At 64.9% G+C, this 40,787-nt stretch carries 36 protein-coding genes and 1 pseudogene; 17 read left to right on the forward strand and 20 right to left on the reverse strand.

All coding sequences use genetic code 11. The annotated features are described in order from the left end of the window. Window positions 1-42 precede the first annotated feature (42 nt). Together M3B11_RS09515 and M3B11_RS09520 are read right to left on the reverse strand one after the other, a co-directional pair. Entirely contained in the window at window positions 43-606 is a 564-nt protein-coding gene (locus tag M3B11_RS09515) for a DUF4190 domain-containing protein (RefSeq protein ID WP_259834544.1), read from the reverse strand. A gap of 154 nt (window positions 607-760) precedes the next feature. Continuing rightward, entirely contained in the window at window positions 761-1,006 is a 246-nt protein-coding gene (locus tag M3B11_RS09520; protein ID WP_259834542.1) for a hypothetical protein, read from the reverse strand. Between the two features lie 142 nt (window positions 1,007-1,148). On the opposite strand from M3B11_RS09520, the gene M3B11_RS09525 reads away from it, so the two are divergent. The 6 genes from M3B11_RS09525 to M3B11_RS09550 all read left to right on the forward strand — a co-directional run bounded on the left by M3B11_RS09525 (window position 1,149) and on the right by M3B11_RS09550 (window position 9,813). Next, a complete protein-coding gene (locus tag M3B11_RS09525) occupies window positions 1,149-2,786 on the forward strand; it encodes a dolichyl-phosphate-mannose--protein mannosyltransferase (protein ID WP_259877254.1) in 1,638 nt (545 codons plus the stop codon). A 154-nt stretch (window positions 2,787-2,940) separates the two neighbouring features. Further along, window positions 2,941-4,110, forward strand: a complete 1,170-nt coding sequence (locus M3B11_RS09530) for an acylneuraminate cytidylyltransferase (protein WP_259877255.1) — start codon at window positions 2,941-2,943, stop codon at window positions 4,108-4,110. Between the two features lie 57 nt (window positions 4,111-4,167). After that, window positions 4,168-5,085 carry an N-acetylneuraminate synthase family protein gene (locus M3B11_RS09535; protein WP_259877256.1) on the forward strand — a complete coding sequence of 306 codons (918 nt, stop codon included), beginning with the start codon at window positions 4,168-4,170 and terminating at the stop codon, window positions 5,083-5,085. Window positions 5,086-5,174: 89 nt separating this feature from the next. Then, window positions 5,175-6,158, forward strand: a complete 984-nt coding sequence (locus M3B11_RS09540) for a glycosyltransferase family 2 protein (RefSeq protein WP_259877257.1) — start codon at window positions 5,175-5,177, stop codon at window positions 6,156-6,158. Beyond that, window positions 6,155-7,531, forward strand: a complete 1,377-nt coding sequence (locus M3B11_RS09545) for an alpha-2,8-polysialyltransferase family protein (RefSeq protein WP_259877258.1) — start codon at window positions 6,155-6,157, stop codon at window positions 7,529-7,531. The genes M3B11_RS09540 and M3B11_RS09545 overlap by 4 nt, the downstream gene beginning before the upstream one ends. 38 nt (window positions 7,532-7,569) lie before the next feature. Next, the gene (locus M3B11_RS09550) at window positions 7,570-9,813 is read left to right on the forward strand and encodes a DUF6716 putative glycosyltransferase (RefSeq protein ID WP_259877259.1); all 2,244 of its coding nucleotides are present in this window, start codon (window positions 7,570-7,572) and stop codon (window positions 9,811-9,813) included. Between the two features lie 7 nt (window positions 9,814-9,820). Here M3B11_RS09550 and M3B11_RS09555 read toward each other — a convergent pair whose 3' ends face one another. Continuing rightward, window positions 9,821-10,339, reverse strand: a complete 519-nt coding sequence (locus M3B11_RS09555) for a GtrA family protein (protein WP_170274368.1) — start codon at window positions 10,337-10,339, stop codon at window positions 9,821-9,823. A 193-nt stretch (window positions 10,340-10,532) separates the two neighbouring features. Between M3B11_RS09555 and M3B11_RS09560 the strand changes: the two genes are divergently transcribed. Genes M3B11_RS09560 through M3B11_RS09570 form a run of 3 tightly spaced genes read left to right on the forward strand, consistent with a single transcriptional unit; the run spans window position 10,533 to window position 13,057 of the window. Further along, window positions 10,533-11,492, forward strand: coding sequence for a methionine ABC transporter ATP-binding protein (locus M3B11_RS09560; protein ID WP_259877260.1), 960 nt, complete (start codon window positions 10,533-10,535; stop codon window positions 11,490-11,492). Beyond that, window positions 11,489-12,163: a methionine ABC transporter permease gene (locus M3B11_RS09565; protein ID WP_259877261.1), complete on the forward strand. Its 675-nt coding sequence runs from the start codon at window positions 11,489-11,491 to the stop codon at window positions 12,161-12,163. The genes M3B11_RS09560 and M3B11_RS09565 overlap by 4 nt, the downstream gene beginning before the upstream one ends. Before the next feature lie 51 nt (window positions 12,164-12,214). Then, window positions 12,215-13,057, forward strand: a complete 843-nt coding sequence (locus M3B11_RS09570; protein ID WP_217006439.1) for a MetQ/NlpA family ABC transporter substrate-binding protein — start codon at window positions 12,215-12,217, stop codon at window positions 13,055-13,057. A 74-nt stretch (window positions 13,058-13,131) separates the two neighbouring features. Here M3B11_RS09570 and M3B11_RS09575 read toward each other — a convergent pair whose 3' ends face one another. The 10 genes and pseudogenes from M3B11_RS09575 to M3B11_RS09620 all read right to left on the reverse strand — a co-directional run bounded on the left by M3B11_RS09575 (window position 13,132) and on the right by M3B11_RS09620 (window position 24,806). Then, the gene (locus M3B11_RS09575) at window positions 13,132-14,838 is read right to left on the reverse strand and encodes a formate--tetrahydrofolate ligase (protein ID WP_259877262.1); all 1,707 of its coding nucleotides are present in this window, start codon (window positions 14,836-14,838) and stop codon (window positions 13,132-13,134) included. Window positions 14,839-14,913: 75 nt separating this feature from the next. After that, on the reverse strand, window positions 14,914-15,747 hold the full coding sequence (locus tag M3B11_RS09580) for a glycosyltransferase family 2 protein (protein WP_259877282.1): 834 nt from the start codon (window positions 15,745-15,747) through the stop codon (window positions 14,914-14,916). Window positions 15,748-15,989: 242 nt separating this feature from the next. Beyond that, window positions 15,990-16,823: a CDP-alcohol phosphatidyltransferase family protein gene (locus M3B11_RS09585; protein ID WP_259877263.1), complete on the reverse strand. Its 834-nt coding sequence runs from the start codon at window positions 16,821-16,823 to the stop codon at window positions 15,990-15,992. Between the two features lie 86 nt (window positions 16,824-16,909). Then, entirely contained in the window at window positions 16,910-17,890 is a 981-nt protein-coding gene (gene galE, locus M3B11_RS09590) for a UDP-glucose 4-epimerase GalE (RefSeq protein ID WP_259877264.1), read from the reverse strand. A gap of 82 nt (window positions 17,891-17,972) precedes the next feature. Continuing rightward, the gene (gene tagD / locus M3B11_RS09595; RefSeq protein WP_259877265.1) at window positions 17,973-18,359 is read right to left on the reverse strand and encodes a glycerol-3-phosphate cytidylyltransferase; all 387 of its coding nucleotides are present in this window, start codon (window positions 18,357-18,359) and stop codon (window positions 17,973-17,975) included. A 209-nt stretch (window positions 18,360-18,568) separates the two neighbouring features. Beyond that, complete coding sequence (locus M3B11_RS09600) at window positions 18,569-20,134, reverse strand: Stealth CR1 domain-containing protein (RefSeq protein WP_259877266.1); 1,566 nt, start codon at window positions 20,132-20,134, stop codon at window positions 18,569-18,571. 435 nt (window positions 20,135-20,569) lie between these two features. Next, window positions 20,570-20,782 (reverse strand): annotated as a pseudogene (locus M3B11_RS09605) (N-acetyltransferase); the annotation flags it as partial. Next, the gene (locus tag M3B11_RS09610) at window positions 20,779-22,407 is read right to left on the reverse strand and encodes a stealth family protein (RefSeq protein WP_259877267.1); all 1,629 of its coding nucleotides are present in this window, start codon (window positions 22,405-22,407) and stop codon (window positions 20,779-20,781) included. The gene M3B11_RS09610 and the pseudogene M3B11_RS09605, both read right to left, overlap by 4 nt. An 85-nt stretch (window positions 22,408-22,492) precedes the next feature. Further along, entirely contained in the window at window positions 22,493-23,758 is a 1,266-nt protein-coding gene (locus M3B11_RS09615) for a CDP-glycerol glycerophosphotransferase family protein (RefSeq protein ID WP_259877268.1), read from the reverse strand. A gap of 64 nt (window positions 23,759-23,822) precedes the next feature. Beyond that, on the reverse strand, window positions 23,823-24,806 hold the full coding sequence (locus M3B11_RS09620; protein WP_259877269.1) for a hypothetical protein: 984 nt from the start codon (window positions 24,804-24,806) through the stop codon (window positions 23,823-23,825). Window positions 24,807-24,944: 138 nt separating this feature from the next. Between M3B11_RS09620 and M3B11_RS09625 the strand changes: the two genes are divergently transcribed. From M3B11_RS09625 to M3B11_RS09635, 3 genes are all read left to right on the forward strand, one after another. Next, window positions 24,945-25,949 (forward strand): aldo/keto reductase family protein, encoded by a 1,005-nt coding sequence (locus M3B11_RS09625; protein WP_259877270.1) that lies wholly within the window; start codon window positions 24,945-24,947, stop codon window positions 25,947-25,949. A gap of 222 nt (window positions 25,950-26,171) precedes the next feature. Next, the gene (locus tag M3B11_RS09630; RefSeq protein ID WP_259877271.1) at window positions 26,172-26,402 is read left to right on the forward strand and encodes a hypothetical protein; all 231 of its coding nucleotides are present in this window, start codon (window positions 26,172-26,174) and stop codon (window positions 26,400-26,402) included. A gap of 62 nt (window positions 26,403-26,464) precedes the next feature. Then, window positions 26,465-27,247, forward strand: a complete 783-nt coding sequence (locus M3B11_RS09635) for a hypothetical protein (RefSeq protein WP_259877272.1) — start codon at window positions 26,465-26,467, stop codon at window positions 27,245-27,247. Between the two features lie 71 nt (window positions 27,248-27,318). Here the strand turns inward: M3B11_RS09635 and M3B11_RS09640 are convergent, their stop codons facing one another. Continuing rightward, window positions 27,319-27,783 (reverse strand): NUDIX domain-containing protein, encoded by a 465-nt coding sequence (locus M3B11_RS09640; protein ID WP_259877273.1) that lies wholly within the window; start codon window positions 27,781-27,783, stop codon window positions 27,319-27,321. A 44-nt stretch (window positions 27,784-27,827) separates the two neighbouring features. Beyond that, window positions 27,828-29,153, reverse strand: coding sequence for a short-chain fatty acid transporter (locus M3B11_RS09645; RefSeq protein ID WP_259877283.1), 1,326 nt, complete (start codon window positions 29,151-29,153; stop codon window positions 27,828-27,830). Between the two features lie 379 nt (window positions 29,154-29,532). Here M3B11_RS09645 and M3B11_RS09650 point away from each other — a divergent pair, with 379 nt between their 5' ends. After that, a complete protein-coding gene (locus tag M3B11_RS09650; protein ID WP_259877274.1) occupies window positions 29,533-30,999 on the forward strand; it encodes a hypothetical protein in 1,467 nt (488 codons plus the stop codon). 210 nt (window positions 31,000-31,209) lie between these two features. On the opposite strand, the gene M3B11_RS09655 is transcribed toward M3B11_RS09650, so the two are convergent. Beyond that, window positions 31,210-32,586 (reverse strand): NAD-dependent succinate-semialdehyde dehydrogenase, encoded by a 1,377-nt coding sequence (locus M3B11_RS09655; protein ID WP_259877275.1) that lies wholly within the window; start codon window positions 32,584-32,586, stop codon window positions 31,210-31,212. Between the two features lie 171 nt (window positions 32,587-32,757). Between M3B11_RS09655 and M3B11_RS09660 the strand changes: the two genes are divergently transcribed. Next, window positions 32,758-33,123: a nuclear transport factor 2 family protein gene (locus tag M3B11_RS09660; protein ID WP_259877276.1), complete on the forward strand. Its 366-nt coding sequence runs from the start codon at window positions 32,758-32,760 to the stop codon at window positions 33,121-33,123. 64 nt (window positions 33,124-33,187) lie between these two features. Here the strand turns inward: M3B11_RS09660 and M3B11_RS09665 are convergent, their stop codons facing one another. Then, complete coding sequence (locus M3B11_RS09665; protein ID WP_259877277.1) at window positions 33,188-34,117, reverse strand: 3-hydroxyacyl-CoA dehydrogenase NAD-binding domain-containing protein; 930 nt, start codon at window positions 34,115-34,117, stop codon at window positions 33,188-33,190. A gap of 101 nt (window positions 34,118-34,218) precedes the next feature. Here M3B11_RS09665 and M3B11_RS09670 point away from each other — a divergent pair, with 101 nt between their 5' ends. Beyond that, on the forward strand, window positions 34,219-35,061 hold the full coding sequence (locus M3B11_RS09670; RefSeq protein ID WP_259877278.1) for a hypothetical protein: 843 nt from the start codon (window positions 34,219-34,221) through the stop codon (window positions 35,059-35,061). Window positions 35,062-35,260: 199 nt separating this feature from the next. On the opposite strand, the gene M3B11_RS09675 is transcribed toward M3B11_RS09670, so the two are convergent. The 3 genes from M3B11_RS09675 to M3B11_RS09685 are packed head-to-tail and all read right to left on the reverse strand — an operon-like array spanning window position 35,261 to window position 38,674. Further along, window positions 35,261-36,886, reverse strand: a complete 1,626-nt coding sequence (locus M3B11_RS09675) for a long-chain-fatty-acid--CoA ligase (protein ID WP_259877279.1) — start codon at window positions 36,884-36,886, stop codon at window positions 35,261-35,263. A 53-nt stretch (window positions 36,887-36,939) separates the two neighbouring features. Next, complete coding sequence (locus tag M3B11_RS09680) at window positions 36,940-37,704, reverse strand: enoyl-CoA hydratase (protein ID WP_259877280.1); 765 nt, start codon at window positions 37,702-37,704, stop codon at window positions 36,940-36,942. Further along, the gene (locus M3B11_RS09685) at window positions 37,697-38,674 is read right to left on the reverse strand and encodes an NADPH:quinone oxidoreductase family protein (RefSeq protein ID WP_259855593.1); all 978 of its coding nucleotides are present in this window, start codon (window positions 38,672-38,674) and stop codon (window positions 37,697-37,699) included. The genes M3B11_RS09680 and M3B11_RS09685 overlap by 8 nt, the downstream gene beginning before the upstream one ends. A 166-nt stretch (window positions 38,675-38,840) precedes the next feature. On the opposite strand from M3B11_RS09685, the gene M3B11_RS09690 reads away from it, so the two are divergent. Next, window positions 38,841-39,482, forward strand: a complete 642-nt coding sequence (locus tag M3B11_RS09690; protein WP_259797001.1) for a PaaI family thioesterase — start codon at window positions 38,841-38,843, stop codon at window positions 39,480-39,482. 93 nt (window positions 39,483-39,575) lie between these two features. Further along, window positions 39,576-40,718 carry a thiolase family protein gene (locus tag M3B11_RS09695; protein ID WP_259877281.1) on the forward strand — a complete coding sequence of 381 codons (1,143 nt, stop codon included), beginning with the start codon at window positions 39,576-39,578 and terminating at the stop codon, window positions 40,716-40,718. Window positions 40,719-40,787 lie beyond the last annotated feature (69 nt).

The following is a 40,787-nucleotide window of genomic DNA, read 5'->3' on the forward strand; positions in this document are numbered from 1 at the left end:
GCTGCCGATGTCCGCGGCGCAGCGGCTGGGTTCAGTCACAGGTCAGGAGCTGCCCATCACGCCGGCGCCGATGATGAGGACGATGAAGACGAAGTAGGCCACCCAGAACAGCACGGCGAGCCCGATGATGACGTAACCGATGATCAGACCCCAGGTGGCCAGGTTGTCGCCGGTCTCACCGGTGCGTTTGATCTGGCTCTTGGCGATGTGGCCGAGGATGATGCCGACGATGGCGGTCAGGCCGCTGGTGGCCAGGCCGACGAGCGACATGATGAGCGAGAGCAGCGCCAGGGTGTTCTGCGGCGGGGCCTGCACGTAGCCGGACTGGGCATATGACTGCGGAGCGCCGTAACCGGTGCTGTCGTAACCGGTGCCTGCGTAGCTGTCACTGCCGTAACCGGTACCTGCATAGCTGTCACTGCCGTAACCGGTGCTGCCGTAGCCGGTGCTGTCGTAGCCCGCGCCTACCGGCTGGTGGGCGTAGGGGTCACCGGCAGCCGGGCTGCTGTACGGGGTGGGGGCACCACTGGAGCCGCCGGCTTCTGGGGACCCGTAACCGTAGGGATCGCTGCTGCCGGAGCCGTCGGGCTGGTACTGATGCGACATCGCGCTCTCGCCTGGCCTTCTGTCATCGGGGGTGGATGGTGCCAGACAGCCGGCGCACCGGGCGGGTGTGACTGCCTGTACCAGCCACGGTACCCCGCGTACTGACGGGCCGACAACGCAGATCGGCAGTTGTCACCGAATCGGCACACAGCGCTCAGGAACCGAGCGCCCTGAGGATGACGGCGATGATGAAGGCAGCCCACCCGGTGATGATGCCGGCCAGCGCCAGGCCGAGCGTCCATCTGGCTATGAGGTTGCGGCGTTCGCCGCGGTGCCGCGGTGAGCTGCCGAGGGCCGGGAGGTCGTCGAAATGTCGAGGACCTCGAAGATCATCGGGGTTCCACCTCCTGTCTCTGGCGTGGCCGGGTGCCCTGCCGTCTGCCTCGACGGTAGACCGCACCCGAGGCGGTGCTCCCCTTTCACGTGACACCGCCTGGGAACATCCTTTCACGTGTCACCGCCTGGGAACATGCGGTGCCCGCCTGGGCACAGCCTGGCCTGCCACACGAGCCTGCCATGCTGCCTCGCCTACACTGGGCGCTGTGAGCCACGAGATGACCGCCTCCGCTGCCGCCGCGGGCAGCGCCGCTGCCGACCCCGCCGCCGGCCAGTCAGGTGCTGCCAGGCGGCTGCCAGGCCGGCTGGCCGCTCTCGACCCGCGTGTCTGGACGTGGGGTGTGCCGCTGCTGCTCGGCGTCATCGCAGCACTCATGCGCTTCTACCGCCTCGGCTTCCCCAGCCGGCTGATCTTCGATGAGACCTACTACGTCAAGGACGCCTATACCCTCAGCCAGGCCGGCTATGAGAAGGCCTGGCCCGATGAGCCGAACCCTCAGTTCGAGGCCGGCAATACGAGCATCGTGCTCGACGAACCGTCCTATGTCGTTCATCCGCCGCTGGGCAAGTGGATCCTCAGCCTCGGCATGGACATCTTCGGGGCTGGCTCCTCCTTCGGGTGGCGGTTCTCCGCAGCGCTTGTCGGCGCGCTCTCGGTCGTCGTGCTCACCTACTTCGCCATCCGGCTCTTCCGCTCGGTGTGGATCGGCGGGCTGGCTGGGCTGCTCATGACCGTCGACGGTGAGCACTTCGTGCATTCGCGCACCGGCCTGCTCGACCTGTTCCTCATGTTCTTCGTGCTGCTGGCCTTCGGGTTCCTCGTTCTCGACCGGGAGCAGACCAACCGTCGGCTGTGCGAGCGCCTAGCACTCGCGCAGCCCGCCAGGCACGGGCAGCGCACGGCCTCTGACCCGTGGACCTACGGCCCGGCACTGGGCTTCCGCGGCTGGCGGCTGGCCGCCGGCGTCGCCCTCGGCTGCGCTATGGGTGTGAAGTGGTCGGGCCTGTACGCCCTGGCTGTCTTCGGCATCGCCGTCGTCGCCTGGGACATCACCTCCCGCTATCGGGCCGGTGTGCGCCGCCCGGTCACCGGCATGCTCATCCGCGACTCGGTTCCCGCGTTCCTGCTCATGGTCCCGGTCGCCTTCGTCACCTACGTCACCACCTGGTCGGGCTGGATCTTCACCGCAGGCGGCTGGGACCGGCAGTGGGCGGCGGAGAATCCCGGTTGGTGGGACGTCCTGCCCGACTGGATCCCAGGGCTCGCCCACTACCACGCCTCGGCGTACAGGTTCCATGTCGGGCTCTCCAGCGAGCACACCTATATGTCCAACCCGTGGGGCTGGATCGTGCAGTGGCGCCCGACCTCGTTCTACTACGAGTCCTACGCCGCCGGCGAGCACGGCTGCATGGTCGAGAAGTGCTCGTCTGCGATCACCTCGGTCGGCAACCCGGTCATCTGGGGTCTGGCGCCAGTGGCGCTCATCGTCCTCATCCTCGCCTGGATCGTCCGCCGCGACTCGCGGGCCGGCTTCATCCTCGCCGGCTTCGCCGCCACCTGGCTGCCGTGGTTCCGCTACCAGGACCGCACGATCTTCACCTTCTACACCATCGTCATGGTTCCGTTTGTGTGCCTGGCGATCGCCTACTGCCTCGGCCTGCTCTGGGGCAACGCCACGGACGCCGCCGAGCGCGGGCAGTCCCTGCTCGCCCGCCGTCTGGCTGTCGCCGCGATCGGGGCGGCGGCGATCCTCGTGTTCGCGTTCTTCTGGCCGGTCTACACCGGTGAGGTCATCCCCTACGACTCGTGGCGCCTGCGGATGTGGAACCCGAGCTGGATCTGATCCCCGCGGCCTGAATCGGCTGGCGCGCTGAATCCGCTGGCACGCCCTCCCCAACCGGAGCACGCTTGCCTTAAGTTGACGCCTCGTTCACCTGCACGTCACATGCGGGTCGCCGCTCGGTCATCCGCGATGGTCATGGTGGTTGCCTGTGACCATGAACAACCAGACCAAGCGCACTGTCGCCATCATCCCCGCTCGCGGCGGGTCGAAGGGCATCCCGCTGAAGAACCTGCAGAAGGTGGCCGGCAAGACCCTTCTCGCACGCGCGGTCGAGAGTGCCAAGGCCGCTGGCCGCATCGACACCGTCGTCGTCTCCACCGACCATGACGGCATTGCTGATGAGGCCCGGCGCGCCGGAGCCGAGGTGGTCCGCCGTCCCGCAGACATCTCCGGCGACCTCGCGACGAGCGAGTCGGCGCTGCTCTACACGCTCGAGCAGCTCGATGGGAGCTACGACATCACAGCCTTTCTGCAGTGCACCTCGCCGTTCATTCACCCGGAGAACCTCGACCACGCTGTCGAGCGCGTCGCTCGCGACCAGGCCGACGTCGTCTTCTCCGCTGTTGAGGACTTCAGCTTCCTGTGGACGCTGGATGACAAAGACAACGCCGTGGCTGTCGGCCACGATGCGGCTTTCCGCCCACGCCGCCAGGACCGTGCCGCGCACTACAACGAGACCGGCGCCTTCTACATCATGCGCACCTCCGGGCTGCAGAAGTACAAGCACCGCTTCTTCGGCCGTATCGAGATCGAGGAAGTGCCCGCCGAGCACGCCCGCGAGATCGATACGATGTCCGATCTGTCGCTGGCCCGCGCTGTCGCCTCCCAGCATGAGGCGATCAACGTCCTCGACGTCGACGCCCTGGTCACCGACTTCGACGGTGTCCACACCGACGACGCCTGCTACGTCAATGAGAACGGCGAGGAGACCGTCCGGGTCCATCGCGGCGACGGGCTGGGCATCGGTCGGCTTGTCAAGGCGGGCTTCCCCTTCCTCATCCTGTCGAAGGAGCAGAATCCGGTCGTCTCACGCCGGGCTGAGAAGCTGCGCGTCGACATCGCCCAGGGCATCGACAACAAAGCCGAGGTGCTCAGCGAATGGATCACCGCCAACGGCCTCGACCCGGCCCGCGTCGCCTATGTCGGCAACGACATCAACGACTTGGAGGCCTTCAGCGTCGTCGGCTGGCCGATCGCCGTCGCCGATGCCCACCCGCAGGTGCTCGCCGCCGCCCGCACGATTCTCACCCGCCGCGGCGGGCTGGGCGCCGTGCGCGAGGTCTGCGACCTCATCGATCCCGAAAAGACCAGATCAGCTGCGTGACATCCACTCACGCCACCCCGTGCAACACCCCGCACCGATACGATTGGAGCTCCCAGCATGACTCAGAACGCTGATAACGCAGCACAGCCCTCCCCCTTCCGCCAGACCGCCGCGCCGGTGGCGATCGGCGAGCACCTGGTCGGCCCCGGCCAGCCGGTGTACGTCATCGGGGAGATCGGCATCAACCACAACGGCGATGTCGAGATCGCCAAGCAGCTCATGGACGTCGCCGCCGAAGCCGGTGCGCAGGCCGTGAAGTTCCAGAAGCGCAACCCGGACGTCGCCGTGCCCGAGGCGCAGAAGTCGAAGATGCGCGAGACCCCGTGGGGCACCATGACGTACATCGACTACAAGTACAAGGTCGAGTTCGAGAAGGACGAGTACACCGAGATCGACCGCTACGCCAAGGAGAAGGGCCTGCAGTGGTTCGCCTCGCCGTGGGACACCGACTCGGTCGACTTCCTCGAAAACGAGTTCGACTCGGTGACCTACAAAGTCGCCTCGGCCTCGCTGACCGACTTCGAACTGCTCAAGGCCATCGCTGCCACCGGCAAGCCGGTGCTGTGCTCCTCGGGCATGTCCGACTGGAAGATCCTCGATGAGGCCGTTGAGTGCTTCGACCGCGACAAACTCGTCCTCATGCACGCCACCTCCACCTACCCGCTGCCACCGGAGGAGACCAACCTGCTGGCGATCCCGGCGATGGCTGAGCGCTACGGCGTGCCGGTCGGCTACTCCGGTCACGAGACCGGCCTGCAGATCTCGCTGGCGGCCGTGGCTCTCGGTGCGGTCACCGTCGAGCGCCACATCACCATAGACCGCGCAATGTGGGGTTCGGACCAGGCCGCCTCGCTCGAACCGCACGGCTTCACCACTCTCGTACGCGACATCCGCGTCCTGGAAGAGGCCATGGGCGACGGCGTCAAGCGGATCATGCCCGGCGAAGAGTCGAAGATCTCCTCGCTGCGCAAGTGATGTCAGACTGCGGTCGGGGCAGCGTCACACGAGGCTGCCCCGGCCGCAGCATCTGCGCGCATCCTCCGTCCGCCACACGAAAGCAGAGCATGCCCGATCCCACCCTGAGCGTCATCATCCCAGCTCACAATGCCGAGCCGTTCATCGCCGAGACTCTCCTGTCGCTGCGCTGCCAAGACCTGAGACCCGACGAACTGGAGATCGTCGTCGTCAACGACGGCTCGGCCGACGCGACTGCGGAGATCGCGGGCGACGCCTGCCGCAGCGTCAAGCACTTCCAGCTCATCACCAATGAGCAGCCCAGCGGTGTCTCAGCAGCCCGGAACACCGGCCTGCGCGCCGCCGCCGGCGACTACGTCACCTTCCTCGATGCTGACGACTGGTTCGCCAACGGGCACCTGCGGGTTCTGCTCGACGCCATCATCCGCCTCGGGGTCGACTTCGTGCGCTGCGACCAGATCCAGGCGACCGGCAAGACCCGCCAGCTGCGCCGTGCCCCTGTCTTCCGCCGCAATGAGGCCCTGCACACCCACGACTACATCGTCCATGGCTGGACGCAGACGATGGTCGACTTCCCCAACACGAACACCGGCGTCTTCGCACACCGTCTCGCCGACGACGGCACTCTGTTCTTCGATGAGTCGCTTTACAGCGCCGAGGATCGCGAATGGAACTGGCGGCTCATGCTCGAAGCCGATTCCTTCGCCGTCATCGATGCGCCCGGTGCATACTACCGCCGCGGTGTCAGCGACTCCCTGACCGCCGTCTACAACGAAACGCAGCTGCACTTCATCCCCAGCTGCGCGAAGACGATCGCCCAGACCCGCCGCTATGACAATCCGGCCTTCACCCTCAAGGCTCTGCACAACCTGTTCGCATTGGCCGACATCCACCTCCAGCGACGCGCTGAGATGCCCCGCAATCTGTATCACCGGCTCGTCGACGGCGTGGCTGAGGCCTCAGCGACTGCCACTCCTGATGAAGTCGATGAGGTGTTCCGCTCCTTCCGGCCTGAGCGCGTGCGCCGGCTGCGCCCGATCACGCGCCGGATGGAAGCGAAGGGAGAAGCATGAAACAAGTCTTCGTCGTCTCCTCGTGGCTGCAGCTGCTGAGCATCAGCACGGCCGTCCGCAATGGGCGCATCGCCTCGGCTGAGGAGCGCGTGCTCATCGTCAGCGACACCCGCGCCGTCAACGAAGTCGGCGCATCGTTCGCCGAACAGCCGATTTCCGCTCCCCTGCTCGACGTCTTCGACCGCGTCATCGACTACAACTCCTGGATCTGGCCGCAGCACCCGTCCCAGTGGTCACCGCGGGTCAATGAGCACCCGATGTGGTCGAAGGCCCTCTTACGCGCATGGAACCTGGCCGACTGCCATGTGGAGCTCTTCATCGAGTCCGTGCAGGGCAACCCAGCCCGGGCTCTCAGCTGCATCTTCACCGACGCTGAGATCTTCGTCCACTCCGATGGCCTCATGACCTACGGTCCCACCCGCAGCAACCTGCCGCCCCAGCTATGGCAGCGCCTGAGCGGTCTGATCTACATGGACCTCGTCCCCGGCGTCGACCCGCTGCTTCTCTCGGAGTTCGCCGACCTCGACCGGATCGCTCTCGGGCCGACCGAGCTGCGCGCCGAGGTCGAACGCGTCGCCGCTGCCGTGGACACCTCCGAGCTGCGTGTCCACGAGGACGCCTGCATGATCGTGGGCCAGTACCTGGCCGATGTCTCCCTCTTCACCCTGGAACAGGAGACCGAGCTGTACGAGCAGATGATCGACCAGGCGATCGCCTCCGGCCACCGCCACATCTACCTCAAGCCGCACCCTTCGGCCTCACAGTCGATCCAGAGCGCGCTGCAGCATCGCGCTCGCCTCCGCGGTGTGTCCTTCGATGTCGTGCCGGCATACCTTCCCGTCGAGCTCGCTGCCCTCGTGCTCACACCGAACTCGATCTACAGCTGCTTCTCCACCGGCATGGTGACGGCCTGGCGACTGTTCGGCATACCGGCGCGCGCCTTCGGCACCCGGGACGCCATGGAGGAGTTCCGCCCGTTTGAGAACTCCAACCGCATCCCGGTCACCATCTGCGACTACCTCTTCACCGATAGGACATCGGAAAAGGAGCCGCTGCAGGAGGTCGTCAACGCGGTCAGCTACTGCATGCGAGCACAGATCCTGCCGCACCTGCGCGGTGCGACGGCTGACTTCCTGCACCGCAGCCTGCCGCAGTACCGGCACTGCTTCAAGCGCCGCCGGCTGACGAAGCTGCGACTGCCTGGCAGTCTTCCGCCTCCCAACCGCGCCCAGCAGGTGCGCAGCCTCGGACGCCGAACGGCTCGCAGCGGACTCGGAGCGCTGCGCAGCAGCGGTCAGCTCGCCCAGAGGACCGCTGATCTGCTCAGCAGTCAGGCCAAGCGCATCCGGCAGCGGGCAGGCGAACGGAAGTGACATCGGCCGATCCCGGCCCGGCAGCCAACAGCTCGCCAGTGGAGAGAAGCTCTGCGAACATCTCGCACGCCTGGGTGGAATCGCCGCTGCAGCTCGTCTCGGCGGTTGAGGCGCGGCTGCCGGACGAGCAGCTGGTGATCCATGCGCGCATCGATGCAGAGGGCATGGACAGCTTTCTGGCGCGCTTCCACAGCGAGTGGCTGCCTGCCGGCGTCACGATCGTCGCGATGGCCGAGATCGATCCACAGATCTTCACCACCCGCAGCGGCCGGCTGCTCATCGGGGACCTGTGCTCCGGGCGCCTGCAGCGGGCCATGCTTGCCTCAGGACTGCAGCTGCGTCGGCAGGTGGTGGTCATTGATGACGGCTTCGCCACCCTGCATGCGGTGCGCGAACTCGTCAGCCGCCGGCCCCGCCCGCTTGTGCGCCCGCGTCAGAAGACGAGCCGCTCGCGCCGAGCGGCCGCCTTCGCCGTGGCCGTGCTGCTGCGGGCCGTGCTGCACGAGCGCCGACTGTCGTGGACCACTGCCCTGCCGGTGCCCGACGAGCTCATCATCTCCTTCACCGCAGCTGGCGGCACCGTGCGCCGGCATACCTTCGAGTACGTCCGCAGCCTGCCGGATGCCGGCAGCCGTGTGCCCGAACGCATCATCATCGGTTCGGCGTTGGCCGCCGATGACCTCATCACCGCCGAGGCCTACTTCGACTGGCTGGCGACGACCGTCGAGCGCCTGCAGCCCAGCGCCGAGGCCCCGGTCGCCTACTTCGCGCACCGCCGGGAGACCCCAGAGCTGCTCGCCCGGGTCGCCCAGCTGCCGCACGTCACCGTCCGGCATGCCCATCTGCCGGTCGAGATCCGCCTGACCGCCGCCCCGGCCGGCGCACAGGTCCGCAGCCTCCCCACCTCGGCGGTGGCCAATCTGCCGGCCACGATGCAGGAACCGAACATCACCGTCACCGCGATCCCGTCGTCCTGGTGGACCGGCACAGCACCCGACCGGCTGCGCCAGCAGCTCAATGCGGCCGCCGCAGCACCGGACACGGACGGCAGTGAGTACCGGATCGTGGCGATCGCCGACAGCGAGTCCTACCTCAAATGGGCCGCCCGGGTGCTCGATTCCCTCGGCCCGGACATCGACGCGCAGCTGTGGATCATCGACACCCCGATCCGCCCGACCGCCGGCCAGATCTCCCACGCCCTCGCCGGCTCCTCATGGGCAGGCACCCAGGTGCCGGTCGTCGAACGCGCTGAGCTGCACGACCGGCTCACCGCCGCCGGTGCCGATGTGGTGCTCGCCGCGGCTACTGGCCCGGTCGTCCAGCAGATCGCGGCCACCGCTCACCGGCTGCCGCGGCGGCCCGGCCTGGCCACCGGGCTGCCGGGCATCGGCCTGCCGGCCCGGCAGAAGGGCGTGCGGTACCGCCGCGACTGCGACCTGTTTCTCGCCCACTCCCACCACGAGCGTGAGGCATACCGCGCTGCAGCCACCCGCGCCGGGGTGCCACTGGAGATCACCGTCGCCCGGCTGCCGTTGCTGACCAGCACCGATGTGCCCGAACCTGCCTTCGACATGCAGGCTGACGGCACCGCCCCGGTGCCCACCCGGATCGTCTTCGCCCCCCAGGCCAAAGTGCCCACTGAGCGTCAGGAGCGGATCACGATCCTGCGGGCGCTTGCCGCCTTCGCCCGCCGGCACCCTGACTCCGAGGCGATCGTCAAGGTCCGGTCGCTTCCCGGTGAGCAGGAGACCCATCATGAAGAGCACAGCTACCTCTCGCTCATTCAGGAGCTCACCTCATCGGGTGAGCTCGCGGCAGGAGAACTGTCGATCGCCGTGGGCCCGATGGATGAGTTCCTCACCGCTGGCTCGGCTCTTGTGACGGTGTCGTCGACGGCCGCGCTCGAATCGATCGACCGCGGCCTGCAGACGCTCATCATCTCCGATTTCGGTGTTTCCGAGGCTCTCCTCAATGCAGTCTTCGACGGTTCCGGGATTCTCGGCTCGCTGCAGGACCTGTCTGCCGGACGCATCGGCTTTCCAAACGAGACGTGGCTGCAGGAGAACTACTTCCACCCTCCATCGGTGGAGGTCAACCGGGCGTTTCGGATTCTTGCCGCACGGTCTCAGCAGTACCAGCTGCGGTCTCAGCCGTGGATCAAGCACATCAACAGCTGGAGAGCCGTGCGCGCCGAACTGCGCACTGCAGCGCCGCAGCCGGTCGTCGACGGCTACCGCTTCGCGGTGAAGCAGGTCAGAAGGCTCAGCCGTCGGCTGCGCTGAACTTCGCTCAACGGCGGGAGGACGGGAGCTCGTCCTCGGCCAGCGAAACGACGACTTCGGCTTCTGTGATGTCCCGGAACACCCACGTGCGGTAGGCGTAGAAGCGGAAGATCATCGCCAGCGCGATACCGATGACATTGGTCGAGAGGTTGTAGCTGATGGGGTCTCGCAGCCCCAGGATGTACCACGTGAACCCCAGCGGGATGACCGCGATGACCATGCCGATGGCATTGACGACGGCGAACATGATGAAGCCGCGCACATTCGAGCCCGAATCGCGGTCGCCGTACGTCCACAGCTTGTTGCCCAGCCACGCGACGATGACGGAGAGCACCGTCGAGATGATCTTGGCCTTGAGCGGGCTGCCGGGCATGAGCGCAGGCACACCCAAGAAGCCGTAGACGAGCAGATTCGAGACACCGACGTCGACGACGTAGGCGAATCCACCGACCGACAGGAACCGCAACACCTCGACAGCAAGCGTCCGCCAGCGAGAGACGGGCACAGAGGTGGCGGGGAGCGGCATGCGCACCATCATACGGCCCGAATATCCGCCTGTCGCCCGCACAGCCGCCGTTGAAGTGACATATAGGTGAACGATGCCCAGGCACTGCGTGACGAGCTTCACGTTATGTCAGCAGATGACACTGCAGCACAGATGAGGGAAACCAGTGGGGCTAGCCTGACGTAGCCGAATCCCTGCAATCGAAGGAACCCCTGTGATCGAACTGCGTGACCTGCGAAAGGAGTTCGCCGGTGTCACGGCGCTCGACGGCATCAGCCTGTCAGTGCCGGCTGGCCAGATCCACGGCATCGTCGGCCGCTCCGGAGCCGGCAAGTCGACGCTCATCCGCTGCCTGACCGGACTCGAGCGTCCCACCTCGGGCACGGTGCGCATCGGTGACGTCGACATCACCAGCGCCCGCGGAGCTGCACTGCGCACCGCCCGTCGCACGATCGGAATGGTGTTCCAGCACGCGAACCTGCTCGATTCGCGCACCGCGCTGCGGAATGTCGAACATCCCCTGGAGATCGCCGGCGTCGGCCGGACTGAGCGCCGCCGCCGCGCTGCTGAGCTGCTGGAGCTCGTGGGCTTGGGCGACCGGCTGGACAACCATCCTGCGCAGCTCTCCGGCGGGCAGCAGCAGCGCGTCGGCATCGCACGAGCGCTCGCCGCCGAACCGCAGATCCTGCTGTGCGATGAGCCGACCTCAGCCCTTGACTCGCACACCACCCGCCAGATCCTGGAGCTCATCCGCTCCCTGCGTGACAGGCTCGGGATCACGGTGCTCATTATCACCCACGAGATGTCGGTCGTCCGGGAGGTCTGCGATTCGGTGACACTGCTCACCGACGGACAGATCGAGCACACCGGCTCGATCATCGACGTCATCGGCCAGGCCGACTCCCCGCTCAGCCGCGCACTCCTGCCGCTGCCGTCCAGCGGCAGAACGCACGGCACTGTCGTCGAAGCCCTCACCACCGGCATCAGCCTCGATGCCGCGCTCGAGGCGGTGCGCACCTCTGGAACGGAGGCGCACCTTGATGCAGGAACCGTCGAGACGATCGCCGGCACGCTCGTCGGACGGCTGCAGTTCACCGTCGGCGGGCAGGCCGCCGCCGACACCCTCATCAGCGCGCTGGCCGCGCATGACATCCACGCGGAGGTCGCAGCATGAATGACGTCACCTGGTTCAACAACCCCGCCATCACCAGTGAGCTGCTGCCGGCTCTCGGTGAGACCCTGGCGATGACGGCGTGGGCGACGGTCATCTCCGTGACGCTCGGCCTGCCGCTGGGCATCTGGCTGTTCGTCACCACGCCGCACTCTCTGGCGCCGAACCGGACGGTGCACCAGATCGTGTCGACGATCGTCGACATCGGCCGGTCGATTCCATTCATTGTGCTCATCGTCGCAATCATCCCGTTCACCCGGCTGCTCGTCGGCACCGCGCTCGGCTGGAAGGCCGCGGTCGTTGCGCTGACGCTCAGCGCGATCCCGTTCTATGCCCGGCTGGTCGAAAACGCCCTCCACGAGGTCTCGGCCGGAAAGATCGAGGCCGCGCAGATGATGGGCGCCAGCCGCCGGCAGATCATCGGTCAGGTTCTTGTGCGCGAAGCGCTGCCCGGGCTCATCGGCGCAGCCACCGTCACCGCCGTCGCGCTGGTGAACTACACCGCGATGGCCGGCGCTGTCGGCGGCGGCGGGCTCGGAGACCTTGCGATCGCCTACGGCTACAACCGCTACCAGGGCGACGTCATGATCGCCTGCATCGTCCTGCTCGTCTTCGTCGTCGGCCTCATCCAGTTCGCTGGTGACCGCCTCGCCCGGCTTGTCGATCACCGCTGAAACATCCCATTCTGCTGTCCGCATCTGCGTGCACCCTTCTGAAGGAGAACCATGAAACATCTGCCCACCTTCGCCCTCGCGGCCTCAGCTGCACTCGCACTCACCCTCACCGGCTGCGGTCTGTCCAAGAGCGAGACCGACGTCGGCGAGAAGAACGGCGACGTCACCACGCTGACGATCGGCACCTCGGTGACCCCGCACGGTGATATCTGGCGGTTCATCGACGAGAACCTCGCAGCCGACGCCGGGCTCGACATCGAGGTCAAGGAGTTCACCGACTACTCGCTGCCCAACCGGGCGCTGAGCGACGGCGAACTCGATGCCAACTACTTCCAGCACCTTCCATACCTGGAGTCGGAGATCGAGGGGCAGGGCTACGAGCTGCACCACTTCACCCCGGGTGTGCACGTCGAGCCGTTCGCGCTGTACTCGAAGAAGATCGACGACATCGCCGACCTGCCCGACGGCGCAAAGATCGGCATCAACAACGACCCAGCCAACCAGGGCCGAGCGCTCAAGCTGCTGGCCGACAACGACCTCATCAGCCTCGGCGACGCCGACCCGATCACCGCCACTGTCCACGACGTCGCGGAGAATCCGAAGAATCTGCAGTTCATCGAAGCAGAAGCAGCTTCACTGGCCCGCACCCTCGACGACACCGACGCCTCGGTCATCAACGGCAACAACGCCCTGGGCGCCGGTCTGTCATCGAAGAAGGACGGCATTCTCGTCGAGAGCCCTGCCGACAATCCGTATGCGAACATCCTCGTCGTCCGTGAAGGCACGCAGGATGATCCGGCGATCCAGAAGCTCTACGAGCTCTCGCAGTCGCAGGAGGTCAAGGACTTCATCGAGGACACCTGGCCCGAAGGTGAGGTCATCCCAGCAGAGTAACCCAGCGCAATGCTGGAGCACAGGCAGGGCCGTGGGAGTTCATCCCACGGCCCTGCTTCAGCATTGAGGGCAGGTCAGAACAACCCGGTGATGCGGCCGTCATCGTCGACGTCGATGGTCAGTGCCGCCGGCTTCTTCGGCAGGCCGGGCATCGTCATGATGTCTCCGCAGATCGCAACCACGAATCCCGCACCAGCGGACAGCCGCACATCGCGGACTTCGAGGACGTGGCCCTCCGGTGCGCCACGCAGCGCTCCGTCGGTGCTGAAGGAGTACTGCGTCTTGGCGATGCAGACGGGAAGCTGCGCGTAGCCTTCGTCGGTGAACTGGTCGAGCTTGCGCTTGACCGCCGGTGGGAACCGCACCTCACCGGCCCGGTAGATCCGGGTGGCGACGGTCTCGATCTTCTCCGCCAGGCCGGCGTCGAGCTCGTAGCCGTACTGCGGGAGGGACCTCTCGGCGTGCTCTGCAGCTGCAATCACCGCACGCGCCAGCTCCACCGCGCCGGCCCCGCCCTCGCCCCAGTGCCGGGCTTCGACTGCGGTGACGCCTTCGGCGGCGAGGTCGTCGATGATCGCGGCGATCTCTGCATCGGTATCAGATGGGAATCGGTTGATGCTCACGACTGCGGGAATGCCGAAGACGCTGCGCAGGTTCTCCAGGTGGCGGCGCAGGTTCGGCAGTCCGGTGCGCATCGCCTCGATGTTCTCGTCCTGCAGGTTCTCCTTGTCCACTCCCCCGTGGTACTTCAGGGCGCGGACGGTGGCGACGACGACGGTGGCCGAGGGCCAGATGCCGGCTGCGCGGGCCTTGATGTCGAGGAACTTCTCAGCCCCCAGATCGGCGCCGAAGCCGGCCTCCGTCACCGCCCACTGGCCGAAGGTCAGCGCGGCATCGGTCGCGAGCACCGAGTTGCAGCCGTGGGCGATGTTGGCGAACGGGCCACCGTGGACGAATGCCGGGGTGTGTTCGATGGTCTGGACGAGGTTCGGGGCCAGCGCATTGCGCAGCAGCGCGGTCATCGCACCGGCGGCACCGACATCATCGACGGTGACCGGCTTCCTCGAGCGGGTGCGGGCAAGCACGATGCGCCCGAGGCGGTCTTTGAGATCGTCGAGACTGGTTGCCAGGCAGAACACGGCCATCACCTCGCTGGCGACGACGATGTCGAAGGCGTCTTCGCGCGGGACACCGCCGTTGTAACCGCCGAGCCCGATGGCTGCGGCACGCAGCGCACGGTCATTGAGGTCGACGACGCGGCGGATGGTGATCCGGCGCGGGTCGATGTCGAGTTCGTTGCCGTGATGCATGTGGTTGTCGAGCATTGCTGCGGCGAGGTTGTTGGCCAGGGCGATGGCTGCGAAGTCACCCGTGAAGTGAAGGTTGATGTCTTCCATCGGCAGCACTTGCGCGTGCCCGCCGCCGGCAGCGCCGCCCTTCATACCGAACACGGGGCCGAGGCTGGGCTCACGCAGGGCGAGAACGGCCGGGTGCTTGCCCTCGACCTGCGGCCAGGAGTCGAGTCGGGCGACTTCGTTGATCGCATCTGCCAGGCCGATGCTCGTCGTGGTCTTGCCTTCACCGGCAGGGGTCGGGCTCATGGCGGTGACGAGGATGAGGCGGCCGGGCTCGGCATCTGCTCTCTCCAACACGGACAGGGGGATCTTGGCCTTGTCGTGACCGAAGGGGATGATGTCGTCTGCACTCAGCCCGACAGAGTTGGCGATGTCTCCGATCGGCTTGAGCTGTGCTTGGGAGGCGATTTCGAGGTCGGTGGCCATGGGTTCAGTATGTCAGAGGTGCGCCTAATCGTGATCTTAAAGCTAGTGAACGCGGCTATCGCGCTTAGCTCCGTATCATACGACGGGCGGACGGCCGTAGCGCGCCATCCGCAGAACCCCTCGACCTGAAAGCTTCTCATGCTCCTCCCCAGGTCCCCACGGGTCATCGCGCCAGCCGTCAACCCACCCCTGGAACCACGGGCGCAGCTGCTCGGGCTTCCTAACCCATTTTGTCGTCTGCATGAGCGTCCACGAACCGACGTAGGCCAGACTGAACGGAAGCGGCAGGTTTCGACGGGCAAGCCACACCCTATTGCGGGCGTTCATGTAGAAGTACTCTTCGTGGCGGCGCTGGTCGATGACCGGGTGTGCGACGGAGACGTCTCCCATGTACCAGACCTGGTAACCGGCATCCCAGATCCGCCAGGCGAGCTCGATGCCCTCGTGGGCGTACCAGAACGGTGCCGGCCAGCCGCCGCAGGCGTCGAAGGCCTTGCGCTGCAGGCACACTGCGCCCTCCCACACGGAGAAGACGTTCGATGAGTGCTTGGCGTCGCCCTTCTTCAGCCGGGGGATCCAGCGCTTGGGTGCGGGCGTGCCGGAGGGATCCTTGACGCGCGGTTGGATGAGACCGATGCTCGGCTTCGTGCGCATGAGCTGGGCCATCCGCATGAGCGTCGAGTCGTCGGGCAGCCAGGCATCGTCGTCGAGGAAGAAGAGGAACTCGCCGCTGACGTGCGGAACCCCCTCGTTGCGCCCGGCGGGAATGCCGATGTTCGTCGGCAGCGCCAGCGTCTTGACCTGCTCAGGCAGGCCGGTGGGCTCCCAGCCGTTGCCCACGCAGATGACGTCGAGGTCGACGCCGCGCTGGCTCAGCAGCGAGTCGATGCCGCGGCGCAGGTCGTCCATCCGCTTGCCCTGGGTGAGCACGACGACGCCGAAGGAGTACTTCTGGGATCCTCGGGCCGACGGCTGCACCGGTGCCGCCGCTGCCGAGGTGCCGGGCAGGTTGCCGTGTTTGGCACGCACCGCACGTTCGAGTTTGCGTCGTTCGCGAGCGGTTTCGCGCAGCGCCGTGTACTGCGGTTCGTCGAAGGCGTCAGCTGGGATCGGCTGCGTCGCATCGCGGTGAGTGTGGATGTTCTCCGGTGTCATGCCGACAACCTCCTTGAGGCCATGATCGACAGGAAGTGGCCGATCACAGATAGGGCGCACAGCGGCACCAGGATGGTGATGAGCCAGCGTTCGCCGATGAGCTCTGGGCCACCGAGCGCCGCGGCGATGAGGGTGACGATCGCTGCGGCAACGGCGAGGATCGACATCTCAACGGAGTGGTACAGGCGGTGGAAGGGCACAAACCGGGCGATCCGCTTGAGTGTGGCGAGCAGGCCGGAGGGGATCGCGGTGGCTTGTGCGGTGTCGGGCAGTTTGTCGAGGCCGTTGAAGGCGCGCGCCACATGCACCATGTCGTTGAGCGCCTTGTTCAGCACCACGAGGAAGCCGAGAATCGCCCCGGCGAGCAGGTACGGGTACATACCGGCCGGGTCGTGGCTGAGGTTGGAGTACTCACCGACAGCCCGGACGCCGAGGGCGATCGCAACGAGCCCTTCGGTCGTATAGTGGCCGACCTTGTCGAGGAAGACGCCCTTCGTTCCCTTGGTGCCGCGCCACCGGGCGACCTCACCGTCGCAGCAGTCGAGGTACATCTGCAGCTGGGAGAAGAACAGGGCCAGCAGCGCTCCGAGCAGTCCCGGGATGAGCAGGGATGCGGCGATGAGCCAGCCGGAGAGGATCATGAGTCCGGTGACGCCATTGGCGGTGATCGGCGTGCGAACGAGCAGCACCGTGGTGTAGATGGAGATGTGCCGCAGGTACAGCTGCGCCGTCCAGTGCTCAGCGTTCTTACGGCTGCGCACTTCCGGCGGCTGTGCCACTGCGCGCAGCTCTTCGAGCGTCGGCCGCTGTGGCCGGGCAGGACTGAGCACATTCCCTCCAAGCTGATTGCGGCTGTCCAGATCGGTCTGAGCGTCCAGTTTACCGTCAATTCACTTCAAGGACATGCAGGGGCCGTTTAGCCCTGTGCCCGGCTGCCCTTCGCCTCGACAGCGGAGGTGATGATGTCGGTGAGGTCGTACTGCGCCTTCCACGCGAATTCGCGTCCGATCCGTTCGACGTCGGCGATGAGCTGTGGCGGATCCCCGGCGCGGCGCGACCCCATCTCCGGGGTGATCGGGCGCTGGAGCACCCGGGCGATCGTGTCGATGACCTCGGAGACGGACGCCCCGGAACCGGTGCCGACGTTGAACACGGACTCGGCTGCCGGACCGTCGGCTGCAGCGAGATAGTCGAGAGCGTAGATGTGCGCTTCGGCCAGATCAGCGACATGCACGTAGTCACGGATGCAGGTGCCGTCGGGAGTGTCGTAGTCGTCACCGAAGATGACCGGCGCCTGGCCCTTGTCGAGCCGGTCGAGCACGATCGGCACAAGGTTCATGACCGCAGTGTCGGCCAGATCGTCCCAGGCAGTGCCGGCGACATTGAAGTAGCGCAGCTTTGCGGCCTTCAGGCCGGTGGCGGTCATCGCGTTGTCGATCATCCATTCGCCGATGAGCTTCGTCTGACCATACGGGTTGATGGGCTTGCAGTCGATGTCCTCACGAACGGTCGGCACATCGGGCATGCCGTAGGTTGCGGCTGAGGAGGAGAACACCATCGTGCCCACGCGGTTCGCCTCCATCGCCGCGAGCAGGTTCGCCAGTCCCCCGACGTTCTGCCGGTAGTACCAGACGGGCTTCTCCACGGACTCGCCCACCTGCTTCTTGGCGGCGAAGTGGATGACGGAGTCGACATCGTAGTCTGCCATGATCCGGCCGAGACGCTCTTCGGCGTCCGGTGCGGCGATGTCGATCCGCTCCAGCGGTGAGTCACCGACGCGGGAGGCGAAGCCGGTGGAGAGGTCGTCGACGACAACGACCTCGTCGCCTCGCTGCTGGAGCATCCGGACGACGTGGGAGCCGATGTATCCGGCACCGCCGGTGACGAGTACAGCCATCAGGTAACCTCCGTGAGAGTCACGCCGCGACCTGCGGCTTGCACAGCATGATCGCACATATAAAAGGGAAGTGACGTTGCGGTCAAGACGATAGGTCAGTCTTGATCTGGGTCGTCGAGATCTCGGGCGTTCGCGCAAGGTACACCACTTCGCAGTGCTCCTCGAGGTCGTCGAACTTGCCTTCCCAATCGTCTCCCATGACGAAGACGTCGATGTGATACTGCCGCACATCGTCGACCTTCTGTTCCCAGTTCTCTTCCGGAATCACGAGGTCGACGTATCGGATCGCTTCAAGCATGCGCTTGCGATCCGCGTAGCTGAAGTATGACTTCTTACCCTTACCAGCGTTGAACTCGTCGGTCGAAAGCGCAACGACTAGGTAGTCGCCTTGTTCCTTACACCGTTGCAACAGACGGATGTGCCCGTAGTGCAGGAGGTCGAAGGTACCGTACGTGATGATGCGACGCATTTGTGGCTACTCCAGTGTCTCGAAGGGGCGACCGGATAATTGGTACGAGCAGTGTCTTGTGCCAAGATCCGCGTAATTATAACGGACCAGTAACGCTTAGGTGAAATCCAGACTCGTACGAACACTCATGGACCTCGAACCGATCTTTCCCGGATCGCCCGAGATCACTGAGATGACGCAGTGCCGGGGGGCTCCGAGTTGGCAAGTCTCTAAATTTCCCACTCAGCTTTCACCGGGTACTGCTTTGCGAGCCAACGGACTACGAAGTCGACATTTTCTTTCGAAGCTTCTGGGCTGTCGTTGATGCAGAACGCCGCGGTACGGTCATTCCTGTGGAGTTTTTCGAGACGGTCACGCACGGTTGGATCACTGAGGTCGAAGTAATCGTATGCGATTGAGCCTCTCAGACTCCGTCCGGTGAGGAAGCCGTAGTAGTGATGGAGCCAGCCGTTCACCTCGAAGTCCGAGTCGGCACGCAGCTGGCTGCCCCAGTTCGCGGAGAATATGTCAGGGTACCGTTCTTCGAGCTCGTACATCATCGACTTCAACTGCGGCACCGGAGTGTGGAAGAAGGCATTTGTCGCAGTCCGTCCGAAATCGCGTTCGAGCAGATCAACCACATTGCGCCTGGCCGCTTCGTGCGCGTTTGCGTCGGAGTCGGGGTATGGCAACGTTGCTTTCGAGGTGAAAAAACGCGAGATCCCCTTTGTCATGAAAAAGTGATTCGGCCCAACTTCCCGCCCGAGAAAGATGTCGTCGTTGAAATACAAATAATGCTCTGCAAGACCCGGGATATGATGGAGCCGGCTCCCAATCGCGTGGGAATTGAATGTCGGGAGTCTCCCCTCCTCGCCAAACAGCTCGCGATGACTGACCATCGAAATCTTCGGATGCGACACGTCGAGCCAGACTGGAATTTGATCGTCTGTGACAATGTGTATCTTTCGGATCCAATTCAGGTGAGGCACGATAGAACGCAGCGAGTACTTGAATTCACCGTTGTCACGGAATCGAGAGTCATCGATGCTATCGGGCAGAACTTCGCCGGTAATCTCTGCAAGCGTTTCATCGAGAGCAGCGCGCCACCTTGGGTCGGATCCGTCAACCCACATATAAACTACATCTACTGGCTGGTCGAAGGTGAACACGTGCGCCTTTATCAACGGTTCAAAGCTTGGAAGAGACTTTCCCGCAAACTGCAGTTCGGCATGCTTCTGCGCTGCCCGCCCTATGAAACTGGTTCGAGAGTTGCGCCCCTCATAGCTCATATTCCCGTGCTCGTCCCGAACCCAACGTTCCACGACGCAACCTTGGGGGCGGTTATAGTATCGGGCTCCATCCTCAAGCGCGTAGACCTGGAAGACCTCGACAAGTCTCTGGCGTTCCACAGCTCGTCGAGCAATCGGGTCGTCAAGGGATGACGCCCACCGAATCTCCTTGCCCCGGGCGTTCCTTGCAGCGACGCCGACATACGGTTTGAAATCTCGCGATTCAGTAGACAGCGCTTTGACGAAGCGCGGCCAGTCATCGTCGTTGATGCCAAAGCTGAGATGAGTGTTATGGATGTTGGGCGTAACAAAATAGGGAACGCCATGGCGGTCCAACAGATCCGAGAGCATTCGGACATTGGCTTCATGTGCCTGACGACGATTGGCGAAGTCTGCCTTACATGCAATCCAGTGGCGGTCACCGATCTCCATCACCGTACCGCGATCGCCAAAGACCTTCGTCCGAGCCATTTCGCCCGCTACTACCTCGCGTGCTTGCGCCCTCACTCGTTTATTCCATCGTCGGAACGGCCGACGATTGGGCAACCGATGCAGGAGTGGAACCTCAGGCAGCTGTTCCACTTCGTCTGAGGAGGAGCGTTGAGACGGGGACCCGTTCAGGAGTGCGGACATCGAATAATTCAGACCTTTCGGAGATATATGGGGATTCAGTGCCTGGAGGTTGAGACTACGCAGTCGTAAAGATAACCCAAACGACTGCAGATCGAAAGAGCTTGTCGATCACTCGAAGCGTTTCAACAGCTTCTCGCATCGTGACAATTGACTGTTCTTTGCCTTGTATCGTTGCGAGGACGTTTCAATGCTCCGTCACGAGCGGCTCGGCTTTTCGAAAAGCGTAACGCGTAATGTCTTCTTCGCTCGGTCCGTGGAACGCGGCCATCGACTCCCACTCGGTGTCGACAGATGCGTTATCGTAGAAGGTAGTTCTGCCGGCTCATAAACGAGAGCGTAATTCTGGACTTTGCATCCGTCGCCCATTCTGACATCAGAGACGATGTAGGCACCCCGTCCAACAACACAGTTCGTTCCCAAGACTGCGTTTTCTCGGACTTGAGCCAAGTGCCACACGGATGTGCCGTCTCCTAAAGCGGCTTCCGCAGAGACATCTGCAGTTTTTTCAATTCGTACCGTCATGCGTTCCTTTCGAAGCCGCTGGGAACGGGGAACCGTTCGTCGAGGAACCCTCGCAGCAGCTGGTCGAGCCGGTCTTGGTCGCTTTCGCTCGTGTTTGTGTCGTTCAGGCACAGCACGTCGAGGTCGGTCCTTCGTGAAAGACGCTGCAAGTACAACTCAGCGTCTGGACGCGCGATATCCATGTATGCGTATTTGATTTGGCTGTCGATGGCTTTGCCGCGGGCATAGGCGTCGAAGTGGTAAAGCGCCGAAGGGATCGAGTAGTCGTCGGGGTGGCGGAACTGAGATGCTGCGACCTGCCTGAAGAGCTCCGGATGCTCGGATTCCATCGCATCGAGCACCGACTTCAGCTGCGGCTGGGGCGTGTGCTTGAACTTATTCGTCACGACTCTGCCGTGGTTTTCGATCATGTACGTGCGGTTCCGCTTCGCAGCCGACAGCACTGGCAGATCGCGTGCTGATGCCGGGTCGACATCGAGCGGTGCTGTCGACGGGAAGAAACGCGAGAGGCCGTTGCCGGTATAGAACAGAGTGGGTTCAACCGGGCGCATGAAGAAGAAGTCATCGTTGAGATACAGGTACTTCTCGCTCAAGCCGGGAATGTGGTGGAGTTGCGATTCGATTGCGTGGGAGTTGAACACCGGCAGAACGCTCGGGTCCGAGAAGATTTCGGTGTGGTCGACAACAGTGATCTTCGGATGTTCGGTGTTGAGCCATTCAGGTATCTGCTTATCGGTGACGATGTAGATGTGGTTCACCCAGTTGGCGTAGTACTCGACTGACCGCAGCGAGTACAGCAGCTCATCCCGTGAGGCGTAGCGAGAGAAGTTCGCAGCGGTTTCATTGAACTCGTCTTCCACCACTGTTCCGGCGGCAAGCTGCTTTCTGCGACTCCACTCCGGATCGCTGCCGTCAACCCAGGTATAGACGATGTCGACCGGACCCTCGACGTCAAGGACGTGTGGATGTGACCATTCGATGGCGGAGTCGTTCTCGTCGACAGCACGGCGCCAATTGTCGGGCGTGATGTACTCGATTGCTGTGGTGCGTTTCAGGATCTTCCGGTGAAGGGTGCCGGGGATATGCGTCTCTCCGTCTACTCGCTCCGTTCCCTTGCCGAGCACCTTCCAAGGTTCGACCACCACCCGCTCCTTTGACGTGGATATGGTGATCCCATTGGCGTCGGTGATGCGGCGTTCAAGATAGATACGTCGGATCTCTTTCGGCATCGCCTTTGCAACGGCAACCGCTATCGTCCTACTGTTGCGTCCGACGATCGTCATCTGCCAGCCTTCGCTGCGCGGCAGTTTCGCCGCTGTCTCGATGACAGCTGTGACCTGGCGCTCTGAGACCACCAGAAGGGGTCGAAAACGGCTGATCTGCGGCAGCTGTACGAACTCAATACCCTGCTCGGCAAACGCCGAGCGCACAGTCTGGAGGTTCTGCTGAACGTTGCGCAGCGCATCGAACCCCTGCTGGGCTCTGGCTCCCGGTACTTGACGAGGTTTGAGGATCCGCTGCTGCCATTCGTGTTCCCTGTGCCCGAACTTCGACAGCCAGAGCTTCTGTTCCATGGTCAGGCGCCGAGCGCCCCACGAGCGAACAGACCGGATGGCATTGCGCACGACGAAAGTCCCCTTAACTGCATTGCGGCGGATTCCGGCTGTGTCACCGGACTCTACCGAATGTTACTTCACCTGGGGGTCACTTTCAGTTCACGCCACGTTCGCCGATGATGTTAAGTGCTGCTCGTTCGAACCGGCGTTGCTGCTCACCCGGCGCAGTATCACCGAGGTAGTAGGCCCGGGCATCGCGCGCCGCACCGCTGTCGGACGAACCCGCAGTTGCGGTCACTAGATCGACGATTTCACTCGGTTGACGCGCCTCACCCGCAGGCGCACGGTCTAAGAGCCCACCGGGCAGCACTTCTGCACCGGGATCATCCGGCCGGATGAGTACGAGCGGCTTGCCTGTCGAGAGCCAGTCGAAGGCCAATGCCGACATTTCGGCAAGGCACGCATCAGCTGCGTCAAATTGCCACCCCAGCCGCATATCATCATCGAGGTATCCGCGCGGATGCTCGATCACCAACTGTTTGACCGCAGCAAGCGCCTGTGCTGTCTCGACGTCCATGACCCCGGTGCGCGGGTGGGGGCGGAAGATCACCCGACAGCCGGTTTCAAGCAGCCCGCGCACGATTGCCGGGCCGTTGAGCTTGAGGGTGCCGTACGCCATCGACGGCGAGTCGCCCTCCCAGGTGGGTGCGTAGAACACGGTCAGCCGTGCGCTATCCGTCATCTCCCGCCAGGCCTGCGGCGCCTGGCGCGGCGCGTCGAGCTGCGGGCGACCGATGTCGATCATGCGCGCTTCGCCTCCCTGCTCCCGGAATCCGACAAGCGTGTCTAAGAGGCGCTGGCGAGCGGCCTGGCCAGCAGTGAAGATGTAGTCATAAGCCTTGAGCTGATTGGAGATCATCGAGACCTTCTCGCTCTCCCCGTGGCTCAGGTGCACATGCGCTGGCCGGGTGAAGCGCAGCGACTGGAAGTTCATCGTGGCTTGGTTGACGTAGAAGACGACACGCAGACTCGGCTGGCCCATAAAGGCTTCAAGGTCCTTGGCAAGTCGGCCGAAACGAATCGGAAGCTGCGTAGCCGGTGTGATGCGGCGGGCGTGATCAGCATTGCGACAGAAGATCGCCAACGGGGCCTCACCGTGGCCTTCTTCGACAAGGCGCTCAGACAGCCTCTCAAACGGCAGCAGCCATTCACGCAGCTGGTAGAGGCTGGCTGCGTCCCCAGCGAAATAGGCCGCAACGACGAAAGCGTCGTCCGGTTGCGGTGCATAAGTCGGGTCAAGTCCGCGTTCGACGAGACGACCGCGCACCAATGCCGCACTGGCGCGTGCGATCGACCGGCCACGATTGACAGCCTGGACGCCGACTCGACGCAACTGGTCGGATCGTGTCGGGAAGCTCATGCCCATCACCCTAGCCTGCGGCCCTGCACTGCAACCGGGGATAGGCAGATATGCACCAGCGTCATCAGCTCAGCGCTATGCGGTCCTCCGCTTCCCGCCAGGCGACCTCGAGCCAGACCGAACCGAGTGCTGCATCAGCGGTGCTGCCGACGGTGAGCCGCGAGCGCAGCTGGTCAGCTTCCTCAGAGGTGGCCATGGTTGCCCTGAGGAAGGAGGGCAGGATCTCCTCGTTTACATCGCAGGCAGGAATGCGCAGCTGACGATCGATGTCAGCATTCGGGTGCTTGTCGAGAACCGCACCCATATCAGGGAATCGGGCTTCGAGGCGGTTGGCCAGGTCACCGGTGCACTGCGGGTTGTTCGCACATGCCCGGGCGACCGCCTCGGCCGGGTCGTCGATGAGGGTCAGGAGAACATCCAGCGGAAGGTCTGGGTTGGCGGCCAGTTGCACGCGCAGCTCCTCGGGCCCCCAGCCGCAGATGATCCGCGCCGCCTCCTTCGCCAATCCCGGCTTCGCCGGCTCCTCAGCGCCGTGGCTCGACTTCTCCGGGAAGCGGCGGATGACGTCTTCGTAGTGCCACTCGTGGAACTGGCTGCGCGGCACATTGAGGAAGCCCTCCTCGCGCAGGATCCTCTCCCACACCTCGCCGACGGTGTCAGTGGGGGTCGGCTCGCCGGCTTTCTCCTTGTCCAGAACGACTGACTCGCGCACTCCGCAGGCGCGCTTCTGCCGGCGGGTGGCGATTGAGGAGCGCAGCGTGTAGGCGGGTTTGTCGATCCAGTCGGCGAACGGCGAGTCGAAGTGGCGGATGATCGACATCGAGTTCCACCGTCCGGTGCGCTCGGGGTCGACGGCGTTGATGACGCAGTCCTGCACGGAGTCAAGGGTCAACAGGATCTGGCGGAACTCCGGGTGGTCGTGGGACTCGCGGGCGAGCACGTAGGCGATGTCCTGCGGGATCCGGCGCATGCCGGTCAGGTGTGCGATGGCCTCATCCCATTGCGCGTTCGACGCCGCACCCCGCACCTCATACCACTCGGCAGTCATGGACACCATTCAACCATGAGCGGTTCAGGGAACACAGTGCGCCTTGTCAGCCCTCACCCGCCTGTGCTGCCGGTAATGTGAGGAATGAGGCCGCGCCAGGCAGGCGCCGGCCATCGATCTGCAAGAGAGGACTACCTGATGGAATTCCGTTACCTCGGCAACTCCGGACTCAAGATCTCCGAGATCACCTACGGCAACTGGCTCACCCACGGCTCCCAGGTGGAGAACGAGATCGCCACGAAGTGCGTGCACGCCGCACTCGACGCCGGCATCACGAGCTTCGACACCGCAGACGTCTACGCCAACACCAAGGCCGAATCGGTTCTCAGCGAGGCCCTCAAGGGTCAGCGCCGTGAGTCGCTGGAGATCTTCACCAAGGTCTACTGGCCCACTGGCCCGCGTGGGCACAACGACTGCGGCCTGTCGCGCAAGCACATCATGGAGTCGATCAACGGTTCGCTCTCCCGCCTGCAGACCGATTACGTCGACCTCTACCAGGCACACCGCTACGACTACGAGACGCCGCTGGAGGAGACGATGCAGGCCTTCGCCGATGTCGTGCGCGCCGGCAAGGCCCTCTACATCGGTGTCAGCGAGTGGACCGCCGAGCAGATCCGCGCTGCCCACGGCATGGCCAAGGATCTGGGCATCCAGCTCATCTCCTCGCAGCCGCAGTACAACATGCTCTGGCGGGTCATCGAACCCGAGGTGGTGCCGACCTGCCAGGAGCTGGGCATCTCCCAGATCGTGTGGTCGCCGATCGCCCAGGGTGTGCTCACCGGCAAGTACAAGCCCGGCCAGCCGCTGCCCGAAGGTTCGCGTGCCACCGATGAGTCCGGTGGAGCGAAGGCCGTCGCCGGCCTGCTCGAGGACGAGACCCTCGAAGCCGTCGCCAAGCTCGAGCCGATCGCCCAGGACCTGAACCTGACGATGGCGCAGCTGGCGATCGCCTGGGTGCTCGCCAACGACAACGTCGCTGCCGCACTCGTCGGCGCCTCACGCCCGGAGCAGATCACCTCGAACGCTGAGGCCGCCGGGGTCAAGCTCGATGCCGATGTGCTCACGAAGATCGACGACGCCCTTGCAGGCGTTGTCAAGAACGACCCGAAGCTCACCGTCTCTCCAGAGACCCGTCCCTGCTGAGGCCGATAGCCGGCGTCGGCTGAGACGAGCTGACAGAAACGCATACTGGGCGGTGCACTGTAGTGCGCCGCCCAGTTCCGCGCTCGGCCGCTGGGACATGCGACATGCCCGGTCGCTAGGACTTGTGGCGGACCTGCCACATACCGAGCACGCATGACGCAGCAGCCCGGGGTTGACTCGGTGGTGAGTCCTTCACCGCCGAGCTGATTGCAGGAGTCCGCTGTGTACTCACGCCCACCTCACCAGGAAATCCCCCGCGACCTCTACGGTCTGCCAGCCACTCCCCCGGATACCCGCACCCCGAGCCCGGCTCCTGACCGGCCGAGCTTTTCACCTGCGGCCACGGTGCGCCGCTCACGGGGCATACGCCCGATGCTCATCGTCATGAGCGTCGTCATCGCAGCGGCCCTGCTCGCGGGACTCGCTGCGGCTGTGCTGTTCTATGGCGTCTGACCGGGTGGCAACGACTGTGACAGATGCGATCTGATCACGACTGTGACGGATACAATGCCGTCATGACGGCTCTGCGCATCACCTCGGAATTCATCGCCCGCTATGCCCCGCACTATGTGATCACCGAGCTCGAAGACCGCCTGCTGACCAAAGACGCGAAGAAGGCACGCAAGAAGGAGCGGCTGAAGTACAAGTCGCTGCTGCGCTTTGCGGAATGGAAGGCGGTTGCCGTTCTGCCGATACTCACCGGCTACTCTGACAAGACCACGCAGAAGGACATCGAATACCTGACCTTCCTGGCGCTGGAGGAGGACACCCCTGATCACTGGCGGATTCCGATCCTGTCGATCATCGACGGGGTCGGCAAGCCCTTCGCCAGTGCGATCCTCTCAGCGGTCTACCCCGCGGATTTCGCACTCATGGACGCCCGCTCGGTCGGTGTGCTCTTCGAAGCGGGCCTGCTGGAGTCGAAGAACACCGCCCGCGTGCCGTATGAGGACTACCTGGGCGTCGTGCGAATGATCGCCAGCGAAGCGAATGTCAGCCTGCACGAGGTCTACCGTGCCCTCTATACATACGCCGAACTCGGCGAACTGGCCGCCGAAGACACTGCGACGGTTGACGGCACAGAGTCTGCCACGACGGCACCGGCCAAGGGCAAACCTGGCGAGACCACGTCTGCCACGGCGAAGAAGTCAACTGCGCAGAAGAGCACCACCTCGAAGGCTGCGCCGAAGAAGGCCACTGCCAAGAAGGCCACCGGCAAGAAGTCGACAGCCAGGAAGTCGGCGACGAATAAATCGACAGCTCAGAAGACGACAGCGAAGAAGTCGAATAAGAAGTGAGCCGCAGGCGGTGCCGCCAGCCTGATCGGGTTGGGTCGGCTGCGCGGCACTGTCAGGTCATCACTGTCGCGTCAGCGCGGCTGTGCCGGTGTGCTCGTGCCCGCGGTCAGCCAGTCGGGCAGGTTGGGGATGACGCACTCGCGGGTCAGGGAGGCGAACCGGCGCTCGGCGGTGTCGGCCGGTAGGTCATCGAAGGAGAACCAGGCAGCCTCGGCGATCTCCTCGTACACCGCAGGTGCGGTGACATTCAGACCAGCGGGCAGACCGCGGTAGGCGAAGACTGTGCCCGTGACCGCTTGCCCGGCCTCATTGGCAGCCGCCGCTGTCCACGTGCCGAGCTCAGCGAGCCGGTCATCGGCAAGCTCAAGATGCAGCTCCTCGGCGGCTTCGCGGATGATCGCGTGCCGAGCGGACTCACCAGGTTCGGGCTTGCCGCCAGGCAGCATGAACGCCCGGGTGCCCGACTTGCGGACCATGAGCAGCTCACGGTGCTCAGGGTGGCGGATGACGAGGGCGGAGACGCGGATCTCAGGCATGAGGGCACTCTAACAACGCAAGCCGGCCACCGCCTCGGGAGCGGTCACAGACTGATGATGAGCAGGGTCGCCCCCAGCACGACGCCGGCGCCGAGCAGGGTCAAGGTGGTGTAGCCGATGATGTCGCGCATCTTCAGCCCGGCGATCGCAAGCACCGGCAGGGCCCAGAACGGCTGGATCATGTTCGTCCACTGGTCTCCGTAGGACACCGCCATGATCGCGACCGTCGGGTCGACGCCGAGCTGGTCGGCGGCATCGAGCATGATCGGGCCCTGCACGGCGAACTGGCCGCCGCCGGAGGGGACGAAGAAGTTGACCAGGCCGGCGGCGAGGAAGGCGAGCAGGCCGAAGGTCGTCGGGTTGGCGATCGAGACGAGCGCGGTGGAGAAGACGACGATGAGGCCGGTGGCCTTCATCATCCCGAGGATGCCGGCATAGAGCGGGAACTGCAGCAGGATCTCGCCGACGTTGGCGGCGGCCTCCTTCGTCAGGTGGATGAGTTCGAAGGGGCTGCGCACGAGCAGGAAGATGAGCGCCAGGAACGACCAGTTGACGATGTCGAGGGTGAGCGAGCCGCCCTGTGCGAAGTGGACGGCGAGGTAGGCCACGAGGGCGAGCCCGGTGATGAGGGTGAGGATGCGCGAGGCGTCGATCCGGTCAGCAGGTGTCACGACGTCCTCGCCGGCGGGGTCGTAGGCCTCGGATTCGACGTGGGCGGGCAGTTCGACGACCGGGTCGTTCTTCCGCGGGGCGGCCAGAGCGAACAGGGCGGCGCAGACGATGATGACGGCGGCGGCTGCGGCGATGTTCCAGCCGGCGAAGATCGTCTGGGAGACCGGGATGAGCTGGCCGCCTAAGGATTCGGCGAGGAAGGAGTCCGGGGTGGCTGCGGTCAGCGGACCAGAAGCGGAGTAGCCCATGTGCCACACGACCATGCCGGAGTAGCCGGCAGCCACGAGCAGCGGGAAGTGGACCTTCATCTGCCTGCCGCGAGCCTGGATGGCGATCTCACGGGCGAGCAGTGCGCCGACGACCAGACCGAGTCCCCAGGTGATGAGAGAGGCGAAGCTGGCGACGATGAAGACGAAGACGTATGCCATGAGCGGGCTCTGCGGCACGGCGGCCAGCGCGGAGAGGCCCTTGCGGACCGGCCCGGTGTTAGCCAGGATGTGGCCGAGCAGCAGGATGAGCGCCATCTGGGTCATGAACTCCAGCAGCCCGGCCAGGCCCTCTCCCCAACCGGTGAGCACGTCGACGGGGCGGGCATCGGTGAGGATGAACGCAAGTATCGCAACGACGAGGGTGAGCAGGATGGCGAAGACCAGCGATGACGGCACCCAGCGCTCGAGGAAGTGATTCAGCGGTCGCATGAGCCCGCGTGAAGCCTGCGCGTTCGACTGCGCTTCCTGGCTTTCCGGGGTGGTCGGGGGCGGAGTGTGACTAGCCATGGGGTGTGGGCCTTTCTCGTCGTTGAGTTTCGGTTGTGCTGACCGCTGATCGCGGTCGGATCGGTCGGATGTGCTCGCACCATGCTACGGGTGATGACGCCCCGGCTCTGAGGCGGGGTTCAGGGTGCTGGCTTCAGAGCGGAGACCTGGACCGGCATCCCAGGTCGGCCGACTATCGGACGAAGTGCCGCAGATCCCGGCCAATTCACCGAACATTCAGGAAACCTGGTTGTCACCCGATGTTACCCAGGTTACTCTCAGAGAGAATTGATATTTCTCTGACCTTCGAAGGGACAGCCCCATGAAGCGCACATCTCTCCGCCGCCTGGCTGCCGGAGCCTCCGCCGCCGCGCTCGTCAGCGCGGGTGCACTCTTCGGTTCCTCGGCCGCATTCGCGCAGCCGACGCCGGAAGAGACTGACACCGTCACCGAGCCGGCAGGTCAGTCGGCTGAGACCGGTAAGACGTCTGAGGACTCAAAGCAGGCCGACGAGAAGACGTCGGAAGACTCGAACGAGAAGAAAGTCGAGACGAAGGTTGAGGAGCCTGCCGCCTCGAATACCGAGGAGTCAGCAGGCACCGGAACCCAGGAGCCCACGGATTCCAATCCCAATCCGACGCCAGATTCTGACCCGGCTGAAGACGACGGCGACGATGAGGCCCCGGCGTTCGACCCGCAGGTGAGCTCGGCTCCGGATGAGATCACCGCTGCAGACCTCGCCGACCCGGACAAGGGCATCAGCATCACAGCCTCGAACCTCCAGCCCGGAGACGTTGTCACCGACAACCTCACCAACAAGCCGAAGACCGCTGACGGTGAAGAGCTGACGACCGGCGTCTACTACACGGGCGATCCGAGCGACTTGGAGGTCAGCGACACAGTGGACTTCACCGTTACCGTCTCCCGCGAGGGTGAAGATCCGAAGGACTTCGACTTCACCGTCACGATCATCGGTGAAGACGACGGCGACGATGAGGCCCCGGCGTTCGACCCGCAAGTGAGCTCGGCCCCGGATGAGATCACCGCTGCAGACCTCGCCGACCCGGACAAGGGCATCAGCATCACAGCCTCGAACCTCCAGCCCGAAGACGTTGTCACCGACAGCCTCACCAACAAGCCGAAGACCGCTGACGGTGAAGAGCTGACGACCAGCGTCTACTACGAGGGCGACCCGAGCGACTTCGAGGTGGGCCAGAAGGTGGGCTTCACCGTCACCGTCTCCCGCGAGGGCGAAGAGTCGAAGACCTTCGACTTCACCGTCACAATCATCGGTGAAGACGGCGGTGACGAAGAGACCATGGAGCCGGAGCTGAAGATCTCACCGCAGAAGATCAGCGCCACCGACTTCCGCAATGAGAACAAGGGTGTCCAGCTCACCGTCACGAACTGCTACCCCGGTGAGGCAGCAGCGTTCATCATCGAACATGAGAACGGCGAGCTGAGCTACGAAGTCGACGCCGACACCAACGACGACGGCACCGCCGTCATCGAGCATATCCACGGCACGGGCAACGCACCCGACTCCGCTTACACAGGCACCTACACCGTCACCGTCATCTGCGGCGATGGCGAGAGCGACGGAACGTTTTCCGTCCACGCCGATGACAACGGCACGGGCGGCGGTGACTCTGACAAGGGCCGTTACCGCGACCGCAACGAGCTGCCGCGCACCGGCTCAGACCTGACAGCACTCTACGGTGCAGCCAGCCTGCTGGCCGTCGGAGCTGCAGCCATGGTGGTCGGCCGTCGCAAGAGCACCAAGCAGTGATGACCGACGGCTGAGAAGCTGACATTCTGTGGCTCGCTGGGGATTCTCCCGGCGGGCCACAGTCATGTCTGCGCACAGGTGCGACCGCGCAGTCGTCACCTTCACCCGGCGCGCGGAGAGACAATAAGAGCTGAGCCGGCACGCTGATCGCACGTGTCAAAAGAGATGGCCCGCCGGGCGAACCCGGCGGGCCAACATCATGCGCTGAGATCAGCTGTTCTTGTAGTACAGCTGCTTGTTGCAGAACTCGTCCATTGCGAGCGGGCCGAGCTCGCGGCCGACGCCGGAGCGCTTGACGCCGCCGAAGGGCAGGTACTCCCGGGTCTGTTCAGGTCCGTTGACGAAGACCATGCCGGCCTGCAGCTGCTCGGCGACCTTCTCCGCCCGGCTCATATCCGAGCTGAACACGGCCGAGCCGAGACCGAACGGGGTGTCGTTGGCCAGCTCGACGGCCTCCTCGTCGGAGGAGACGCGGAAGATCATGAATGCCGGGCCGAAGAGCTCCTCATAGTAGCCGCGCTTGCCCTTCTGCACATCCGTGAGCACGACCGGCTCGACAAAGGCACCCTCACCGTCATAGGCCTTGCCGCCGGCCAGCAGAGTCGCGCCGTCGGAGACCGTCGCCTCGACCTGCTCCATGAACCGCTCCTGCGCTGCCTTCGACGACAGCGGGGCCAGCTGTGAGTCCTCTGCCAGCGGGTCAGCCGGGGTGAACTTCTTTGCCGATTCCGTGATCTTCTCAACGAATTCGTCGTAGATGTCGTCCATGACGATCATGCGCTTGGGCGAGTTGCAGGCCTGGCCGGTGTTGCCCATGCGAGCCTGGAACAGCGTCTTGGCGGTCGCGGCGACATCCTCGGAGTCGAGCACGACGTACGGATCCGAGCCGCCGAGTTCGAGGACGACCTTCTTGAGGTTCTTGCCCGCCTCAGCGGCCACGGCCGAGCCGGCGCGCTCGGAACCGGTCAGGGACACGCCCTGATTGCGCGGATCCGGCAGGATGATGTCAGCGACCTGCTCATTGGTGGCGTAGACGTTGATGTACGCGTCAGCCGGCAGACCGGCCTCGGCGAAGATCTTCTCCATCACCTGCGCCGAGCGCGGGCACTGCGGGGCGTGCTTGAGGATGATCGTGTTGCCCAGCGCCAGGTTCGGTGCAGCGAAGCGGGCGACCTGGTAGTACGGGAAGTTCCACGGCATGATGCCCAGCAGCGAGCCGACCGGCTTGCGCAGCAGGTAGGCCTCACCGTCCTTGGGTCCCTTGAGCTTCTCCTCGGAGATGAACTCAGCGGCGTTGTCGGCGAAATACTGGTAGATCATGCTCGCCAGTGCGGCTTCGCCCTTGCCCTCCGGGACGGCCTTGCCCATCTCCAGCTGGATGATCTCAGCGAGTTCCTCGGCACGATCCGAATAGATCTGGGCGACCTTCGACAGGATGGCGGTGCGCTCCTGAACCGGGGTGGTGGACCAGGTGGCATAGGCGTTGTGCGAGCGGGCGAGCGCATCGGTGATCTGCTCGTCAGTAGCGGTTGGGAACTCCTCGACGACCTCACCGGTGGCCGGATTGACGACTGCATACTGCGACATCTCTGATTCCTTTCAGTCGACCGTCGCAGACCGCTTACCTTGGGCTGCGACGGTGCAGGCCGGCCTGTGCGCCGGCGGTTGATGCCCACGCTAGTCGCCAGTGGGCCTCCTGTTCAACCGGCGTAGACTGGCGCTGAGACCTGACCGCATCACCTGCTGAGAGGATCGATTGTGACCGCTGAGAAGCACAGCATCGAAGAGCTCACCGCCCGTTACTACGCCACCGTCGACTCGGGTGATGCCGATGCGACCTCGGCGCTGTTCGCCGCCGACGCCAGCTACGACCGGCCGGGCTACCCGACGATGGTCGGGCAGGCGATCACCGACTTCTACCACGGTGAGCGGATCATCGTCTCAGGCCAGCACACCATCACCGAGGTGCTGGTCTCCGGTCAGCAGGCTGCCGTGCAGGGATCGTTCGCCGGCACGCTGAAAGACGGTTCGGAGGCCAGCGAGCGCTTCGCCGACTTCCTCACCTTCGACGACGCCGGTCTCATCACCAACCGGACGACGTACTTCTACCGCGCGGCAGTCTGAGTCAGGCCGCGCAGCCCGTGCGGATCTGAGCCTGCCGCACCGTTCTCACTTCTCGGGATCGGCCTTACTCCTCAGGCCCGTCGTCCCAGTCGTCGGGAGTGTCACCGGATTCGACCTCGGCGCGCAGACGCAGGATGCCCTCCTGCACGCGGTCGCGTTCGGCCGTGAGCGCCTCGGCTGACGGGTAGGCCTGCTCGACCTGTTCGAAGACCGGTTCCATGCCTTCGGCCGACATGTCCGGTTCGGTCACGTCGATCTGCGCGAACGACGGGCCGATGTGCTCCATGAGCCCGCGGAGCCCGGCTTCTCCCCCACCCAGGTGCAGGCCGCCGAACAGTCCGACGGCAGCCCAGCGCATGCCCAGTGAGTTCTTCAGCACCGTGTCGACATCTTCGGCACTGGCGATGCCGGCTTCGACGATGTGGGTGGCCTCGCGCAGCAGGGCGTTCTGCAGACGGTTGCCGACGAACCCGGGGGCTTCCTTCTTCAGCACCACCGGTACGCGGCCCAAGGTGACGAGGAACTCGCGAACCGCAGCCACCACCTCGGGCGCGGTGCGCTCACCGGGGACGACCTCGACCAGGGGCATGACGTGCGGCGGGTTGTACGGGTGGCTGATGAGGATGCGGGCGGCGGCCTCATCGGACAGGCGCGCGGCGATCTTCGTCGGCAGCAGCGCGGAGGACGAGGAGGCGAGCACACAGTGCCGCGGGGCGGCATCGACGAGGTCGGCGAACATCTGGATCTTCGCCTCGAGGTTCTCCGGCCCGGACTCCTGCACCAGGTCAGCGCCGTCCACCGCCTCGGTCAGGCATTGGCAGACCTCGATCGGCGTCTCGGTCTCGGCGGCCAGCCTCTCAGCGACCGTGTCGAGATCCGGGCGGGGATCGAACAGGCGCACGCGGTGTCCGTGGGAGGCGAACAGCCTAGCCCAGGACAGGCCGATCGTGCCGGCTCCGATGATGGCAACAGTCAGCGGGGTTTTGGTGAGCATATGGGCAAACGTACACCGCCGCCTGCCACATTTCGACTCCGCCCGGCACGCGGGGCGGCCAGCACCCTGGCGGTAGTGCGCTGGCGTGGAATAATGAGGCCATGAGCAACGAGAACATCATCGCCGGAGCCGAGGAACAGCTCGCCCAGGCACAGGAGTCAGCTGGTGTCGTCATGCGCTGCCTGCACACCGCCGCTGAGGCAGCCGAGGCCTCGCTGCTGCTCGATGAGGTGTGGAACGTCGGCAGGGCCGGCACCACCCAGCTCGAGCCGGGACTCATCGTCGCACTTGCCCATGCCGGCAACTATGTCGCCGGTGCCTTCGATGCTGAGGACGACTCTCTCATCGGCGTGACGATCGGGTTCTTCGGTCAGCCGCTGGGCAAGATGATGCACTCGCATATCGCCGGTGTGCGACACGATCAGGTGGGCCGCGGCACCGGTGCGGCGATGAAGCTGCACCAGCGGCTGTGGTGCCTCAACCACGGGATCAAACAGATGACGTGGACGTTCGATCCGCTCATCGCCCGCAACGCCTACTTCAACTTCAGCCGCCTCGGCGTCAGCGCGCTGGACTACTACGAGGACTTCTACGGCCAGATGCGCGACGGCGTCAACGAGGGCCAGGCCTCGGACCGGATGCTCGTGTCCTGGCGGCTCGACCTGCCCAAGCGCCCGCCGCTGCCGGAGGCGCTGGAGGGTGCTGATCCGGTCTTCGCACTCGACACCGTCGACGGTGAGCCGCGGCTGAGCGACGTGCCGCGCGAATGCGAGGTCGTCGGAGTGCGGATCCCCAGCGACATCGAATCGCTGCGCGGGGTCGACCCTGAGCTGGCCACCCGCTGGCGGATGGCGCTGCGCGACACCTTCACCGGCCTGATGGAAGACGGGTGGGAGATCGCCACCTGCCGCCGCGACGGGGTGTACCTGCTGACGCATCCGTGACGGGTGAGCTGGCGCAGCCAGTCTGCGAGCCTGCGATCTGCGCGCCTGTGCTTCCGGGCAGAAGTCCGGTCACAAAGTGACGGTCCCGGGTACGGATCAGGGGTAATATTCGACCAGTCTTTGGGCCGAGAAGAGTGAGAGGAGCCATCCTCCCGATTCCTGATTGGGTATCGGAAGGATGGCTCCTCTGTGTGTGCTGTCAGTCCTGCTGCTGGTGCTGACTGCGCAGCAGCTTCTTGTCCAGCTTGCCCACTGAGGTGCGCGGCAGCTCCTCGCAGAAGACGACGTCATCGGGCAGCTGCCACTTGGCGAACCGGTCGGCGAGGACGTCGAGGATGCTGTCCTTCGTCACACCGTCCTCGCGGGCGACGACATAGGCGACCGGGCGCTCATCCCACTTAGGGTCGGGCACCGCGATGACCGCGGCCTCGGCGACCTGCGGGTGATCGAGCAGCGCATTCTCCATGTCAATCGAGGAGATCCACTCACCACCGGATTTGATGACGTCTTTGAGGCGGTCGGTGAGCTTGAGGTACCCCTGCTCGGTCAGCAGCCCGGCGTCGCCGGAGCGCCACCAGCCGTCCATGAACCTCTCAGCGCTGTCGTCGAGGTTGTGGTAGCTGCTCGTGATCCACGGTCCGCGGAAGAGCACCTCGCCCTGTTCACCGGCCGGCACCTCAGCTCCGGCCGGGTCGACGATCTTGACGTCGATGCCGGTGACCGGCAGACCTTGGTAGCGCTGCAGATCCCACACCTCCTCCTCGCTGAGCTCCATGCCGGGCTTGAGGTGCCAGTTGACGGTCACCAGCGGCGTCGTCTCCGTCGCACCGTAGGCGTGGATGACCCTGACGCCGGTGAGGTCGGTCAGACCCTTGAGCAGCGCCAGGGGCGGTTCGCTGGCACCTGAGACCACCCGGGTGCCGGAGAGGTCCGGCGGAGTGTCGAGAGCCTTGAAGTGCTCGAACAGCGGAGTCAGCAGGGCCGGTGCTGCGTTGGCGACGGTGACGCCGAAACGGGTGAACCCCTCGGCCACCGGGGTGATATCCGCAGCAGCGAAGCGGCCCGGCAGCACGACACCGGCGCCGGCGGCCAGCGCCGTCTGGGGGAAGCCCCACGAGATGACGTGGAACATCGGCGTGATCGGCATGACGACGTCGGTGTAGTCGACCTGGAGGCCGGCCAGCGAGGCCATCGTGTGCAGGTACATGCCGCGGTGGGAGTAGAACACGCCCTTGGGCTTGCCGGTCGTGCCGGTGGTGTAGCCGGCATAGGCGGCGGTGTTCTCGTCGATGACCTGCCAGTCGTAGTCGGTCGGTCTGCCGGAGATGAGCTCCTCATAGGAGTACACGTTCTCCAGGCTCGTTTCGATCTCGCTCAGCGGCTTGTCGGTGAGCACCACCCAGCCCTTGACGTAGGTCGAGGGGGCGAAGGCCTCGGCCAGCGGCAGCAGCGATTCGTCGACGAAGACCCAGTCGGTCTGCGAATGGTTGACGACATAGGCGAGGTCGGGGACCGCCAGGCGCAGATTCATCTGCAGCATCGTCGCCGCTACACACGGCACGCCGAAGTACAGTTCGAAGTGGCGGCGGGAGTTCCAGTCCATGACGCCGACGGTGCTGCCGGCACCGATCCCGAGCTCATCGAGGGCGTGGGCGAGCTGGCTGATGCGGGCGTACTCTTCGCTGTAATCCGACTGGTGCCACTGCCCGGCCAGATCGCGGTAGGTCACCGGTGCATCGGAGAACGTCCGGTTGGCATGCCGGAGGAAGGTGGTGAGGTTGAGCTGGTAGTCATCGCCCATGGTCGAGCGGTTGCCGGTGAGCATGAGGGTGTGCCTTTCATGTCATGCGATCGGTGCGGGTGCAGCGGCTGAGAGGTTCAGGCGCCGCGGAACTCCGGGGTGCGCTTGGCGAGGAACGCCGTGACGCCTTCGGCGGCATCGGCGGAGTCCTTGAGCATGTCCTGGCCAGTGGCCTCGCGGTTCAGGGCTGCGTCGAGTTCGTGCAGGGTTGCCTGGTTGATCGCCCATTCGGTCTCGCCGAGTGCCAGGGTGGGGCCGGCGGCGAGCTGGGAGGCGATCTCCTGTGCCCGGGTGAGGTACGCCTCGGGTGCGGTGACCTCGGTGGCCAGGCCCCAGTCGTAGGCCTGGGCGGCGTGGACCTTCTCGCCGGTCAGGGCCATGCGCAGGGCGCGGTGGCGGCCGGCGGAGGCGGCGACGAGTGCCGTCGAGCCGCCGTCGGGCATGAGGCCGATGCGGGTGAAGGCGAGCATGAGGTAGGACTTCTCGCTCATGATGACGTAGTCGCAGATGAGCGCGAACGAACAACCGACACCGGCGGCCGGGCCGGAGACGGCGGCGACGGTGGGCACGCGCAGGTCGCGGATCTTGCCGATCGCCTCGTTAATGAGATCGAGGCCGACGCCCTTGAGCTCGCCGCCGGTCATCGCTGAGACGTCAGCTCCGGAGCAGAAGGAGCGTGCGTCGCCGGTGAGGATGACGGCGCGGGCCTCTTCAGCGGCGCGCTCGAGTGCTGTGTTGAGGGCGATGACGGTGTCGCGGGTGAGTGCGTTGAGCGCCTGTGGGCGGTTGAACCGGATCGTCATGACGCCGGCGTCGAGGGTGACGTCGAGCTCCTCAGCCATGGGGGTCCTCCTGGATGTCGAGAATGACTTTGCCGATCACCGAGCGGTTCTCCAGCTCGGTGATCGCCGCTGCGGCCTGGTCGAGGCTGAAGCGGGCGTGGATGTGGGGGTTGAGCTGGCCGTTTGCGAGGTATTCGCGCAGGTGGGCCCACTGCTTCTGGGCCATGAGCGGGTCGGACGGCAGGGCGGCGCCCCAGCCGACGCCAGCGACGGAGATGTTGTTGAGCAACAGCCGGTTGACTTTGACCTCCGGGATCGAGCCTGCGGTGAAGCCGAGCACGAGCAGTGTGCCGAAACGGGCCAGACACCGCAGGGAGTCGGTGAAGCGGTCCCCGCCGACGGGGTCGACGACGACGTCGACGCCGCGCGGGGCGATGTCCTTGACGGCGTCTTTGAAGCCGTCGGCGCGCACGACGTGCTGGGCGCCGAGTTCGGTGACCATCGCGGCCTTCTCATCACTGGAGACCACCGCGATGACCTCAGCCCCCATTGCCAGGGCGATCTGCACGCAGGCCGAGCCGAGGCCGCCGGCCGCACCGTGGATGAGGACGCGCTGACCCGGCTGCAGGTTCCCGCGGGTGCGCAGGGCGAAGTCGGCGGTCAGGACGTTCATCGGCATCCCGGCCGCAGCCTCCAAGGAGAGCTCCTCAGGCAGGGGCAGAACCATAGCCTCGGGTGCGGTGGCGAACTGGGCGAACGCCCCGCTCGGGATGATCGCAGCGACCCGGTCACCGGGGGCGAAACGGGAGGAACGGGATTCGACGACGGTGCCGGCGAGTTCGGAACCGAGGATGAAGGGCGGTTCGTGCTTGGTCTGGTACTGCCCGTAAGTCTGGAGCAGCTCGGGGAAGGTGACCCCGGCGCAGGCGACCTCGATGAGGACTTCGCCTTCGGCCGGGGACGGTGCGGGTGCGTCCTGCAGCTCGACTGCGCCCGGGCCGTCGAGGCGGGTGACGTGGATGGCCTTCATACTCTCCCTTTTCGCCGTGAGACTGTGCCAGCAGGGCGAGTGCGCCCTTGCCACGGTCGATGCCGGCAGCTAGATTGAATCCGGTATCGAACGATTGTTCAGCAGACTACTGGCTTGATCTGTCTCACACAAGAAGAGGTGGGACGCAAAGCCTGCGAGGAGTGAGATGAACCGTCACAACCAGTCCCAGGTCACCCCTTATATCGCCCACACAGCTGAGCTGACCCGCGAGCTCATCGACGTGCTCGTGGCCACCGGTGACGAGGCGTCTGTGGCCGCACGGGTCGGGGAGCTGGCCGGGCAGCTTCAGGCACTGGCCGCCGATCCGTCGCAGGCGGCACCGGCGCACGGCGCCCGAAAGTCCTACCTGCCCAACGACCGTAGCCCGGTGACCTCGCTGCGCAACCCGATCGCCCCGCCGATGGAGCTCAGCTACTCAGACGGCCGCGCTGAGGGCACCGTAACGCTGAGCGCACCCTATGAAGGCCCACCGCAGCGAGCGCACGGCGGGGTCGTGGCGATGCTGCTCGATCACGTCATGGGAGCTGCTGCCAACACCGATGCCCCGCCGCCGGCGCTGACCCGGATGCTGTCGATCGACTACTTCGACGGCACCCCGCTCGGGGCAGAGGTCACCGTCGTCGCCTGGGTCGACCGGGTTGAGGGTCGCAAGAAGCACATGGTCGGCGAGATCCGGCACGATGGGAAGGTGTGCGCGCGCTCGACCGGGCTGTGGATCGATCTGCCGGCCGAGGTGTACGAGAAGGCCTTCGCCGCGGCGGGTTTCGCCCCGGAATCATTCGCCTGACCACAACAGTGTGACCCCGGTCGCAGGGGCCGGCAGGCAGCTGGCTACAGTTGAGCTCGGTCACACCCACTGCACCGCTCCAAAGGAGTCCACATGAACGACGCAGTCATCGTCGCCGCCCGGCGCACCCCGACCGGTAAGCGCGAAGGCGTGCTCTCCGGCATCCATCCTGCTGACCTTTCGGCCCTCGTCATCGAGGACCTCGTGACGACCACCGGCATCGACCCGGTCGTCCTCGACGATGTCATCTGGGGCAATGTCACCCAGGCCGGCGAGCAGACCGGTGACATCGCCCGCACCGCAGCCCTGTCTGCAGGCTTGCCGGAGTCGGTGCCCGGTGTCACAGTCGACCGCCAGTGCGGCTCGTCCCAGCAGTCTGTGCACTTCGCCGCCGCCGGACTCATCGCCGGTCATTACGATGCCGTCATCGCCGGCGGTGTCGAATCGATGTCGCGCAACCCGATGGGCTCCTCGCTCATGGGCAAGAGCCCCTACGGCGAGCGCTTCCTCGCCCGCTACGACGGCGTGTTCCCCAACCAGGGAATCGGCGCGGAGATGATCGCCGAGCAGTGGGGTTTCGACCGCACGCAGCTCGATGAGTTCGCGATCGAATCCCACGAACGGGCAGCCGCGGCCACCGATGCCGGTGCCTTCGAATCGCAGATCGTGCCGGTCGAGACCGAGCACGGCACCATCACCGCCGATGAGGGCATCCGTCGCGGCGGCACCGTCGAGGGCCTGGCGAAGCTCAAGACCGTCTTCCGCGAAGACGGCGTCATCACCGCCGGCAACGCCTCCCAGATCTCCGACGGCTCAGCAGCCCTGCTCATGATGACCTCGGAGAAGGCCCGCGAGCTCGGACTCACGCCGATCGCCCGTGTGCACACTGCGGTGCTGGCCGGAACTGATCCGGTCATCATGCTCACCGGCCCGATTCCAGCGACCCAGAAGGCCCTCAGACGCTCGGGGCTGTCGATGTCAGACATCGGCGTCTTCGAAGTCAACGAGGCCTTCGCCTCGGTGCCACTGGCCTGGGCCAAGGACCTCGAGGCAGACACAAAGCTCATGAACCCCAACGGCGGAGCGATCGCGTTGGGTCACCCGCTCGGCGGCTCGGGCGCCCGCCTCATGACGACGATGGTCCACCACATGGCCGACAAGGGCATCAGGTACGGCCTGCAGACGATGTGCGAAGGCGGCGGCCAGGCCAACGCCACCATCCTCGAACTCCTCTGACACCGTTCCCGAGGCACAGCTGGAAACCCAGCCACCGCCTCGGGCGCGGCACCGTCACCGGCACGGCCC

Origin of the sequence: Brevibacterium sp. p3-SID960 (genome assembly GCF_025144725.1) — a bacterium.
Classification (GTDB): Bacteria; Actinomycetota; Actinomycetes; order Actinomycetales; family Brevibacteriaceae; genus Brevibacterium.

Excerpts from the sequence above, each read along its gene's own strand:
- M3B11_RS09685 (WP_259855593.1), bottom strand. The coding sequence starts at position 38,674 with ATGAAGGCCATCCACGTCACCCGCCTCGACGGCCCGGGCGCAGTCGAG.
- M3B11_RS09545 (WP_259877258.1), top strand. The coding sequence starts at position 6,155 with ATGAAACAAGTCTTCGTCGTCTCCTCGTGGCTGCAGCTGCTGAGCATC.
- M3B11_RS09650 (WP_259877274.1), top strand. The coding sequence starts at position 29,533 with ATGAAGCGCACATCTCTCCGCCGCCTGGCTGCCGGAGCCTCCGCCGCC.
- M3B11_RS09565 (WP_259877261.1), top strand. The coding sequence starts at position 11,489 with ATGAATGACGTCACCTGGTTCAACAACCCCGCCATCACCAGTGAGCTG.
- M3B11_RS09615 (WP_259877268.1), bottom strand. The coding sequence starts at position 23,758 with ATGAGCTTCCCGACACGATCCGACCAGTTGCGTCGAGTCGGCGTCCAG.
- M3B11_RS09625 (WP_259877270.1), top strand. The coding sequence starts at position 24,945 with ATGGAATTCCGTTACCTCGGCAACTCCGGACTCAAGATCTCCGAGATC.
- M3B11_RS09665 (WP_259877277.1), bottom strand. The coding sequence starts at position 34,117 with ATGCTCACCAAAACCCCGCTGACTGTTGCCATCATCGGAGCCGGCACG.
- M3B11_RS09620 (WP_259877269.1), bottom strand. The coding sequence starts at position 24,806 with ATGACTGCCGAGTGGTATGAGGTGCGGGGTGCGGCGTCGAACGCGCAA.
- M3B11_RS09635 (WP_259877272.1), top strand. The coding sequence starts at position 26,465 with ATGACGGCTCTGCGCATCACCTCGGAATTCATCGCCCGCTATGCCCCG.
- M3B11_RS09535 (WP_259877256.1), top strand. The coding sequence starts at position 4,168 with ATGACTCAGAACGCTGATAACGCAGCACAGCCCTCCCCCTTCCGCCAG.
- M3B11_RS09690 (WP_259797001.1), top strand. The coding sequence starts at position 38,841 with ATGAACCGTCACAACCAGTCCCAGGTCACCCCTTATATCGCCCACACA.
- M3B11_RS09675 (WP_259877279.1), bottom strand. The coding sequence starts at position 36,886 with ATGCTCACCGGCAACCGCTCGACCATGGGCGATGACTACCAGCTCAAC.
- tagD (WP_259877265.1), bottom strand. The coding sequence starts at position 18,359 with ATGCGTCGCATCATCACGTACGGTACCTTCGACCTCCTGCACTACGGG.
- M3B11_RS09530 (WP_259877255.1), top strand. The coding sequence starts at position 2,941 with ATGAACAACCAGACCAAGCGCACTGTCGCCATCATCCCCGCTCGCGGC.
- M3B11_RS09640 (WP_259877273.1), bottom strand. The coding sequence starts at position 27,783 with ATGCCTGAGATCCGCGTCTCCGCCCTCGTCATCCGCCACCCTGAGCAC.
- M3B11_RS09680 (WP_259877280.1), bottom strand. The coding sequence starts at position 37,704 with ATGGCTGAGGAGCTCGACGTCACCCTCGACGCCGGCGTCATGACGATC.
- M3B11_RS09515 (WP_259834544.1), bottom strand. The coding sequence starts at position 606 with ATGTCGCATCAGTACCAGCCCGACGGCTCCGGCAGCAGCGATCCCTAC.
- M3B11_RS09645 (WP_259877283.1), bottom strand. The coding sequence starts at position 29,153 with ATGCGACCGCTGAATCACTTCCTCGAGCGCTGGGTGCCGTCATCGCTG.
- M3B11_RS09540 (WP_259877257.1), top strand. The coding sequence starts at position 5,175 with ATGCCCGATCCCACCCTGAGCGTCATCATCCCAGCTCACAATGCCGAG.
- M3B11_RS09555 (WP_170274368.1), bottom strand. The coding sequence starts at position 10,339 with ATGCCGCTCCCCGCCACCTCTGTGCCCGTCTCTCGCTGGCGGACGCTT.
- M3B11_RS09695 (WP_259877281.1), top strand. The coding sequence starts at position 39,576 with ATGAACGACGCAGTCATCGTCGCCGCCCGGCGCACCCCGACCGGTAAG.
- M3B11_RS09570 (WP_217006439.1), top strand. The coding sequence starts at position 12,215 with ATGAAACATCTGCCCACCTTCGCCCTCGCGGCCTCAGCTGCACTCGCA.
- M3B11_RS09575 (WP_259877262.1), bottom strand. The coding sequence starts at position 14,838 with ATGGCCACCGACCTCGAAATCGCCTCCCAAGCACAGCTCAAGCCGATC.
- galE (WP_259877264.1), bottom strand. The coding sequence starts at position 17,890 with ATGGCTGTACTCGTCACCGGCGGTGCCGGATACATCGGCTCCCACGTC.
- M3B11_RS09670 (WP_259877278.1), top strand. The coding sequence starts at position 34,219 with ATGAGCAACGAGAACATCATCGCCGGAGCCGAGGAACAGCTCGCCCAG.
- M3B11_RS09655 (WP_259877275.1), bottom strand. The coding sequence starts at position 32,586 with ATGTCGCAGTATGCAGTCGTCAATCCGGCCACCGGTGAGGTCGTCGAG.
- M3B11_RS09580 (WP_259877282.1), bottom strand. The coding sequence starts at position 15,747 with ATGGACGACCTGCGCCGCGGCATCGACTCGCTGCTGAGCCAGCGCGGC.